Annotated in this window: 43 protein-coding genes and 1 pseudogene; 28 read left to right on the top strand and 16 right to left on the bottom strand. The window is 64.2% G+C overall.

Translation table 11 applies throughout. The features are described from left to right. From M1B34_RS30160 to M1B34_RS30120, 9 genes are all read left to right on the top strand, one after another. On the top strand, positions 1–470 hold a 470-nt coding region (locus M1B34_RS30160), incomplete at its 5' end, for a methyl-accepting chemotaxis protein (RefSeq protein ID WP_268267034.1). Between the two features lie 112 nt (positions 471–582). Continuing rightward, positions 583–1,146 carry a nicotinamide riboside transporter PnuC gene (gene pnuC / locus M1B34_RS30155; protein ID WP_268267033.1) on the top strand — a complete coding sequence of 188 codons (564 nt, stop codon included), beginning with the start codon at positions 583–585 and terminating at the stop codon, positions 1,144–1,146. Further along, the gene (locus tag M1B34_RS30150) at positions 1,143–1,667 is read left to right on the top strand and encodes an AAA family ATPase (protein ID WP_123332870.1); all 525 of its coding nucleotides are present in this window, start codon (positions 1,143–1,145) and stop codon (positions 1,665–1,667) included. The genes pnuC and M1B34_RS30150 overlap by 4 nt, the downstream gene beginning before the upstream one ends. A 344-nt stretch (positions 1,668–2,011) precedes the next feature. Then, on the top strand, positions 2,012–2,455 hold the full coding sequence (locus tag M1B34_RS30145) for a hypothetical protein (RefSeq protein WP_123332869.1): 444 nt from the start codon (positions 2,012–2,014) through the stop codon (positions 2,453–2,455). A 1-nt stretch (position 2,456) separates the two neighbouring features. Beyond that, positions 2,457–3,035 (top strand): adhesin, encoded by a 579-nt coding sequence (locus tag M1B34_RS30140; protein ID WP_268267032.1) that lies wholly within the window; start codon positions 2,457–2,459, stop codon positions 3,033–3,035. Positions 3,036–3,101: 66 nt separating this feature from the next. Continuing rightward, positions 3,102–4,199 carry a heme utilization protein gene (locus tag M1B34_RS30135; RefSeq protein WP_268267031.1) on the top strand — a complete coding sequence of 366 codons (1,098 nt, stop codon included), beginning with the start codon at positions 3,102–3,104 and terminating at the stop codon, positions 4,197–4,199. A gap of 63 nt (positions 4,200–4,262) precedes the next feature. Beyond that, positions 4,263–4,961: a C39 family peptidase gene (locus M1B34_RS30130; RefSeq protein WP_123332862.1), complete on the top strand. Its 699-nt coding sequence runs from the start codon at positions 4,263–4,265 to the stop codon at positions 4,959–4,961. Between the two features lie 44 nt (positions 4,962–5,005). After that, positions 5,006–5,746 carry a hypothetical protein gene (locus M1B34_RS30125; RefSeq protein WP_268267030.1) on the top strand — a complete coding sequence of 247 codons (741 nt, stop codon included), beginning with the start codon at positions 5,006–5,008 and terminating at the stop codon, positions 5,744–5,746. Positions 5,747–5,793: 47 nt separating this feature from the next. Beyond that, the gene (locus M1B34_RS30120; protein ID WP_123332861.1) at positions 5,794–7,083 is read left to right on the top strand and encodes a transporter; all 1,290 of its coding nucleotides are present in this window, start codon (positions 5,794–5,796) and stop codon (positions 7,081–7,083) included. A gap of 95 nt (positions 7,084–7,178) precedes the next feature. Here M1B34_RS30120 and M1B34_RS30115 read toward each other — a convergent pair whose 3' ends face one another. Further along, on the bottom strand, positions 7,179–8,504 hold the full coding sequence (locus M1B34_RS30115) for a sigma-54 dependent transcriptional regulator (protein ID WP_123332859.1): 1,326 nt from the start codon (positions 8,502–8,504) through the stop codon (positions 7,179–7,181). A gap of 353 nt (positions 8,505–8,857) precedes the next feature. Here M1B34_RS30115 and M1B34_RS30110 point away from each other — a divergent pair, with 353 nt between their 5' ends. Further along, the gene (locus M1B34_RS30110; protein ID WP_123332857.1) at positions 8,858–9,124 is read left to right on the top strand and encodes a hypothetical protein; all 267 of its coding nucleotides are present in this window, start codon (positions 8,858–8,860) and stop codon (positions 9,122–9,124) included. Positions 9,125–9,294: 170 nt separating this feature from the next. Here the strand turns inward: M1B34_RS30110 and paaX are convergent, their stop codons facing one another. After that, positions 9,295–10,218, bottom strand: coding sequence for a phenylacetic acid degradation operon negative regulatory protein PaaX (paaX, locus tag M1B34_RS30105; protein WP_123332856.1), 924 nt, complete (start codon positions 10,216–10,218; stop codon positions 9,295–9,297). A gap of 64 nt (positions 10,219–10,282) precedes the next feature. Continuing rightward, positions 10,283–10,876 carry a phenylacetic acid degradation protein PaaY gene (gene paaY / locus M1B34_RS30100; RefSeq protein ID WP_123332854.1) on the bottom strand — a complete coding sequence of 198 codons (594 nt, stop codon included), beginning with the start codon at positions 10,874–10,876 and terminating at the stop codon, positions 10,283–10,285. 365 nt (positions 10,877–11,241) lie between these two features. Between paaY and paaF the strand changes: the two genes are divergently transcribed. The 15 genes from paaF to paaZ all read left to right on the top strand — a co-directional run bounded on the left by paaF (position 11,242) and on the right by paaZ (position 26,784). Next, a complete protein-coding gene (gene paaF, locus M1B34_RS30095; protein ID WP_268261472.1) occupies positions 11,242–12,015 on the top strand; it encodes a 2,3-dehydroadipyl-CoA hydratase PaaF in 774 nt (257 codons plus the stop codon). A 47-nt stretch (positions 12,016–12,062) separates the two neighbouring features. Beyond that, complete coding sequence (gene paaG / locus M1B34_RS30090) at positions 12,063–12,854, top strand: 2-(1,2-epoxy-1,2-dihydrophenyl)acetyl-CoA isomerase PaaG (protein ID WP_268267029.1); 792 nt, start codon at positions 12,063–12,065, stop codon at positions 12,852–12,854. 1 nt (position 12,855) lies between these two features. Further along, complete coding sequence (gene paaH, locus M1B34_RS30085) at positions 12,856–14,373, top strand: 3-hydroxyacyl-CoA dehydrogenase PaaH (protein WP_268267028.1); 1,518 nt, start codon at positions 12,856–12,858, stop codon at positions 14,371–14,373. After that, positions 14,366–14,815: a hydroxyphenylacetyl-CoA thioesterase PaaI gene (gene paaI / locus M1B34_RS30080; RefSeq protein WP_123332846.1), complete on the top strand. Its 450-nt coding sequence runs from the start codon at positions 14,366–14,368 to the stop codon at positions 14,813–14,815. The genes paaH and paaI overlap by 8 nt, the downstream gene beginning before the upstream one ends. Further along, a complete protein-coding gene (gene pcaF / locus M1B34_RS30075; RefSeq protein WP_268267027.1) occupies positions 14,808–16,016 on the top strand; it encodes a 3-oxoadipyl-CoA thiolase in 1,209 nt (402 codons plus the stop codon). The genes paaI and pcaF overlap by 8 nt, the downstream gene beginning before the upstream one ends. Before the next feature lie 104 nt (positions 16,017–16,120). Then, positions 16,121–17,440: a phenylacetate--CoA ligase PaaK gene (paaK, locus tag M1B34_RS30070; RefSeq protein ID WP_268267026.1), complete on the top strand. Its 1,320-nt coding sequence runs from the start codon at positions 16,121–16,123 to the stop codon at positions 17,438–17,440. 179 nt (positions 17,441–17,619) lie between these two features. Then, positions 17,620–18,609: a 1,2-phenylacetyl-CoA epoxidase subunit PaaA gene (gene paaA, locus M1B34_RS30065; RefSeq protein ID WP_268267025.1), complete on the top strand. Its 990-nt coding sequence runs from the start codon at positions 17,620–17,622 to the stop codon at positions 18,607–18,609. 43 nt (positions 18,610–18,652) lie between these two features. Then, the gene (gene paaB / locus M1B34_RS30060; protein WP_123332838.1) at positions 18,653–18,934 is read left to right on the top strand and encodes a 1,2-phenylacetyl-CoA epoxidase subunit PaaB; all 282 of its coding nucleotides are present in this window, start codon (positions 18,653–18,655) and stop codon (positions 18,932–18,934) included. Positions 18,935–18,942: 8 nt separating this feature from the next. Beyond that, positions 18,943–19,704, top strand: coding sequence for a 1,2-phenylacetyl-CoA epoxidase subunit PaaC (gene paaC / locus M1B34_RS30055; RefSeq protein ID WP_268267024.1), 762 nt, complete (start codon positions 18,943–18,945; stop codon positions 19,702–19,704). Then, the gene (gene paaD / locus M1B34_RS30050; RefSeq protein WP_123332834.1) at positions 19,691–20,224 is read left to right on the top strand and encodes a 1,2-phenylacetyl-CoA epoxidase subunit PaaD; all 534 of its coding nucleotides are present in this window, start codon (positions 19,691–19,693) and stop codon (positions 20,222–20,224) included. Before paaC ends, paaD begins: the two co-directional genes overlap by 14 nt. Positions 20,225–20,257: 33 nt before the next feature. After that, complete coding sequence (paaE, locus tag M1B34_RS30045; RefSeq protein WP_123332832.1) at positions 20,258–21,334, top strand: 1,2-phenylacetyl-CoA epoxidase subunit PaaE; 1,077 nt, start codon at positions 20,258–20,260, stop codon at positions 21,332–21,334. Between the two features lie 120 nt (positions 21,335–21,454). Beyond that, complete coding sequence (locus M1B34_RS30040; protein WP_123332830.1) at positions 21,455–21,763, top strand: DUF485 domain-containing protein; 309 nt, start codon at positions 21,455–21,457, stop codon at positions 21,761–21,763. Beyond that, a complete protein-coding gene (locus M1B34_RS30035) occupies positions 21,760–23,406 on the top strand; it encodes a cation acetate symporter (protein ID WP_123332827.1) in 1,647 nt (548 codons plus the stop codon). The genes M1B34_RS30040 and M1B34_RS30035 overlap by 4 nt, the downstream gene beginning before the upstream one ends. A gap of 23 nt (positions 23,407–23,429) precedes the next feature. Beyond that, positions 23,430–24,674: an OprD family porin gene (locus tag M1B34_RS30030; RefSeq protein ID WP_123332826.1), complete on the top strand. Its 1,245-nt coding sequence runs from the start codon at positions 23,430–23,432 to the stop codon at positions 24,672–24,674. Positions 24,675–24,729: 55 nt separating this feature from the next. Continuing rightward, complete coding sequence (gene paaZ / locus M1B34_RS30025) at positions 24,730–26,784, top strand: phenylacetic acid degradation bifunctional protein PaaZ (RefSeq protein WP_268267023.1); 2,055 nt, start codon at positions 24,730–24,732, stop codon at positions 26,782–26,784. Between the two features lie 40 nt (positions 26,785–26,824). On the opposite strand, the gene M1B34_RS30020 is transcribed toward paaZ, so the two are convergent. The 10 genes from M1B34_RS30020 to M1B34_RS29975 form a co-directional block, all read right to left on the bottom strand. After that, positions 26,825–28,528 (bottom strand): AMP-binding protein, encoded by a 1,704-nt coding sequence (locus M1B34_RS30020; RefSeq protein ID WP_268267022.1) that lies wholly within the window; start codon positions 28,526–28,528, stop codon positions 26,825–26,827. A gap of 19 nt (positions 28,529–28,547) precedes the next feature. Then, entirely contained in the window at positions 28,548–29,846 is a 1,299-nt protein-coding gene (locus tag M1B34_RS30015) for an acetyl-CoA C-acetyltransferase (RefSeq protein ID WP_268261464.1), read from the bottom strand. After that, complete coding sequence (locus M1B34_RS30010) at positions 29,846–30,736, bottom strand: MaoC family dehydratase (protein ID WP_268267021.1); 891 nt, start codon at positions 30,734–30,736, stop codon at positions 29,846–29,848. Before M1B34_RS30010 ends, M1B34_RS30015 begins: the two co-directional genes overlap by 1 nt. 3 nt (positions 30,737–30,739) lie before the next feature. Then, on the bottom strand, positions 30,740–32,083 hold the full coding sequence (locus tag M1B34_RS30005; protein WP_268267020.1) for a 3-oxoacyl-ACP reductase: 1,344 nt from the start codon (positions 32,081–32,083) through the stop codon (positions 30,740–30,742). Positions 32,084–32,113: 30 nt separating this feature from the next. Continuing rightward, a complete protein-coding gene (locus tag M1B34_RS30000) occupies positions 32,114–34,666 on the bottom strand; it encodes an acyl-CoA dehydrogenase (protein ID WP_268267019.1) in 2,553 nt (850 codons plus the stop codon). A gap of 235 nt (positions 34,667–34,901) precedes the next feature. After that, positions 34,902–36,338: an outer membrane protein transport protein gene (locus M1B34_RS29995; RefSeq protein WP_268267018.1), complete on the bottom strand. Its 1,437-nt coding sequence runs from the start codon at positions 36,336–36,338 to the stop codon at positions 34,902–34,904. A 122-nt stretch (positions 36,339–36,460) separates the two neighbouring features. Further along, positions 36,461–36,952: an alkane oxidation protein activator PraB gene (gene praB / locus M1B34_RS29990; protein WP_123332808.1), complete on the bottom strand. Its 492-nt coding sequence runs from the start codon at positions 36,950–36,952 to the stop codon at positions 36,461–36,463. A gap of 188 nt (positions 36,953–37,140) precedes the next feature. After that, positions 37,141–37,632 carry an alkane oxidation protein activator PraA gene (gene praA / locus M1B34_RS29985; protein ID WP_268267017.1) on the bottom strand — a complete coding sequence of 164 codons (492 nt, stop codon included), beginning with the start codon at positions 37,630–37,632 and terminating at the stop codon, positions 37,141–37,143. 78 nt (positions 37,633–37,710) lie between these two features. Further along, the gene (locus M1B34_RS29980) at positions 37,711–38,988 is read right to left on the bottom strand and encodes an alkane 1-monooxygenase (protein WP_268267016.1); all 1,278 of its coding nucleotides are present in this window, start codon (positions 38,986–38,988) and stop codon (positions 37,711–37,713) included. 293 nt (positions 38,989–39,281) lie between these two features. Beyond that, positions 39,282–40,277, bottom strand: coding sequence for an alpha/beta fold hydrolase (locus M1B34_RS29975; protein ID WP_268267015.1), 996 nt, complete (start codon positions 40,275–40,277; stop codon positions 39,282–39,284). Positions 40,278–40,536: 259 nt separating this feature from the next. On the opposite strand from M1B34_RS29975, the gene M1B34_RS29970 reads away from it, so the two are divergent. From M1B34_RS29970 to M1B34_RS29960, 3 genes and pseudogenes are all read left to right on the top strand, one after another. Then, entirely contained in the window at positions 40,537–42,108 is a 1,572-nt protein-coding gene (locus M1B34_RS29970) for a flavin-containing monooxygenase (RefSeq protein WP_268267014.1), read from the top strand. Then, a pseudogene (locus tag M1B34_RS29965) lies at positions 42,095–42,987 on the top strand (SDR family NAD(P)-dependent oxidoreductase). Before M1B34_RS29970 ends, M1B34_RS29965 begins: the two are co-directional and overlap by 14 nt. Positions 42,988–43,020: 33 nt before the next feature. Continuing rightward, positions 43,021–43,863: a metal-dependent hydrolase gene (locus M1B34_RS29960; RefSeq protein ID WP_123332797.1), complete on the top strand. Its 843-nt coding sequence runs from the start codon at positions 43,021–43,023 to the stop codon at positions 43,861–43,863. Between the two features lie 39 nt (positions 43,864–43,902). Here the strand turns inward: M1B34_RS29960 and M1B34_RS29955 are convergent, their stop codons facing one another. From M1B34_RS29955 to M1B34_RS29945, 3 genes are all read right to left on the bottom strand, one after another. Next, positions 43,903–45,111, bottom strand: coding sequence for an MFS transporter (locus tag M1B34_RS29955; protein WP_268267013.1), 1,209 nt, complete (start codon positions 45,109–45,111; stop codon positions 43,903–43,905). Between the two features lie 162 nt (positions 45,112–45,273). Beyond that, on the bottom strand, positions 45,274–45,855 hold the full coding sequence (locus M1B34_RS29950) for a TetR/AcrR family transcriptional regulator (protein WP_268267012.1): 582 nt from the start codon (positions 45,853–45,855) through the stop codon (positions 45,274–45,276). Positions 45,856–45,971: 116 nt separating this feature from the next. Continuing rightward, entirely contained in the window at positions 45,972–47,048 is a 1,077-nt protein-coding gene (locus M1B34_RS29945; protein ID WP_268261456.1) for a sigma-54 interaction domain-containing protein, read from the bottom strand. Between the last annotated feature and the right edge of the window lie 503 nt (positions 47,049–47,551).

The following is a 47,551-nucleotide window of genomic DNA, read 5'->3' as shown; positions in this document are numbered from 1 at the left end:
ACCTGCTGGCCCTCAACGCGGCGATTGAAGCCGCCCGAGCCGGCGAGCAAGGCCGAGGCTTTGCCGTGGTCGCCGATGAAGTGCGGCTACTGGCCCAGCGCACCCAGCAATCGACTGCGGAAATCCAGTCGATGATCGAACGCCTGCAAACCCACTCCGAAGCCGCAGTAAAAGTCATCGGCGACAGCAGCCGCGCGTCCCAACTGACCATCGAACAGGCCGGCCTGGCCGGAGAAAGCCTGAACGCCATCGGCCAGGCCCTGCGCAACCTCAATGGCCTCAACGCCTCCATCGCCAGCGCCACTCTGCAACAGGCTCACGTGGTGGAAGACATCAACCAGAACGTCACCCAGGCCGCCGGTCTGTCCCACAGCACGGCCCTGGCGGCCGAGCAGTCCAGCGTCGCCAGCCGCCACCTGAAACAACTGAGCGAGCAGCTCAACAGCCTGCTGCGTCAGTTCCGCGTCTAAACCCGTGCCGAGCCGGGGTTCCAAGCCCCGGCCAGGGCTCGCCGCGGACTAACGCGCGGCGCGCCACTGTGGGTACAATCGGCGCCCTTTTGCACTTCCCCAAGGATTCTCCATGTCCGGGCTTGAACTGTTCGCCGCCGCCCTCGGCGTGATCGCCGTGTGGTTGACCGTCAAGCAGAACCCCTGGTGCTGGCCCATCGGCCTGGTGATGGTGGTGCTCTACATCTGGGTCTTCCTGGAGGTCAAACTCTATTCAGACATGCTGCTGCAGGTGATCTACGCCGGCCTGCAAGTCTATGGCTGGTGGCAATGGACCCGGGGCGGCGCCCAGCATCAGGGCCGCACAGTCAGCCACTTGCCGCTGCCGGCAATCCTCAAGGGCCTCAGCCTGGGGGCCCTTGGCAGCCTGTTGCTCGGCGCCGCCATGGCCCATTGGACCGACGCCGCGCAACCCTGGCTGGACGCGGCACTCACGGGCTTCAGCCTGGTGGCCCAATGGTGGATGGCGCAAAAACGCGTGCAATGCTGGCCGCTGTGGATCGCCGTGGATGTGATCTACGTCGGCCTGTTTATCTATAAAGACCTGCACCTGACCGCCGCGCTGTATGCCCTGTTCACCCTGTTGGCGATCCAGGGCTGGCACCAATGGCGCGCCGACCCGGCGTTGCGGGCATGAAGGTCCTGGTCCTGACCGGCCCCGAGTCCAGCGGTAAAAGCTGGCTGGCCGGCGAGTTGCAAGCGCACTTTGGTGGCGTGCAGGTCGGCGAATACGTGCGTCACTTCATCGAGCAGAACCCCCGCGACACCACCCTGGCGGACATCCCCGAGATCGCCCAGGGGCAACTGGCCTGGGAAGACGCTGCCCGGGCGCAGCAGCCGCCACTGCTGATCCTCGACACTCACTTGCTGAGCAATATCCTCTGGAGCCAGACCCTGTTTGGCGCCTGCCCGGCCTGGATCGAACAGGCGTTGCTGGCCCGTCATTACGACCTGCACCTGCTGTTGGCGCCCGAAGGCGTGGGCTGGTGCGACGATGGCCAGCGTTGCCAGCCGGACCTGAGCGAACGCCAGGCATTCTTCAGCGCCACCCGGCAGTGGCTGGAAGCTCACCACCAGCCGTTTCAGGTGGTCACCGGCGATTGGTCGCAACGTCGGCAACTGGCCTTCGCCCAGGTGACAGCGCTGCTTGATCGCTGATGGGCCATTTGCCCCGCTTTAACCCGGTTCCGGGGCAAAACTGTCCATTTCTGAAACACTCATTGACGCTCAAAACGCTCTAGCTACCGGGGTGATCGGCCCTGGCCGGCAATCTGTTACGCGGCTGATACAGCTTGCCGCAAGCCCATGACTTAAAGCATTCGCTCGCCTTCCCCCGGTTGCCACCCGCGAACCGCGTCTCAGATTTGAAACAGTTCGCCCCCTGCCCTCCGATCTATTTCTGCAACGTGTTGAATTCAAAATGAAAACAAAAAGCGGCACGGCTTCTGCTCTCTCCTATTCATCGCTGGCTAGGGCCAACGAACAGAATAAGGAACAACGCCGTGGGGAACATCAATCAAGGTTTGACCCGCCTCCTGCTGATCGGCTGTGCCGTCAGCGCGATGTACAGCCTGACGGCCCAGGCCGAAGGCAACGGTGTGATTGTCCTCAACCGTACCGTGCAAGCTCACCCCTACGGCCGCTCAGCGCTGCAACCCGACCCCAATCCGATCACTGTCAACGCCAACCCCTCCAGCCGGATCACCGGTAGCACCGGCAATGAACTGAGCGACGGCGACATTGCCGGGGTGAGCAGCGGCGCGCTGATCCGCAACCAAGTGATTCCCGGCGGCTCCAGTGCAGGCCTGAATGTGGTGACCAATCCCAATGGCTTGCCCGGCATGGCCAGCGGTCACGGCGGTGGCTCGGGCGGCTCGATCTCCGGCTCGATCAATCGCTCGCTGAGCACCGGCCTGGCGCCACTGAATAACATTGGGGGCCAGTGAGATGAAACTTTCCCTGTTGCTGCTCGCCCTGCTCGCTTGCTCCTCGGCCATGGCCGACAGCGCCGGCCCGGTGACCGACACCTCGACCATCGTCAACTCCGGCGCCGGCTACACCGGTGGCTTGAACCTCAACCAGGCAGCCGGCGACCAGCAACAGCAAGCCAACGTTCGCGCCATTGCCATCGGCACCGAAGCCAAGGCCGTGACCCGTGTGACGCAGAAACTCGACACACCCGCCGACCGCTCGGTCAACGCCAGCAGCACCATCGGCGGCAACTCGTTCAGCAACGGCAATGGGGTCCTGGGCGTCAACCAGTCCTCCGGGGCCAACAATCAAATGGTCAATGCCATGCGGATCAGCATCAGTGCCAAACCGCAAAGCATCGACGACAGCGTCCTGTCCCAACAGAACGTGACGCTGGTACCAAGCTCAGGAGCAACTGACGCTCAACAAGGCAGCCGCCAGGTCGTTACCAGCGACCAGGCCTTCACCGGCAGCCGGGGAGTGATTCAGGTGAACCAGAGTGCTGGGGTGGGGAACCGCATGGCTAACACCCTGAGCATCCGGGTCGCAGACTGACCCGAACACGTAGTGCGATTAGAAAGTACCAACACTTAACCAACTAATAAGCACCGGAGAAACACCATGAAACCTACAATGGCTCTCAAACCACTGGTTTTCGCCCTGGCCGCCGTTATGGCAATGGCTGCACAGGCTAATGGCAACGATAACGACCATGGCAATGGTCACGGCAACGGTAACGGCCATGGCGGCGGCAATGGCGGCCACCAGCAAGGCCCAGACCTCGGCACTCTGCTGCAAATCACCGCTGGGGCCGGTGCTGCAGTGATCGACGTCCAGACCAACACCGGCAACTACGTGAAAAACCAAGGCACCAACAACAATGCCAAGGCTGACAACTCGCTGAACGGCTCCAACGGCAACATGGGCGCCAACGTGGCTGCCGGTGACGGCAACCAACAAGACAACGCCGCCGCCCTGGCCACCGCCGACGAAAGCTTCATCTTCGGCAGCGCCGTGGCCGCGTCCAGCGCCACTCAAGTGAACGCCAACAACACCGTTAAAAACTACTCGACCCAGAACAACGCCACCCTCAACAACTCGGGTAACAACGGTTCCGGCAACATGGGGATCAACGTCACCGCCGGCAACTTCAACCAACAGAAAAACAACCTGGCAATCGCTGTCTCCGGGGGCCGTGTAGCCACCGCCGCCGCGTCGGCCAACCAAAGCACCACCAACCTGAACGTGCAAAACAAAGGCGTGCAGGCCTACAAAAAAGACACCCTGTCGGGCGGCTTCGTAGCCTCAGGCAGCTACAGCGGCAGTGGCCAAGGCACCATCGAAGGCGATGAAGGCCATGGCGGTGGCGGCCACAGCGGTGGCGGCAACAACCACGGCAACAGCTTCGGCAGCAACGGCGGGGGCAATGGCGGTGGCAACGGTGGCGGTCATGGCGGCGGCAACGGTGGTGGCAATGGCGGCGGCAACGACGACCAAAGCTTCACCTTCACCGAACAAGGCACCGTCCAACTGGCCGGCTACTGGACCCAGCAAGTGCTGACCAAAGACGGCTGGAAAAACCCAGTGGTGAACAACGCCACCATGAGCAGCTCGATGAACAACTTCTCCGGCAACGGCGGAGCCAACGTCTCGGCAGGTGTGGGCAACCAACAAAGCAACTCGCTGTCCATCGCTGCCGGCTGCAAAGTCTGCATGTAATCGCGATCGAAACGAAAGCCCCGGAAACGGGGCTTTTCCACAGGCTCACCAGGCGTCTCGATCATGCGTATCGCTCTCTACACCCTACTGTTGTGCCTCTTTGGCCTGCCCGGCTTCACCGGCCAGGCCCAAGCGGCTCAGATGGCGGTCGCCGGCCTTCCAGGCGGCAACCTGATCTACAAAAAGGTGCAAAGCGTGCGCGAGCGCAAGTTCAGCGACATCGTCGAGCAGAAAACCGATTTCAGCTGCGGCGCCGCCGCACTGGCCACGGTGCTGCGCCAAGCCTATTGGCTGGATGTCGATGAGGACCACGTCATCAAGGGCATGCTGGTTAACGCCGACCACAATCTGGTCCGCACCCAGGGTTTCTCCATGCTCGACATGAAGCGCTACATCGAAAGTATCGGCATGCGGGCCCGGGGTTATCGAATTCCAGCGGAAAAACTGGACGCGGTAACCATTCCGGTGGTGGTTCTGATGGAAATTCGCGGCTACAAGCACTTCGTGGTCATGCAGCGCGCCAAGAAAGACTGGGTCTACATCGCAGACCCGGTACTGGGCCACAAACGCTACACCCACGATGAATTTATCAAAGGCTGGAACGGCATCGTGTTTGCCATCATCGGCCCTGGCTACGACAAGACCAACGCCTTGCTCGCCCCGCCAGATCCCCTGACCGCACGTAACAAGCTGGATTCCTTCAGCCCGGTCCAGGACGCAGAACTGTTGGACTTTGGATTTATCCAGAGCGACTTTTTCTAGCAGCCAAACAATGATAATGGGGCTGGATGCCCCGGGAGCAGCAGATGAAAACCTCATACTGGCTGGCAGCCGCCTGCCTGGCAGCAGCTCTTCCAGCCCATGCTGGTTTCAACCCCATCGAAGTTCAGGATCAGGAACTGTCGCAACTTCGCGGCCGTTACGTCATGCCGGGACGCATCATCAGTTTCGGCATCGTCATGAGCAGCACCTGGCGCAACGCCAGCGGCGACGTGATCGGTGCCAGCACCTCCCTGCAGGTGCAGCAATCCACGGTCAAGCCGCAATTCTACGTCACCACCTTCAGCCAGACCGGTAACGGCAACACACCAACGACCGGGACCGGCAACGTGGTGGGTGGCGCAGGCCTGGGCACCACCCAGGGCATTACCCAAACGGTGCGTGCGGCCGGTGACGGCAACAGCGCCTACAACGACATCGCCATCAACGTCACGGAAAGCAACCACGCACCAGGGCAAGGGCCGCAAGTGGGTCAGGTCCTGCTCAACGGCGGCACCGTCACCGGCACCAGTGCCGCGGGCAGCGTTGCAGTCTCGGCGGTCAACGGCGGGATCCAGATGGCCATCCTGGCCAACAACAACCAGGGCCAGACCCTGCAGCAAGTCGCCCAGGGCAACCTGATGCAGAACACCAGCCTGCTGGGCAATAGCAATATGGTGAACAACATCACCCAGCTCAATGTAGTGCTCGGCAATAACGGCCCCAGCACCGGCGCTTTGGACTGCAATCTGACCAGCCTCAAGGGCCTTCGCAACCTGGGATATTGAACTACGCTGACTCTCGACCATTGGGTTCACAAGGGACGGTTTATTTCATGTATCGATCTGTTTCACTACGCGCAGTCGTGTGTTTGAGCACTCTTTTTCCGGCAGTAGCGCTGCAAGCCGCCACTGACCCGGACGTGGAGACCCTGAAACAGGAACTTCTGGAGTTGAAGCAACGCTACGAAGTACAACAGAAGGCCCTCGCGGTACTGGAACAACGGGTTCGTCAGGTCGAAGATCAGCCCGCCGCGCCGCCGCCCAAGCGCCTGGCCAAGTCGCCAGCAGACATGAAAGGCTATCAGCCGGTCGCCGGCACCGGCGCCGCTGCGGCCTCCGGGGGCGCTGCTGGGGGTGGCGGCTACGGCCAGTCGCTCAAAGAGGACTCCGAACCGGCGCAGAGCGTCAGCAACCTCTATGACGAGGCCAGCGGTTTCTTCGGCGGCGGCAAGTTCAGCTTTGAAACCGGGATTACCTACGCCCGCTACGACGCTCGCCAGTTGACGGTCAACGGCTTCCTGGCCCTGGACTCGATCTTCCTCGGCAGCATCAACCTGGACCGCATCAAGGCGGACAACTGGACTCTGGACCTGACCGGTCGCTACAACCTCGACAACCGTTGGCAGTTCGACATCAACGCGCCGGTGATCTACCGCGAGTCGACCTATCAATCCAGCGGCGGAGCTAATGGCGCCACCACCGAAGAAACCGTGACCCGCGATCCGACCCTGGGCGACGTCAACTTCGGGGTGGCCTACAAGTTCCTCGACGAAACCCCGTACCTGCCGGATGCCGTGGTCACCTTGCGCATCAAGGCACCGACAGGCAAAGAACCGTTCGGCATCAAGCTGGTGCAGTCGTCCGCCAACACCAACCTCTTCGTGCCGGAAAGCTTGCCCACCGGCAATGGCGTCTGGTCCATCACGCCGGGCATTTCCCTGGTCAAGACCTTCGACCCGGCGGTGCTCTTCGGGACCTTGTCCTACACCCACAACCTCGAAGAATCCTTCGACGACATCAGCTCCCGGGTCGACCAGAAGGTCGGCGGCAAGGTGCAACTGGGCGACAGCTATCAGATTGGCGCAGGCGTAGCCTTCGCCCTCAACGAGAAAATGAGTATGTCGTTCTCGGTCTCTGACCTGATCCAGCGTCGCAGCAAGCTCAAGCCAGACGGTGGCGACTGGCAATCGGTGGTGTCCAGCGACGCCAACGCCGGCTATTTCAACGTCGGCATGACCATCGCTGCCAGCGACAACCTGACCATCGTGCCCAACCTGTCCATCGGGCTCACCGAGGATGCCCCGGACTTCACCTTCAGCCTGAAATTCCCTTACTACTTCTAACGTTGCCGCTGCACGGTTCCAACGCTCGCGATACAACGCACAAGGCCCGCCGCGATCACCCTCGCGGCGGGCCTTGTGCGTTGGCCTGGGCGAAACTAGCGAATCTGATGCTTGTGCAGCAGCCGGTAGAACGTCGGGCGCGACACCCCAAGCACCCGCGCGGCGACGCTAAGGTTGTCGCTGTGACGGTTGAGCACGTCACACAGGGCCTGGCGCTCGGCCCGGTGTTTGTAGTCTTCCAGGGTGCCCATGGGCGCGCTGCTGCCCTGCTGCCCCTGCAAGCCCAGGTCACGGGCCTCGATCTGCCGCCCCTCGGCCAGCACCAGGCCACGGCGCACGCGGTTGGCCAGCTCACGAACATTACCCGGCCATTCGTGCTTGCCCATGGCAACCAGGGCGTCCTCGCTGAAACTGCGCGGCCGGCGCCCGGTTTCCTGGCTGTAGAAATGGGAAAAGTGGTTGGCCAGCATGCCCAGGTCGCCATGGCGCTCGCGCAACGGTGCGGTGACCACCTGCAACACGTTCAGGCGGTAATACAGGTCCTCACGGAAACGCCCATTGCCAATGGCCGCCTCCAAATCCACGTGGGTCGCCGCCAACACCCGCACATCCACCGGAATCGGCTGACTGCCGCCAACCCGCTCGATGTGTTTTTCCTGGAGGAAACGCAGGAGGTTGGCTTGCAGCTCCAGGGGCAGGTCACCGATTTCATCGAGGAACAGCGTGCCGCCGTGGGCCGCTTCAATGCGTCCGACCTTGCGTTGGTGGGCCCCGGTAAAGGCGCCTTTTTCATGGCCAAACAGCTCGGACTGGATCAGGTGTTCAGGGATCGCCCCGCAGTTGATGGCCACGAACGGCTTGCTGTGGCGCTGGGACTGGCGATGCAGGGTCCTGGCCACCAGCTCTTTGCCGGTGCCGCTTTCCCCGCGGATCAACACCGGCGATTCGGTGGGCGCCAGCTTGCTCAGCAGTTTGCGCAGGTCACGGATCGGCCGGCTGTCGCCCAGCAGTTCGTGTTCAGGCTGGTCGACATGCACCGAACCCTGGCCCCGCAGACGCGCCATGCCGAAGGCCCGGCCCAGGGTCACCTGGACCCGGGACACATCGAACGGCAAGGTATGAAAATCGAAAAACCATTCGCAAACGAAGTCGCCAACCTTCTGCATCCGCAGGACTTCCGGGCTGAGCACGGCAATCCATTCGGTGCCGCTGCGGCTGATCAACTCCTTGACCGCCTCAGGGCGTTCCAGGTGAAAGGGCTGTAAACGCAACAACCCAATGTCACAGGAGCGGTCCAGCGCAGACTCCAGGTCACAACTGTCGACGTTCCAGCCGACGGTGCGTAAACCCGGTAACAAACGGTGGCAGTCATCACAGGGATCGACCACCAGCAGGCGACGTTGCACAGGCGCTTCGAGCATGACTGTTCCTTGGCGCCAAATAGTAGAAAAGTTATTAGAAACAGTCGTTTGGCGAGCCTGGCTGTAACACTAGCAAGAACTTGACGCCCACTTGTATCGTTTGCTTATAGCGCTAATTACCAATGGAACTAAGAATCTGGTGATTGCACTAGCAACCTGCGCGCAGGCGCGACAACCGCTGACGACAAGGGTTCAACTAAGGGGCTTGATGCCAGTGTTTCACGTCGAGTTTGTAAAAAGTTATTTTTCAATGTGACCTACCCCCCCTGTGCAGGCATCAGTACAAGTAACCGCCGAACGGTCTGCCCAACCGACGGCGCATCATCTGATTGGGCACATAGAGAGAAGACCCCATGAACGCCCCGCTCCGTATCAACGAAGCACTTTTGATCGCCGACCGCGCCTTCCAGCCCTTCCAGTGTGTGGCCTGGGCCCCTCAAGATGGCAATGGCGAGCTGAGCCTGACCGTTATCGACCGGACCAGTACCCGCATTGGCAAGACTCAGATTTCCTGCAGCGCCTACAGCGATCCCGCCCAGTTGGAGAACGTGCTGAAACAAGCCCGCGCCGAACTGAGCCAGGACGGTTACCTGCTGCAATCCTGGGCCATGCCCAAGTAAGTTATTTATCCAAAGATCGCCTCGTTGCAAGGTGATCCGTTGCCACTAAAGTGCCCGTGCCGGGCACTTTTAGTTGCCGGGTGCAGCACTGGGTTATTGCACCCTTAGTTCTACTACAGCCCTGGCTTTAACAACCTAAGTTGCTCGTCGCGACAAGCAGCAGTGGCGACTTAACGCAAACCGCCAAAACGCCGGTAGAAACTCTCACCCACGTCCGGCAACGGGCCATCGGCATTTTCCAGGGCGCTGCCCAGCCATTCTTCGGCCTTGGCGTGAATCAAGCGGTAAATGTTGCGGCACAACTGGCGCGCCGCGCGCCCTTCCCAATCACCGGGCAGCAACTCGTCCGGCAACTGCGGGTCCCGCAGCAGCAATTTCCGATACTCATGAATCAGCAGCAAGCGCGCCAGGAAGCAATCCTCCGGCTGCAAGTGTTCCTGCTCGCGCAAGGCTTGCCACAGCGGGCGGAACAGCTGGATGAATTCGCTGTAATGCGCGGCCAGCTCGTCGATGTTCCAGCTTTCGCGCACTTGCAGGCGCAAGGCCTTGGAGCCGAGCACATCCTGGGCGGTGGTTTCAAAGACGATGGTTTCTTCCTGCACGCCCAGATCGGTCAGGGTGGCGTTGACGTCTGCCCGATCGCTGCGCGGGCACGCCAGCAACACCGGAGAGATCGCGCCAAAGCCCTGCCACTCCAGCTCCTCACGCACCTGCTTGCGCTGGTCCTGGCTGACTTGCGAGAGCATCACCAGGCACCAGGAACCGTCCCAGGCTGGCACGCTGGCGTTGTAGACGCGCTTGAAGGCCTTGTCGAAACGTCGCCGACCGGTGCCGGTGAGGCTGTAGTAGCTGCGACGTCCGACCTTCTCGGCGGTCAGCCAACCCTCTTTGCTCAAACGGAAGATCGAGGTACGGATCAGCCGTTCGTTGATGCCGATGGGCTCCAGCAACTGAATCAGGCTGCCCAGCCAGACCGTGCCGCCATGGGGTTCGATGGCATCACCGTAGAGGGTGATGATCAGCGAACTGGCGCGGATCGGTGTCTGCTCCTGGAAGCGTTTGATAAGAAGGTTCAACGGCGCTAGGGACGACATGGACGTACCGAGAAAAAAGGAAGAAATATACCGGGTTTCATCAAGCCGTACCCAGCCCCGCTGCTTATAAGGTGCCCTTGGGGCGCAAAGTGCTGGCGCTGATCCGTGGGCGGTCGGCTTGCGGGGCACTCAAGGGCTGGCACTCCTGCATCTGGTTCAAGCAACGCAGCGTCAGCGCCTGGTACTCCCGGGTGCCGGCCAGTTTCCAGGCCACCTCTTCATCACTCAAGACCCGTTTGACGCTGGCCGGTGCGCCCATCACCAGGGATTGGGCCGGGCACTCGAAGCCGGCTTTGACAAAGGCCGCCGCCGAGACGAATGAACGCGGGGCAATGTGCGCGTTGTCCATCACCACCGCGTTCATGCCCACCAGGGCATCGGCGCCGATACGGCAGCCATGCAGCACCGCGCCGTGGCCAATGTGGCCATTGCGCTCGACCACCGTGTCGCTCTCGGGAAAGCCATGCATGACGCAAGTGTCCTGCAGGTTGGCGCCCTCCTCCAGGATGATCCGCCCGAAATCCCCACGCAGGCTGGCCAGCGGTCCGACATAGCAATGAGGGCCAATGATCACATCACCGATCAGCACCGCCGAAGGGTGGACATAGGCACTGGGGTCGACCACCGGGGTCAGCCCATCGAGGCTGTAACAGGTCATGAATGCGCTCCTTGTGGATGGCGGCAACTGAAGCAGAACAAAGCGATGCCGCCGAGCGCACATTGTGTATCACATGATTAATCCACAGCAAAGACAACAAACGGTATCACTTGAAAATTCCACACAAAAATTCGAGCACCGTTGACAAGCCGCTTCAATCTCAATGAAACCAAGATCAATCTGCGGAACACCGGCCAGCTTTCAGGTCGTCAGTCAGACCAATCAACGATAAAAAGGACACATTAAATCAACTTTGATATTGCATTTACGTATCACGTTGGCGATATACTCGGCGAAAACCGGCACCCAGCCGATCCAATAATGAGCCGGCCCCTGGCCGAGCGTGCACTCCGAGGGCATCCGCCATGCCTCAACACCTTGCCGTCGAATGCCTGCCCGGCGGCGTTCGCCTGATCACCTTGCAGCGCCCCCAGGCGCTCAATGCCCTCACCACCCAACTCCTTGAGGAGCTGGCCAGCGCCTTGAGCGAGGCCCAGGAAGACCCCGACACCGGCGCGGTGGTCCTGACCGGCAGTGCCAGGGCTTTTGCCGCCGGCGCGGATATCAAGGAGATGGCGGAGCGCGACCTGGTGGGCATCCTCAATGACCCGCGCCAGGCCTCCTGGCAGCGCATCACCGCCTTCAACAAACCGCTGCTGGCCGCCGTCAACGGCTTTGCCCTGGGCGGCGGCTGCGAACTGGCCATGCACGCCGACATCATCATCGCCGGTGAAGACGCACGTTTCGGCCAGCCGGAAATCAACCTCGGGATCATGCCCGGCGCCGGCGGCACCCAACGCCTGCTGCGCGCCGTGGGCAAGTCCCTGGCGATGCAGATGGTCCTCACCGGCGAAGCTATCGATGCCCGCCACGCCCTGCGTGCGGGCCTGGTCAGTGAAATCACCGCGCCGGAATTCACCGTTGAACGCGCCCTGCACCTGGCCCGGTTGATCGCCGGCAAAGCCCCGCTGGCCGTGCGCCTGGCCAAGGAAGCCCTGCTCAAGGCAATGGACACCGACCTGGCCAGCGGCCTGCGTTTCGAGCGCCAGGCCTTCACCGTACTGGCCGGCACCCGAGACCGGGACGAAGGCATTCGCGCCTTCCAGGACAAACGCAGCCCCAGTTTCACCGGGCGCTGAGCCCGCCCCCCCTGCATTCGAACGACCGCCCAGAGAGCGCCAAGACCATGAACTTCGAACACATTCTGTTTTCCGTCGAGGCAGGCGTTGCCCTGCTCAGCCTCAACCGTCCCGAGCAACTCAACAGCTTCAACACCCAGATGCACGGCGAAGTCAAAGAAGCCCTGAAACAGGTGCGCAGCAACCCCGAGGTGCGGGTGCTGCTGCTGACCGGCGAAGGCCGGGGCTTCTGTGCCGGCCAGGACCTCAGCGACCGCAACGTGGCCCCCGGCAGCGCCGTTCCCGACCTGGGCGACTCCATCGAGCGCTTCTACAACCCGCTGATCCGCACCCTGCGCGACCTGCCACTGCCGGTGATCTGCGCGGTGAACGGCGTGGCCGCTGGCGCCGGGGCCAACATTCCCCTGGCCTGCGATTTGGTGCTGGCGGCCCGTTCCGCGAGTTTTATCCAAGCGTTCTGCAAGATTGGCCTGATCCCCGATTCCGGCGGCACCTGGACCTTGCCGCGCCTGGTGGGCGTGGCCCGCGCCAAGGCCCTGGCCCTGCTGGGCAACCGCTTGAGCGCGGAACAGGCCGAGCAATGGGGGCTGATCTACCAATGCGTGGACGACGCCCAACTGCGGGATGAAGCCCTCAAACTTGCCCGCCACCTGGCCACCCAGCCCACCTACGGCCTGGCCCTGATCAAGCGTGCCCTGAACGCCAGCCTGCACAACCGCTTCGATGAACAGCTGGAACTGGAGCGCGACCTGCAACGCCTGGCCGGGCGCAGCGAGGACTACCGCGAAGGCGTCGCCGCCTTTATGGAAAAACGCACCCCTACCTTCAAAGGACGCTGATATGCAGGCCCTGGATAAACACGCGCGTATCGCGGTGATCGGCGCCGGTGCCATGGGCGCGGGCATTGCCCAAGTCGCCGCCCAGGCCGGCCATGCGGTGTGCCTGCTGGACAAGCGTCCCGGCGCGGCCGCCCAGGCCATTGCCGGCATCGACCAGCAATTGGCCAAGCGAGTGCAGAACGGCAAGCTCGACGCCCAGGCGCACCAGGCCACCCTGGCCCGCCTGCAGCCGGCCGAAGCCCTGGACAGCCTGGCCGACAGCGACCTGATCATCGAAGCCATCGTCGAGAACCTGGAGGTCAAGCAGCAACTGTTCCAGCAACTCGAAGGCCTGTGTCGCAGCGATTGCCTGCTGGCCAGCAACACCTCGTCGCTGTCGATCACCCGCCTCGCCGCCGGCCTGCAACACCCGGAGCGGCTGCTGGGCCTGCACTTCTTCAACCCGGCGCCGGTCATGCCCCTGGTGGAAGTGGTCTCCGGGCTGGCCAGCGACCCGGCCCTGGCCGAATGCCTGTACGCCACCGCGCGCAACTGGGGCAAACAGCCGGTGCATACCCGTTCCACCCCCGGTTTTATCGTCAACCGCGTGGCCCGGCCGTTTTATGCCGAGAGCCTGCGCCTGCTGCAAGAAGGTGCCGCCGATAGCCCAACCCTGGACGCCCTGCTGCGCGAGGCCGGCGGTTTTGCCATGGGCGCCTTCGAACTCACCGACCTGATCGGCCACGACGTCAACTACGCGGTGACCTGCTCGGTGTTCGACGCCTATTACCACGACACTCGCTTCCTGCCCTCGCTGATCCAGCAGGAACTGGTGGACGCCGGGCGCCTGGGGCGCAAGAGCGGCCAGGGCTTCTATCACTACAGCCCTGGCGCCGAACGCCCGCCCGCGCAACAGATAAGCAGCGAGCAAGACGTCGAGCACTGCATCATCGAGGGTGACCTGGCAGCGCTCGATGGCCTGGTGCAACGCCTGCGCAACGCCGGGGTCCAGGTCATCGCCCGGGACGGCAGCGGCCTGCTGCGGGTCGGCGACGCGGTGCTGGCCTTGAGCGACGGGCGCCTGGCCAGCCAGCGGGCGCAAGACGACGGCCTGCGCAACCTGGTGTTGCTGGACCTGGCGGCCGATTACCGCCAAGCCACGCGCATCGCCATCAGTTGCTCCACCGACACCACGTCGCTCGCCCTGGATCAGGCCGTGGCCCTGTTGCAGCGCGCCGGCCTCAAGGTCAGCCGGCTCAGCGACACCCCGGCACTGGTGGTGCTGCGCACCGTGGCCATGCTCGCCAACGAAGCCGCCGACGCCCTGCTGCACGGCGTGGCCTCGGCGGCCGACATCGACCTGGCGATGCGTGCCGGGGTCAATTACCCCCAAGGCCCCCTGGCCTGGGCCGACCGCCTGGGGCTGGGCTACTTGCTCAAGGTGCTGGACAACCTCCAGGCCGCCTATGGCGAAGAACGTTATCGCCCCTCGCTGTTGCTACGGCGTCGAGTGGCCGAAGGGAGGACGCTGCATGACTGATTCCGACGCCATCAACCTCGCCAGCCAATGCGCCCGGGCCCTGTTCGAGCGCGACGCCGCCAGCCAGGGCATGGGCCTGCGCCTGCTCTCGGCCGGCCCCGGCAGCGCACGCCTGGGCATGAGCGTGCGCGCCGACATGCTTCAGGGCCACGGCACCTGCCACGGCGGATTCTTGTTCGCCCTGGCCGACTCGGCGTTCGCCCTGGCCTGCAACAGCTACAACGAGGCCACCGTGGCCATGGGCTGCAGCATCGACTACGTCGCCCCGGCGCGACTGGGGGACACCCTGACCGCCGATTGCACGGAGCAAAGCCGCAGTGGCCGCACCGGCAACTACCACGTTCGCATCGAAAACCAACAGGGGCAGTTGATTGCCCTGTTCCAAGGCAAATCCTACAAAGTGCGCGGCCCGGTGCTGGCGCAGGAGGCTTCCCATGACTGACGCATTGATCATCGATGCGATCCGCACGCCCATCGGCCGCTACGCCGGCGCCCTGAGTGCGGTGCGCGCCGACGACCTCGGCGCCGTGCCGCTGCGGGCCCTGATGGCGCGCCACCCCCAGGTCGACTGGAACCAGGTGGACGATGTGATCTACGGCTGCGCCAACCAGGCCGGCGAAGACAACCGCAACGTTGCCCGCATGTCAGCGCTATTGGCCGGGCTGCCGGTCAGCGTGCCCGGCACCACCCTCAACCGCCTCTGCGGCTCCGGGCTCGACGCCATCGGCAGCGCGGCCCGGGCCATCCGCTGTGGTGAAGCCGGGCTGATGCTGGTGGGCGGGGTTGAATCCATGTCCCGCGCCCCGCTGGTGATGCCCAAGGCGCAGACCGCGTTCTCCCGTGAGGCGCAACTGTTCGACACCACCATCGGCTGGCGCTTCGTCAACCCGTTGATGGCGCGGCAATACGGCATCGACTCGATGCCGGAAACCGCCGAAAACGTCGCCGAGCAGTTCAATATTTCCCGGGAAGACCAGGACGCCTTTGCCCTGCGCAGCCAACAGCGCGCCGCGGCAGCCCAGGCCCGTGGGCGCCTGGCCGAAGAAATCGTCCCGGTGCACCTGCCCCAGCGCAAAGGCCCGGACCTGGTGGTGGAACACGACGAACACCCGCGGGGCGACACCACCCTGGCGCAGTTGCAAAAGCTCGGCACGCCGTTTCGCCAGGGCGGCAGTGTCACGGCCGGCAATGCGTCCGGGGTCAACGACGGCGCCTGCGCCCTGCTCCTGGCCAGCCCGGCCCAGGCCCAGCGCCACGGCCTCAAAGCCCGGGGCCGGGTACTGGCCATGGCCAGCGCCGGGGTCGAACCGCGAATCATGGGCATCGGCCCGGTACCGGCCACTCGCAAGGTGCTGGCGCTGGCCCGGCTCGAGCTGGCGGACATGGACGTTATCGAGCTCAACGAAGCCTTCGCGGCCCAGGGCCTGGCGGTGCTGCGGGAACTGGGGCTGGCCGATGACGACCCACGGGTCAACCCGAACGGCGGTGCCATCGCCCTGGGCCACCCCCTGGGCATGAGCGGCGCGCGCCTGGTAACCACCGCCCTGCACGAACTGGAAGCGCGCCAGGGGCGCTACGCCCTGTGCACCATGTGCATCGGCGTCGGCCAGGGCATCGCCCTGATCATCGAGCGGCTTGAGTAACCGATAAAAAAACAATGCCTGCGGAGCCGCCAGGTATTCTTGGCATCTGCACTCAAGGCCCGCCAGCCAGCGGGTCGCAACATAAAAACAATTCGAGTGAAGTCATGAACATGCCCTTAGCCAAAGCCGTGCCCAACAGCCTGCTGGACCCGATGGAAACCGCCAGCATCGACCACCTGCGCCAGCATCAGCTGGAACGCCTGCGCTGGAGCCTGAAACACGCCTACAACAACGTGCCGCTGTACCGTCAGCGCTTCGATGCGGCAGGCGTGCACCCCGACGACATCCGCGACCTGGCGGACCTGGCCAAGCTACCGTTCACCACCAAGGCCGACCTGCGCGACAACTACCCCTACGGCCTGTTCGCCGTGCCCATGGACCAGGTGGTACGCCTGCACGCCTCCAGCGGCACCACCGGCAAACCGACCGTGGTCGGCTACACCCAGAACGACATCGACACCTGGGCCAATGTGGTGGCGCGCTCGATCCGCGCCGCCGGCGGCCGACGCGGCGACAAGGTGCACATTTCCTATGGCTACGGGCTGTTCACCGGCGGCCTGGGCGCCCATTACGGTGCCGAGCGCCTGGGCTGCACAGTGATCCCCATGTCCGGCGGCCAGACCGAGAAGCAGGTGCAACTGATCAAGGATTTCCAGCCGGACATTATCATGGTCACGCCCTCCTACATGCTCAACATCGCTGACGAAATCGAGCGCCAGGGCCTGGACCCGCAAAAACTCGCCCTGCGCCTGGGGATCTTCGGCGCCGAACCCTGGACCGCCGAGCTGCGCAGTGCCATCGAGCAACGCCTGGGGATCACCGCCCTGGACATCTACGGCCTCTCGGAAATCATGGGGCCAGGCGTCGCCATGGAATGCGCGGAGACCAAAGACGGGCCGACCATCTGGGAGGACCACTTCTACCCCGAGATCATCGACCCGGTGACCGGTGCGGTGTTGCCTGACGGGCAGATGGGTGAACTGGTGTTCACCTCCCTGAGCAAGGAGGCGCTGCCGATGATCCGCTACCGCACCCGCGACCTGACCCGCCTGCTGCCGGGTACGGCGCGGCCCATGCGGCGCATCGACAAGATCACCGGGCGCAGCGACGACATGCTGATCATCCGCGGGGTCAACGTGTTCCCGACCCAGGTCGAAGAGCAGGTGCTCAAGGTCAAGCAACTGTGCGAATGCTACGAGATCCACCTGTACCGCCACGGCAACCTCGACAGCGTGGATGTGCACGTCGAACTCAAGGCCGAGTACCAGCACCTGGGCGACGAGCAGCAGAAAGCCATCTGCGGCGAACTAAGCAAACACATCAAGAACCACATCGGCATCAGTTCGCGTATCGTTTTACAGCCTGCCTTCAGCATCAAGCGTTCCGAAGGCAAAGCCTGTCACGTGCTCGACAAGCGCCAATAATCACTGCTTAAAGCCGCCAAACCCCGCCCCGGCGGGGCTTTTTTATGGGCAACCGAAAAGCGAAAGCCATCAAGCGATACAAAAACAAATACGACACGGTGTTTTGTGTTTGATATTTTGTTTTGTATCACTTATAAAGTCTCCATGCCCACGCACACCCTCACGGCGGGAGACACGTCATGTACGCACAGCTGGTTGAAACCGGGGTCAAGCGCCTCAAGAGCCTTTCGGAGATGTCCGAGCAGGAGCGCGCCTTCCAGGAAAAGATCGACGGGGAAATCAAGATCGAGGCCAAGAACTGGATGCCCGATGCCTACCGGCAAACGCTGATCCGGCAGATCTCCCAGCACGCCCACTCGGAAATCGTCGGCATGCTGCCCGAAGGCAACTGGGTCACCCGCGCCCCGACCCTCAAACGCAAACTGCAACTGATGGCCAAGATCCAGGACGAAGCCGGCCACGGCCTCTACCTCTACAGCGCCATGGAAACCCTGGGCGCCGACCGCGACGAAGAGATCGCCAAGCTGCACAGCGGCCGCGCCAAGTATTCGAGCATCTTCAACTACCCGACCCTGAACTGGGCCGACATGGGCGCCGTGGGCTGGCTGGTGGACGGCGCGGCCATCGTCAACCAGGTGGTGCTGCAGCGCACCTCCTACGGCCCCTACTCCCGGGCCATGGTGCGCATCTGCAAGGAAGAGAGCTTCCACCAGCGCCAGGGCTACGAAATCCTCCTGACCATGATGCGCGAGGGCAACCAGGCGCAAAAAGACATGGTTCAGGACGCCATCAACCGCCTGTGGTGGCCAGCCCTGATGATGTTCGGCCCAAGCGACGAACACTCCCCCAACAGCGCCCAGTCCATGGCCTGGAAGATCAAGCGCCAGAGCAACGACGAGCTGCGCCAGCGCTTTATCGACCAGACCATCCCGCAACTGGAACTGCTGGGCTGCACCTGCCCGGACCCTGACCTGAAGTGGAACGCCGAGCGCGGTCACTACGACTTCGGCGACATCCAGTGGGACGAGTTCTACGAAGTCCTCAAGGGCAACGGCCCGTGCAACCAGGAACGGGTCGCCACCCGCCGCAAAGCCATTGAAGACGGCGCATGGGTACGAGCCGCCGCTGTCGCTTACGCCCACAAGAAAGCCAATAAAAACGCCGCTTGATTCGCCTAACCCGCGACCCAACGCCTGATGTGGAGTCACCCTGATGTCTGAATGGACCCTCTTCGAAGTCTTCGTGCGCAGCAAGCACGGCCTCAACCACAAACACGTGGGCAGCGTGCACGCCGCCGACAGCACCATGGCCATCGAGAATGCCCGCGACCTCTACACCCGGCGCAGCGAAGGCGTCAGCCTGTGGGTGGTGCCGTCGGCGCTGATCGTCGCCTCGTCGCCGGATGAAAAAGACCCGCTGTTCGACCCGGCCGACGACAAGGTCTATCGCCACGCCAGCTTCTACCAACTGCCCCCTGAAGTCGGGCACATGTGAGGCTGACCATGACCACTCAAGACGATCTGATCCAATACCTGCTGCGCCTGGGCGACAGCGCCCTGATCCAGGGCCAGCGCCTGTGCCAATGGTGCGGCCGCGCACCGGCCCTGGAAGAAGAACTGGGGCTGATGAACGTCGGCCTCGACCTGGTGGGCCAGGCGCGCAACTGGCTGGACTACGCCGCCGAGCTGCTGGACGACGGCCGCGACGCCGACCACCTGGCTTTCCGCCGTGACGAGCGCGCCTACCGCAACCTGTTGCTGGTGGAGCAGCCCAACGGCGACTTCGCGGTGACCATGCTCAAGCAATTCCTGTACGACGCCTGGCACCTGGAAATCCTCAAGGGGCTCAGCCAGTCCAGCGACGAACGCATCGCCGGGGTCGCCGCCAAGGCGGTCAAGGAAGTCACCTACCACCTGCGCCGCTCCAGCGAATGGGTCGAACGCCTGGGCGACGGCACCGAGGAAAGCCACCAGCGCATGCTCGACGCCATCCCGTTGCTGTGGCGCTTTACCGTGGAGCTGAACCGTGCCGACGACAGCGAGGCGCGCCTGCACCACGCTGGCCTGGTGCCGGACATCGCCAGCGTTGCCCAGGGCTGGCAAGCCCGGGTGGCCGAGGTGTTTGCCAGCGCCACCCTGCCGGTGCCGGCAGCCGCGGAGTACTTCTACCTGGATGCCCGGCGCGGCCTGCACAGTGAACACCTGGGCATCGTGCTGGCGGAAATGCAGTCCCTGTCGCGAGCCTACCCCGATGCGACCTGGTGAGCTGATCGCCAGCGACCAGGGCGCCCGGGCCCCACAGCCCGGCGACCTGGATGCCGCCTGGGCGACCCTGAACCAGGTCATGGACCCGGAAGTGCCGGTGGTCAGCGTGGTCGACTTGGGCATCGTCCGCGACCTCGACTGGCGCGACGGCCACCTGCACGTGGTGGTGACCCCAACCTATTCCGGCTGCCCGGCCACCGAGGTGATCGAAAGCGACATCCGCGCCGCCCTGGAGCTGGCCGGGTTCTGCGCCCCGCACCTGCAGCGCACCCTCACCCCGGCCTGGAGCACCGACTGGATCACCGACACCGGCCGTGAACGCCTGCGGGCCTATGGCATCGCGCCGCCGGCCGCCAGTAGCAGCAAGCGCAGCCTGTTGGGCGAAAGCCCACAGGTGCTGTGCCCGCAGTGCGGCAGCGCCCACACCGAACGCCTCAGTGAGTTCGGTTCCACCGCCTGCAAGGCCCTGTACCGCTGCCGCGACTGCCTGGAACCGTTCGACTATTTCAAGTGCATCTGACCGGCCATCTGCCGTGTTGGAGGGAGAACCACAATGAGCCAATTCCACAGCCTGACCATCAAGGATGTGCGCAGCGAAACCCGTGATGCGGTATCGATCGCCTTCGAGATTCCCGAGCACCTGCAACAACGCTTTCATTTCACCCAGGGCCAACACCTGGTGATGCGCACCCTGATGGACGGCGAAGAAGTGCGTCGCTCCTATTCCATCTGCACCGGGGTCAACGACGGCGAGTTGCGCATCGCGATCAAGCGCGTGGCCGGTGGGCGTTTCTCGGCCTTTGCCAACGAACAGCTCAAGCCCGGCCACCAACTGGAGGTGATGCCCCCTGCCGGGCACTTCCATGTCGAACTGGACCCGAGCCGTCACGGCCACTACCTGGCCGTGGCCGCGGGCAGCGGCATCACGCCGATCCTGTCGATCATCAAGACCACCCTGCAAACCGAGCCCAACAGCCGCGTGACCCTGCTTTACGGCAACCGCTCCAGCTCCAGCGCGCTGTTTCGCGAACAGCTGGAAGACCTGAAGAACCGCTACCTGCAACGCCTCAACCTGATCTTTGTGTTCAGCCGCGAGCAACAGGACATCGACCTCTACAACGGCCGGATCAACGCCGAGAAATGCCAGCAGCTGTTCTCCCGCTGGCTCGACGTCAAGGCCCTGGACGCGGCCTTTATCTGCGGGCCGCAGGCGATGACCGAAAGCGTGCGCGACAGCCTCAAGGCCAGCGGCATGCCCGCCGAACGCATCCACTTCGAGCTGTTTGCCGCCGCTGGCAGCGAACACAAGCGCGAGGCCCGGGAAGCCGCACGGCAACTGGACGCAGCGGTCAGCCAGATCACCGTGATCAGCGACGGTCGGGCCCTGGCCTTCGACCTGCCGCGCAACACCAGCAGCATCCTCGATGCCGGCAATGCCCAGGGCGCCGAGCTGCCCTACTCGTGCAAGGCCGGGGTCTGTTCCACCTGCAAATGCAAAGTCATCGAGGGCGAAGTGGACATGGACAGCAACCACGCCCTGGAAGACTACGAAGTGGCCGCCGGCTATGTGCTGTCGTGCCAGGCCTACCCGGTGAGCGACAAAGTCGTCCTCGACTTCGACCAACTCTAAGCCCTGCGCAGGCGCTGGCTTGCCAGCGTTTTACCCGTCACTCAACGTCCCACGTGCACCGCAGCAACACCTGCAACGTTCTACGCCCCACAACAAAAACAACACCCAGAGAGCGCCGCCATGACCCCGCAAGACATACAACAGATCAGTCAGCACCCGGACTTCGTCCAGCTGGTGCGCCGCAAACAGAACCTCTATTGGTCCCTGACCCTGGCCATGCTGGTGATCTACTACGGCTTTGTGCTGCTGGTGGCCTTCTCCCCCAGCACCCTGGGCCAGTCCCTGAGTGGTGGCGTGACCACGGTCGGCATGCTGGTGGGCGTGGTGATCGTGCTGCTGGCCTTTGCCCTCACCGGCTTCTATGTGTACCGCGCCAACCACGTGATCGACCCGCTGAACGAAAAGCTCAAGCAGGAGTGCGCCCAATGAAAGCCCTGAGCGCGTGGTTCCTCCTGCCCGGCCTGTTGGCCACCGACCTGGCCATGGCCGCCGAAGGCAGCAGCCGACCCTTGAACTGGAACGCCATCGGCATGTTCCTGGTGTTCGTGCTGTTTACCCTCGGCGTCACCCGCTGGGCCGCCTTGCGCACCCGCTCGGCCAGTGATTTCTATACCGCCGGCGGCGGCATGACCGGCTTCCAGAACGGCCTGGCGATTGCCGGCGACATGATTTCCGCGGCGTCCTTCCTCGGCATCTCGGCGATGATGTTCCTCAACGGCTACGACGGCCTGCTGTATGCACTGGGGGTGCTGGCCGGCTGGCCGATCATCCTGTTCCTGATCGCCGAGCGCCTGCGCAACCTGGGTAAGTACACCTTTGCCGACGTGGTGTCCTACCGCCTGGAACAGACCCCGGTGCGCCTGACCTCGGCCTTCGGCACCTTGACCGTGGCCCTGATGTACCTGGTGGCGCAGATGGTCGGCGCCGGCAAGCTGATCGAGCTGCTGTTCGGCATCAGCTACCTCTACGCCGTGATGCTGGTGGGCGTGCTGATGGTGTTTTACGTGACCTTCGGCGGCATGCTCGCCACCACCTGGGTGCAGATCATCAAGGCGGTGATGCTGCTGTTCGGCACCAGCTTCATGGCGTTCATGGTGCTCAAGCATTTCGGCTTCAGCACCGAGGCAATGTTCGCCGGGGCCGCTGCCGTGCACGCCAAAGGCAACGCGATCATGGCCCCCGGCGGTTTGCTGTCGAACCCCATCGACGCCATTTCCCTGGGGTTGGGCATGATGTTCGGCACCGCCGGCCTGCCCCATATCCTGATGCGTTTCTTCACCGTCAGCGACGCCAAGGAAGCCCGTAAAAGCGTGTTCTACGCCACTGGCTTTATCGGCTACTTCTACCTGCTGCTGATCATCGTCGGCTTTGGCGCCATCGTCATGGTCGGCACCGACCCGAGCTTCCGCGATGCCAGCGGCGCGATCATCGGCGGCGGCAACATGATCGCCGTGCACCTGGCCCAGGCCGTGGGCGGCAACCTGTTCCTCGGCTTTATCTCGGCAGTGGCCTTCGCCACCATCCTTGCAGTGGTGGCCGGGCTGGCGCTGTCCGGCGCCTCGGCGGTGTCCCACGACCTGTATGCCTGCGTGATCCGCAAAGGCCAGGCCAGCGAGCAACAGGAAATGCGCGTGTCGCGGATCGCCACCCTGTGCATCGGCGTACTGGCGATCATCCTCGGCTTGCTGTTCGAGTCGCAGAACATCGCCTTCCTCTCCGGGCTGGTGCTGGCGATTGCCGCCTCGGTCAACTTCCCGGTGCTGTTCCTGTCGATGTTCTGGAAAGGCCTGACCACCCGTGGCGCGGTCAGCGGCAGCATGGCCGGGCTGGTCTCGGCCATCGTCTTGCTGGTGCTGAGCCCGGCGGTCTGGGTCAACGTGCTGCACCACGACAAAGCCCTGTTCCCCTACTCCAACCCAGCGCTGTTCTCCATGAGCCTGGCGTTTTTCTGTGCCTGGCTGTTCTCGGTCACCGACACCTCGCCCCGGGCCGCCCTGGAGCGCGGACGCTACCTGGCGCAGTTCATCCGTTCGATGACCGGCATCGGCGCTTCCAGCGCCAGCAAACACTGATTGCAAGACAGGGAATAACAACAATGAACCCGACCACCTGTAAAACACTGCTTTCGCTGCTCACCGCCTCCGGCCTGCCGTTGCTGGCCGGCAGTGCCCAGGCCGACTTCATCAGCGACAGCAGCGCGCGCCTGGAACTGCGCAACCACTACCTCAATCGCGATTTTCGCCAGGACAACGCCCCCCAGTCCAAGGCCGAAGAATGGGCCCAGGGCTTTACCGCCCGCCTCACTTCCGGCTTCACCGAAGGCACCCTGGGCTTCGGCCTGGACGCCCTCGGCGAACTGGGCCTCAAGCTCGACTCCAGCCCGGACCGGCGCGGCACCGGCCTGCTGCCCTACGGCCCAAACAGCCATGAGCCGGCGGACGAATTCAGCGAACTGGGCCTGACCGGCAAAGTCCGCCTCGGCAAGAGCGTGCTCAAGCTCGGCACCCTGCAACCCCTGCTGCCGGTGGCCACCTACAACGACACCCGCCTGCTGGGCTCGACCTTCCAGGGCGGCCTGCTGACCAGCCAGGACATCAGCGGCCTGACCGTGAACGCCGGGCGCCTGACCGAGGCCAACCTGCGGGACTCCTCCAGCAATGACGACATCGGCTACGGCGCCGCCCGCAGCGATCACTTCGACTTCGCCGGTGGCAGCTACGCCTTCACCCCGCAACTGAGCCTGAGCTACTACTACGGCAAGCTCGACCAGATCTATCGCCAACAATTTGTCGGCCTGGTGCACACCCAGCCCCTGGGCAACGGCTTCAGTCTGCGCAGCGACCTGCGCTACTTCGACAGCCGGGGCGACGGCGCCGAACGTGCCGGGCGCATCGACAACCGCAACTTCAACAGCCTGTTCACCCTGGCCCACGGCGCCCACAAAGTCAGCGCCACCTGGCAACAACTGTCAGGCGACAGCGCCTTTCCATTCCTCAACGGCGGCGACCCGTACGTGGTCAACCTGGTGACCTACAACACCTACACCCGCACCGACGAAGACTCCTGGCAACTGCGTTACGACTACGACTTCGCCGCCCAGGGCGTTCCCGGCCTGACCTTCATGACCCGCTACACCGACGGCCGCCACGTCAAGGCCGGCACCGTGGACAACGGCCGCGAACGGGAACGCGACACCGACATCACCTACGTGATCCAGAGCGGCGTGTTCAAGGACGTGAGCATCCGCTGGCGCAACCTGACCTTCCGTTCCGGCAACGGCTTGAACACCGCGATCGACGAAAACCGCCTGATCCTCGGCTACACCCTGGCCCTTTGGTAACCCTCGACCGGCGTCGCCTGTCGGGCGGCGCGCCCTTATTTTCCGGAGTACCCCGATGACCCAAGCCCCTACCCTGCAAAGCTTTATCGCCGGCCGCTGGATCGGCCAACACGGTGCCCAGGTCCTGCGCAGCGCCATTGACGGCCATGCATTGGCCCGCACCCACGAAGAGCGCCCGGACTTCGCCGAAGCCGTCGAGCATGGCCGGCGCCAGGGCGTCGCAGCGCTGATGGCCCTGGACTTCCAGCAACGGGCCCAGCGCCTCAAGGCCCTGGCCCTGTACCTGAGCGAACGCAAGGAACAGCTCTACGCCCTGTCCCACCACAGCGGCGCGACCCGGGCTGACAGTTGGATCGACATCGAAGGCGGCAACAGCACCCTGTTCACCTACGCCAGCCTGGGCTCCCGGGAATTGCCGTCGGGCAATATCGTCCACGAAGGCCCGGCACTGCCCCTGAGCAAAGCCGGCAGCTTCGCCGGCACCCATATCCTGGTGCCCCGGGGCGGCCTGGCGGTGCACATCAACGCCTTCAACTTCCCGATCTGGGGCATGTTGGAAAAGTTCGCCCCCAGCTTCCTCGCTGGCATGCCGTGCATCGTCAAGCCGGCCAGCGCCACCAGCTACCTGACCGAAGCCGTGGTGCGCCTGATGGATGAGTCGGGCCTGCTGCCGGCCGGCAGCCTGCAACTGGTGATCGGCAGCACCGGCGACCTGCTGGATCGCCTGCAAGGCCAGGACGTGGTGACCTTTACCGGCTCCGCCGACACCGCCGCCAAACTGCGGGTCAACCCCAACCTGATCCGCAACTCGGTGCCGTTCAACGCCGAGGCCGATTCGCTGAACTGCGCGATCCTGGCCCCGGACGTGACCCCGGACGACGAAGAGTTCGAGCTGTTCATCAAGGAAGTGGCCCGGGAAATGACGGTCAAGGCCGGGCAGAAATGCACCGCGATCCGCCGCGCCATCGTCCCCGCCCAGCACATCGACACCGTGGCCGAACGCCTGCGTGCGCGCCTGGCCAAGGTGGTGGTGGGCGACCCATCGATTGAAGGCGTGCGCATGGGCCCCCTGGCGTCCCACGAGCAACAGCGCGACGTTGCCGAGCGCCTGGAAAGCCTGCTGCACAGCAGTGACTTGCTGCTGGGGGCGCGGGACGGTTTCGAACCCCGTGGTGAGCATGTCGACCAGGGCGCCTTCTTCGCCCCGACCCTGCTCCTCGCCCGTGATCCCCATGCCGAGGGCGGTGCCCACGACATCGAGGCGTTTGGCCCGGTCAGCACCCTGATGGCTTACGGCGACCTGGACGAAGCCCTGGCCCTGGCCGCCCGCGGCAAAGGCAGCCTGGTGGCGAGCCTGGTGACCAAGGACCCACGGATTGCCGCCCGCGCCATCCCGCAAGCGGCGGCCTGGCACGGGCGCTTGCTGGTGCTGGACCGCGAGTGCGCCGCCGAATCCACCGGCCACGGCTCGCCCCTGCCGCAACTGAAACACGGCGGCCCGGGCCGCGCCGGCGGCGGCGAAGAGCTGGGCGGCCTGCGGGCGGTCAAGCACTACCTGCAACGGGCCGCGGTCCAGGGCTCGCCAAGCATGCTGGCGGCGGTGACCGGGGAATACGTACGCGGCGCCCAGGTGATTGAAACCGAGGTCCACCCGTTCCGTCGGCACTTCCAGGACCTGCAGATCGGCGAGTCCCTGCTGACCCATCGGCGCACCGTGACCGAGGCAGACCTGGTGAACTTCGGCTGCCTGTCCGGCGACCACTTCTACATGCACTTCGACGAGATTGCCGCCAAAGAATCGCAATTCGGCAAGCGCATCGCTCACGGTTACTTTGTGCTGTCGGCAGCGGCCGGGCTGTTCGTCTCCCCGGCGCCAGGCCCAGTGCTGGCCAACTACGGCCTGGACACCCTGCGCTTTATCAACCCGGTGGGCATCGGCGACACCATCCAGGCGCGCCTGACCTGCAAGCGCAAGATCGACCAGGGCAAAAAGAGCCCACAAGGGGTTCCCCAGGGCGTGGTGGCCTGGGACGTGGAAGTCAGCAACCAATTGGGCGAACTGGTGGCCAGCTACGACATCCTGACCCTGGTGGTGAAACGCCCCGAGTGACCGCAACACGCCGCCGGCACGGGCCGGCGGCGGCATCGGTTCAGCGCAGGGCGCGGCGCAGGACCTTGCCCACGGTGGTCTTGGGCAGCTCTTCGCTGCGGAATTCCACGTAGCGCGGCACCTTGTAGCCCGTGAGGTATTCACGGCAGTGGGCCAGCAGTTGCTCCTGGGTCAGCGAGGGGTCTTTGCGCACCACGAAAATCTTCACTTTCTCGCCGCTGACCCCATCTTCCACGCCAATCGCCGCCACTTCGGCCACGCCAGGGTGCAAGGCCACCACATCTTCGATCTCGTTCGGGTACACGTTGAAACCCGAGACCAGGATCATGTCTTTCTTGCGGTCCACCAAGCGAATGAAACCCTGTTCGTTCATGACCCCAATATCCCCGGTGGAGAGCCAACCGTGGCGGTCCAGCACTTGTGCCGTCTCATCCGGCCGCTGCCAGTAGCCCTTCATCACCTGAGGCCCGCGCACCTGCAACTCCCCTTCCTCCCCCAACTCGGCCAGCTCGCCGTCCTCACGCACAAAGCGCACCCAGGTCGAAGGCAGCGGCACACCGATGGTGCCAGTGAAGTCCGTGTCCCGCAGGCGGGAAATGTCGATCGGGCTGATGCTCACCACCGGTGAGCATTCAGTCAGGCCATAACCCTCGACGATCGGCAACCCGGTCACCTCCTTCCAGCGTCGGGCCACCGCCGTGTGGGTGGCCATGCCGCCAGCGATGGCCAGTTTCAGGTCGGAAAAATCCCGGTTACGAAACGCCTCGTTCTCCAGCAAGCCGTTGAACAGGGTGTTGACCCCGACGATGCCGCTGAATTTTTCCTTGCGCAGGATCATCTGCACCCGCTTCACGTCCCGGGGGTTGGCGATCAGGATGTTGCGTCCGCCCAGGCACATAAACATCAGGCAGTTCACCGTCAGCGACAGCACGTGGTACAGCGGCAGCAAGGTGACGTTGGTTTCCTGCCGGTTCTCGTCCAGTTGATCGCCGACCCAGGCCTTGGCCTGCATCAGGTTGGCGAGGATGTTGCGGTGAGTGAGCATGGCGCCCTTGGCGTCGCCGGTGGTGCCGCCGGTGTATTGCAGGAAGGCGATGTCGTCGTGTTTCAACTCGACCTGGCGGTACTCCAGCACCCCGGCCTGCTTGAGCATCGCCGGAAAGCGAATGGCCCCAGGCAGTTTGAAACGCGGCACCTGTTTCTGCACATGGCGCAGCACAAAATTCAGCGCCGCGCCCTTGAAGGGCCCCAGCAGGTCACCAATGGCCGCCACCACGATGTTCTTCAGGGCGCTGCCGGGCAGTGCCTGTTCCAGGGCGTGGGCGAAGTTCTCGAAGATCACCACGGTCTGCGCGCCGCTGTCCTTGAGCAGGTGCCGCAGTTCGTGGGCGGTGTACAGCGGGTTGACGTTGACCACCACCGCGCCGATCAACAGGGTGCCGAACAGGCAGATTGGGTATTGCAGGCAGTTGGGCATCATCAACGCCACCCGATCGCCCTTCTTCACCCCTTTGGATTGCAGCCAGGCCGCGAACGCGAAGGCCCGGCTCTGCCACTGGTCGTAGCCCATCTCGGTGCCAATGCTGACGTAAGCCACGCGCTGGCGGTACTTGTCCACGTGTTCGAGAAACACCTCGCGCAGCGACGGATAACGGTCGATATCGGCTTCAATATCCGTGGGCACGCCGGCCCGGTAGGCCTTCAGCCAGATGCGCTCGGCGGGGTGCAGGCTCACGACACTCATGGCAGTCTCCTTGTGGTTTTTATTTTTCGACAATGGCGGTGATGCCCAGCCCGCCGGCTGCACAGACTGAAATCAGCCCACGCCCGCCGCCACGCTCATGGATCGCCTTGGCCAGGCTTGCGAGCAAACGCCCACCGGTGGCAGCAAACGGGTGCCCACAGCCCAGGGAGCCGCCGTTGACGTTGAGTTTGTCGCGGTCGAGGCTGCCCAGCGCGCCCTCCAGGCCCAGGCGCTCGCGGCAGTAGTCGGGGTCTTCCCAGGCCTTGAGGGTGCACAGCACCTGGGCGGCAAAGGCTTCGTGGATCTCGTAGAAATCAAAATCCTTGAGGCCCAGGCCTTCCCGGGCGAGCATCCGTGGCACCGCATAGGCCGGGGCCATCAACAGCCCTTCGCTGCCATCGACAAAGTTCACCGCGGCGGTTTCTCCGGTGCGCAGGTACGCCAGCACCGGCAACTGGTGGGCCGCTGCCCACTCTTCGCTGGCCAGCAGCACCACCGAGGCACCATCGGTGAGCGGCGTCGAATTGCCGGCGGTCAGGGTGCCGTGCTGGCGGTCGTAGGCCGGGCCCAGGCCAGCGAGTTTTTCCAGGCTGGCATCGGCGCGCAGATTGTTGTCGCGACTGAGGCCGCGATAGGGGCTGATCAGGTCGTCGAAAAACCCGCGCCGGTAAGCCGCGTCCAGGCGACGATGGCTATTGAGGGCCAACTCGTCCTGGGCCAGGCGCTTGATCTGCCAGCGCTGGGCCATGGCTTCGCAGTGCTCGCCCATGGACAGGCCAGTGCGCGGTTCGCCATTGCGCGGCAACAGGGGTTTGAACAACATCCCCGGGCGCACCTTGAGCAGGCTGCGCAGCTTGTTGCCGGTGCCCTTGGCGCGGTTGGCCTGGAGCAAGGCGCGACGCAGGCCCTCGTTGATGCCGATGGGCGCGTCGGAGGTGGTATCGGCCCCGCCGGCAATCCCGACGTCGATCTGCCCCAGGGCGATCTTGTTGGCCACCAGCAGCGCCGCCTCAAGCCCGGTGCCGCAAGCCTGCTGCACATCGTAGGCTGGGGTCTGCGGCGACAGGGTGGTGGACAGCAGGCTTTCCCGGGCCAGGTTGAAATCCCGGGAATGCTTGATCACCGCCCCCGCGGCAAACTCCCCCAGGCGCTGGCCCGACAGGCCGAAACGGTCCACCAGGCCTTGCAGCGCCGCCACCAGCAGGTCCTGGTTGCTGTCATGGGCGTATTGGGTATTGGAACGGGCAAACGGAATCCGGTTGCCGCCCAGGATCGCCACCCGACGCACCGGCGCCGGATTGAAGCTGTACTCGGTCATCAGCGAGCTCCCCAGATCAATAAGCCGCGCATATGGGGTTGGTCCCCTGTGTGGTTGCGCACTTCAAATTCATGGCGCGGGCCGTCGGGCAAGCGGTTCCACAAGGTCACGGCTGCCGGCAGGAAAATCGGCAGTTTGAACTCGCAGTCCAGCTCGGCCGCCGCCAAGGGATGGGGCGGTTGCTGGGCCGCCAGGGCCCGGCCCAGGGTCCACATGCCGTGGGCGATGGGCCGGCGAAAACCGAACAGGCGCGCACCGAGCCACGAGGTGTGGATCGGGTTGAAGTCGCCACTGACGTGGGCAAAACGTCGCCCCAGATCGCCGCCCAGGCTCCAGCGCTGCGTGCGCACCAACGTCTGCTCGTCCATCGGCAGCGAGCCTTGCCACGGCTCACCGATGGGCTGGCTCACGCCACGGCGCAAATACAGGCTGGCGCTTTCCCAGACCAGGCCGCCGCCGCTGTGGGCCCGGGTGGCAATCGACAGGGCCTGGCCCTTGGGGTGGGCCAGCCAACGTTCGGCGCACACTTCCAGGCGCAGGGCCTGGCCCTCTTCCAAGCGTTGGTACTGGCGGATGCGATTGGCCAAATGGACCATGCCGCTGGCCGGATAGGGAAAGCTGCGCCGGGTGAGCAGCAACAGGTGCAGGGGGAACGCCAAGACATGGGGAAAGGCCAGCGGCACCCCGTGCTCCCGGCGAAAACCGCAAGCCTGGGCGTAACGGGCGATCTCCCCGGCCTGCAATTCCACCGCCGGGCGCACCAGGCGCTCCGTCGGCAGCGTGGGCGGTGCGTCCAGCGCGGGCTTGCGCAGGCTGCGAATACCGTCGTAGAGCAATTGGCCACGGGACGGTGGCGGCTCGATGATGCGAATCGAAGCATCGGCAGTCATGGTTCAGGCTCCCAGCAGGCTTTGCCCGCAGACGCGGACCACCTGCCCGTTGATGCCACCGGAGGCCGGGTGGGCCAGCCAGGCGATGGTGTGTGCAACGTCCACCGCCTGCCCGCCCTGGGACAAGGAATTCATGCGGCGCCCGGCCTCACGAATCATCAGCGGGATCTTCGCGGTCATCTGGGTCTCGATAAAGCCCGGGGCCACGCCGTTGACCGTGATCTGCTGGCGCGCCGCCAAGGGCGCGAGGCTCTGCACCAAGCCGATGACCCCGGCCTTGGACGTGGCGTAGTTGCTTTGCCCGAGGTTGCCGGCAATCCCGGAAATCGACGAGACGCAGACAATCCGCCCCCCCGGGTTCAGGCCCTGGCCCTCCAGCAGCGCCTGACTCAGCAGCAACGGCGCTTCCAGGTTGACCGCCATGACCTGGCGCCAAGCGGCTTCGCTCATTTTCGCCAAGGTCTTGTCTTGGGTGATGCCGGCGTTGTGCACCACGATATCGAAGGCGCCGTGCTCACCAACGAACGCCAGCAACCGTTGCCCGGCGTCGGCCGCGGTGATGTCCAGGCTGAAGGCACTGCCGCCCACAGAGGCGGCGGCCTGCTCCAGGGCCTGGGCGTTCTGCGGAATATCCAGGCACACCACCTGGGCGCCGTCCCGGGCCAGGACCTGGGCAATTGCCAGGCCGATGCCCCGGCAGGCGCCGGTGACCAGGGCTCGGCGCCCCATCAGCGGCTGCTGCCAGCGCAGGTCTTTAGGCACATCCACCGATTCAGCGATGCGCACCACCTGGCCCGAGACGTAGGCCGAACGGGGCGACAGAAAGAAGCGCAGGCTGCTGTCCAGCTCGGTCTCGGCACCGGGCTCGACGTAAATCAGCTGCACGGTGATGGCCCGCCGCAGCTCCTTGCCCAGGGAACGCACAAACCCTTCCAGGGCCCGCTGCACCACCGCCTGGGCCAAGGCCGGGCAGTGTTCGGGCGCGGTGCCCAAGACCAGCACCCGACTGTGTTGGCCCAAGCGCCGCACATTGGCGTGGAAAAACCGGTACAGCTCATCCAGTTGGGCAATGTCCGCCAGGCCCGTGGCGTCAAACACCAAGCCCTGGGCCTTGACCGTGGACGGCGCCTCGATGCTCGCCGGTTGGGCCGCCACCGTGTCGGTGGCGGCGAAGATGCGTTGCAGTTCCCCCAGCAGCCGGCCCTGGGGCGCGGCCCCGAAAATCACCGGATTGACCAGGGCGCCCTGCCCGCCACGTTGCAGGGGCAAGGGTTGGGGCAAGCCGACCCCCTGGGCCAGGCGACGGCCCCAGGGGGAATTGACGAAGGCAAGATAAGCGTCAGACATAGACAGTTCCCGATGGCAAACACACTGAGGTCAATAGGCCGGATCGCTGGCCACGGCGGTGTCCGCCGAATGGGTGGCACGCCGCCGGCCGCTGTTTTTGCCCGCCTGCTCGATGTGGGCCTGACGTTGTTGCAGGGCCTCCAGCAGCCCGAAGTCCTGGGGAAAGTCGTCGACCTGGATCGCGTGATCGGCGTATTCGACGTAACGCCCCAGCAACTGGTCCTCTTCGTGGCTGATCAACTGCTGTTCCAGGGCCTGGGTACGCCAGGCCGCAAAGGCCGTGCCGGAGATCGGCAACGCTGCCAGCAGGCCCTGCTTGATCGCCGGTTTGAGCCGGGCTTCGATCAGCTCCACTTGGGGCTGCAGGCCGAACGCCAGTTCGCCGTAGGCCAGCTTGTCGATGTGCGGCTGCGGGATGTAGGAATCCCCCAACAACCGGTCGCGGCTGGCGCCCGGGGTCTGCACCAGGTCGGCGACCTCGGCCAGCAACCGGTCGGAAGGTTTGCGCAAGGCGATACCCAGTGGAAAGCTGAGGCCGCGAAGGACCCGCGCGGCGAGCGTCGAGGGGTAGTTGTCGAGCACTTCGGCCAAGGCCTCGTGGGCCCGCAGCAAGGCGTCCTGGGCCGACCAGTGGACCAGGGGCAAGTCGGCCTGAGGCCGGCCGTCATCCTCGAAACGCTTGAGCACGCACGACAGGATGTACAACTGGGACAGGATGTCCCCCAGGCGCCCGGTGATGCTTTCCTTGCGCTTGAGGGCTCCGCCCAATACCCCCATGGACACGTCCGAAACCAGGGCCAGCACCACCGACAGCCGATTGATCTGGCGGTAGTAAGGGGCCAGGGCCTTGTCGGTATTGGCCGGGGCCTTGAGCAGGCGGCCGCCGGTCAGCCCGTGCACCGTGGCGCGCACGCTGTTGGCCAGGAAGAAGCTGATATGGCCGAACATGGCCCTGTCGAACGCCTCCAGGCCTTTGCGGCCAGTGTCCCGGGCGGCTTCCATTTCGCGGAACACATAAGGATGGCAACGGATCAGCCCCTGGCCGTAGATGATCAGGCAGCGGGTCATGATGTTCGCGCCTTCCACGGTGATGGCGATCGGGCTCTGCTGGTAGGCCCGGGCCAGGAAGTTGTTGGGCCCCATGCAGATGCCCTTGCCGGCAACGATGTCCATGCCGTCATTGACGATGGCCCGGGCCCGTTCGGTGACGTGGTACTTGGCGATGGCCGAAATCACCGAGGGTTTTTCCCCGGCATCCAGGGACGCCACCGAAACCTTGCGCACCGCATCGCAGGTGTAAAGGTGCCCGGCCATGCGCGCCAGGGGGGCCTGCACGCCTTCGAACTTGCCGATGGGCAGGCCGAACTGCTTGCGCATCGCCGCGTAGGCACTGGTGCCCCGCACCGCGACCTTGCCCAGGCCGACGTTGGCCGACGGCAGGGAAATCGCCCGCCCGGCCGCCAGGCATTCCATCAGCATGCGCCAGCCATTGCCCACCTGCTCGGCGCCGCCAATCACCCATTCCAGGGGGATGAACACGTCCTTGCCGGTGGTCGGGCCGTTCTGGAACACCGCGTTCAACGGCCAGTGCCGGCGCCCGCTCTGAACCCCAGGATGGCTGGTGGGGATCAACGCGCAGGTAATGCCCAGGCTGCCCTTGTTACCGCCCAGCAGGCCGTACGGATCCTCGGCGCGAAAGGCCAGGCCCAGCACCGTGGCAATAGGGCCCAAGGTGATGTAGCGCTTATCCCAGGTGACGCTGAAACCCAAGACTTCACGGCCTTCATGCAGCCCCTTGCAGACCACCCCGACATCGGGAATGGCCCCGGCGTCGGAACCGGCATAAGGGCTGGTCAGGGCGAAACAGGGAATGTCCTCGCCCCGGGCCAGGCGCGGCAGGTAATGCTCGCGCTGGGCTTCGGTGCCGTAGTGCAGCAGCAACTCGGCCGGGCCCAGGGAGTTGGGGACCATCACCGAGATCGCCGCCGCCGAGCAGCGGGTGGACAGCTTCATCACCACTTGGGAGTGGGCGTAATGAGAGAAACCTTTGCCGCCGTATTGCTTGGGAATGATCATCCCCAGGAAACCGGCGTCCTTGGTGAATTGCCAGGCCTTGGGCGACAGGTCCTGCCAGATCTGCGTGGTTTCCCAGTCGTTGGCCATGTCGCAGAGCTGCTCCACCTCCTGCTCGAGAAAGGCTTGCTCCTCGGCGCTGAGGCTGGCCGGCGCGGCCTGCAACAAGCGCGACCAGCGTGGCGTGCCGCTGAACAGCTCGGCGTCCCACCACACGCTGCCGGACTCGATGGCCGCCCGCTCTGTGTCGGACATGGCCGGCATGATCTGCCGGAACAGCGCCAGGGCCCGGGCGCTGAGCAAGGCCCGGCGCAGGGGCTTGATACTCAGCAGCGTCGCCGGCAACAGCACCAGCACCGCCGCGAGGGCCAGCCCCACCGGGCCCAACAGGCCAAACACATGCCCCAGGGCCGTCCAGCCCAGGCCCACGCCAAGCCACAAGGCCGCCGGGGCCTGCCGATACGCCAGCACCAGGGCCGCCGCGAGTCCCATCAATAACCAAAGCATCATGCAATACCTCTCTTGTGACGCCGAAGATCAGCACCGGGACCCTGGGCATCATGCCGGTCCTCGATCACCACCCTACAAGCCTGAACGAATGTTTCAAATATTATTTTCAAATATTTATTTAATTGCAGGGCAAAAATTTTTTGCCCTGCCTTGTTCCTTTTTCCTCGCCCGACGCACCGGCTGCCGGACGGCAATGCAGGCACCCTGCACCACCGCCAGGCCGATGCCCGCGGGGTCAGAAGTGATAGGTCGCCGAGAGGCTGACCACCTCGCCCTTCGCATCGACCTTGCCATCCAGGCTGGAGCCGCCGAGACGGTCCTGGTTCTGGGTTTTCAACTTGGCTTCCTTGACGAACTGCCGCGAGTAGGCGCCATCGATGGTCAGGCCAGGCACTGCGCGCAGGTCGTAACCAAAGCCGATGGAGGTGAACAGCCGATCGTTGTCCGGGATCCGCGGGTCACGGGTGGAGTCGCGGGTCGGGGTCTTGTCCAGGGCCAGGCCGGCACGCAGGGTCAGGTTGTCGGTGAAGCGATAGTCGCCGCCCACCGAATACATCATCGAATCCTTGTAGTTGTAAGGGATGGCGACAATGGTGTTGCCGTCGGACTTGAGGGTCAGGTCCTTGAACGACGACCACTGGGTCCAGGTAGCGCTGACCCCCAGGGTGAAACGGTCATTGAACACATGCACCCAGTCCAGGCCGGCGGTGGCAGGAATGTCCAGCTGGGTGGTGGCGTTGGCGCCGTCCGGAAACAGCTTCAGGCCCGGGTACGCCAGCTCCACCAGGGTCTCGCCGTTGGGCCCGACCTGCTGGGTCATCATGCTGCGGCCCAGGGCGTCGGCGTAGATGTTGTACTTGCCCTCCATCTTGTTCTTGATCTTGGCGTGGTAGCTCAGGCCCAGGGTGTCGCGCTCGGTGGGTTTCCAGGCGATCCCGGTGAACCAGCCGACCGAGGTGTTATCCACCTTGACCCGCATCAGGTTGGCGCCGTATCCCGAAGGGGCACCGGGCAGCACCGACATGCCCGCCGCACCGGTCAGGTTGAGGTTCTGGCTGACGAAGCCCTTGCTGTTCTGGATGATCACCCCGCCACCGATGGCGAACTGGTCATTGACTTTGAACGACAGTGAACCGGTCATGCCGACGGTTTCAATTTTGGTATCGACGGCAAAGTCACGCCCCTTCCAGTCCTGATCCCAGGTACTGCGCATGCCCTGGGGCACCACCTGGCTGAGGCCGAAGGCAAAGCGATCATTGATCGGCATCACCAGGAAGCCGGTGGGCAGCCAGGCGGTGAAGCCACCCTCGCCGCCATCACCGTTGAGTTGAGTGGCCGGCCCGCTGGGCAAACCGTCGGGGCCGATCGGCGTCTGCGAAGCCGGGTTGCCCTGGTAATCGGTGGCCGTGCCTTTGTACTTGAGCTTGATGCGCGCGTAATCCACGGTCATCTGCGCCACGTTCTGGTCGACAAAGGCCATGGCCGCGGGGTTGTTGTACGCGGCGCTGGGGTCATTCTTGAACAGCGAGCCGCCGCCAAACGCGCGGCCCCAGCCCGGGGCACCATAAGTGGGCGTGGAAAAGCCGCCCGCCTGCACCGATCCCGAGCCGATCAAACCACCGATCAAAACCATGCCGAGCAACGCGGGTATGGGTTGTTTCTTATTGTTCATGCCCCACTCCTTATTATTATCGGGGCCGTTCGGTGACCACCGAACGGTCGTTCTGCAACAGGCGCCCCTGCCGGGACGCCTGTTTTTCAGCACGTGATCAACAGGCTGAATTCACAACACGATCAGGGTGTAACGGTGAAGGCCGGGCTGGGCTTGACGCTCAGCGCGGTAATTTTGCAACTGCCCACGGTCTGCGCGGACGGCACACTCAGGGTGTTGGCCGAGTTGCTCCAGGACGCATTGATGGTGGTCGGGGTGCTGCTGCAATTGGAAACGATCTTGAAACTGACCCCCGACACCGTACCGGTGGTGGCGCTGGTGGCGGTCAGGGTCCAGGGCAGGTTCTGCAACACCGGCACACCGCACAGGGCGTTGCTGCCGCTGACCGTGGCACCGGTGATCGAGGCGTTGCTGCCATCGGCGGCGACGGTGCCGGTAAAGGTGATGTTGCAATTGACCGGAACGCCGAACGACGCCGGCGACGACACCGAAATGGTGCCCGGTGCCGAAAACGCGGTGCCGGCCGGGGCAATGGTCGCGGCGTTGGCCAGGGAGGCCGCGCCGAGGCAGAGGGCGAAGGAAGCTACAGAAGCGAAAGTCTTGATGCTTTGCATTGTTGTTTTCCTCAAGATTCGGCAACCGACAGTTGCCAGGGGGTTATCAGCCTTGCCAGCGAATCGATGACCTCATCGGTGCTCCAGCTCGACTGAATTCAGGGCTGGAGAGCGCCCGGGCATCAGCGTCCCGTCACCGCGGATACGACGTTGCATCGGCTTCCCTCCATGGAAAAAGTGACGTCAGATCAGGGCACCACGCGAAAGCTCGGCGGCATCTGGATCGATACGGTCTTGATGGTGCAGCCACCCGCCAGGGCGACCTGGGACGCCTGCAGCTTGCCGGTGCTGTTGTTCCAACTGCCCTCGGCAGTCGTCGGCCCGCAATCGCCCCCCACCAGGGGCGCGTTCACCGTGACCTGGATGCCCGACATGGCGCCGCTGCTTTCGTTGGTGGCCACCAGCTTCCAGGGCAGATGGGTAGCTTCGACCTGGCCGCATTTGAAGCCGCCGCTGAAGCCCACCTTGTCGACGCTGGCAAAGCTGCCGTCGGGGCTGACCTTGCCGCTGAGCTCGATGGTGCAGTCGACGTTGATGATGCTTTTGGCAAAGCTGATCGGGCCCTTGGCGGTGAACTCGGTGTTGGCCGGTTCGATCGTCGCAGCCTGGGCGAAGTCAGCCGCCAGGCCGCCAATCAGGGCGGCGGTGAGCACTACCGCGAACTTACTGGAAATGGACATCGTTGACTTCCTTGCAGGTGCTTATTGTTGTTGTGGGTCAACCGGCCGTGGCCGTCGTGCCTGGAAACCAGTGTTGTTTCAGTGGCCGTCGCCGGCGCCGTAACGCTTGAGCAAAGCGGCGCGCTGCGAAGGTTGCAGATTGGCCAGGCGCACATCACCGGCGTAATGCGCCAGCACCCGATGGTCCATCAGCCGCCGCCAGAGGAACGGCACGTAGGCCCAGACGATCATGCTGGCGTAGCCATAAGGCAGTTGTGGCGACTCGTCGAAATGGCGCAGGGCCTGGTAGCTGCGGGTCGGGTAAGCGTGGTGATCGGAGTGACGCTGCAGCTGGAACAGGAAGATGTTGGTGACGATCCGGTTGCTGTTCCAGGAGTGGCGCGGCGAGCAGCGTTCATAACGGCCATTGGGCAGCTTCTGGCGCAACAGGCCGTAGTGCTCGACGTAGTTCACCACCTCCAGCAGGGAGAAACCGTAGATGCCCTGGATCAGCAGGAAGGGAATCACCGCCACCCCCAGCCAGAGAATCAGCGCGCCCCACAGCACCACACTGAACATCCAGGCGCCGAGCACGCTGTTCTTCCAATGCAGGGTCGGCAGGCCGAGTTTGTGCAGGCGCTCGCGCTCCAGGTGCCAGGCCGAGCGCAGGCTGAACCAGGTGGAACGCGGCAGGAAACGCCAGAAGCTCTCCCCCAGGCGCGAACTGGCGGGGTCTTCCGGGGTGGCCACGCGCACGTGGTGCCCACGGTTGTGCTCGACAAAGAAGTGCCCGTAGAAGGTGGGCGCCAGGGCCAGCTTGGCGAGGAATTGCTCCAGCGGCCGTGGTTTGTGCCCCAGCTCGTGGGCGATGTTGATGGCGATGCCGGTGGCCGCGCCGGTGGACATGGCCATGCCCAGGTAAGTGAAGGGGCCGACCTGGCCGTGATGCTGCGCCTGTTCGGTAAAGAACACGGCCACTTGAGCCAGGCTGCCGTGCAGGGAGCCTTGTTCGACCAGTCGCAGCAGGCCGCCACCGATCAGCCAGTCAACGCCACTGACCGCCATCCACGCAGTGACCACCATGGACACACAGGCCAGCACCGCACAGCTGTAGACGATCCAGCGGTAATAGGTCTGTTTTTCCAGGTCGGGCACCACAGTTTCCGGTGGGTTGCTGGTGTCTTCGCCGAGCAGGCCGTCAATCAGCGGGATCAGCCCGAAGATCACCACCACCCCGCTCCACCAGAGCGCCGGAATGCCAACGCTGAGGGCGAACAGCCCGGCGAGAATCGGGGTAATCATGGGGAGGGTGCCGAGCCACCACAGATGGCGCTTGCCGTCGGCCCAGGTGCTGGGTACTGCCACAGAAACGCTCATGGCAGCCTCCGCAAAATCACGGTGCCGGCCAGCGCTTCGAGGCGGTGGGCAGGGTCAGAAACAGCAGAACAAGCAGGTAAGTCAAAAGGCGTTATTTTCATTATTTTAATCGCTCAATTGCACTTTCAAAAAAAACATTCAAAACATTTTTTTAAATAAATAGCTCGCTTTCGTTAGCTCGTCAACTATTTTTCTTGGGGTTTTGAATGTCACCGATGAAGCGGTTTTGCTGGGTGTTGCCGGGTGTGCCAGGGCCATCGGCAACGGCCATGAAGCGGCCGTTGCAGGCCGCCCTAGCAGGCCTTGGACGCCGCGAACGGCGGGTACAACAGGGTCGCACTGGGTTGCGGTCGAGCCTCGGTGGCGATGCGCTGCACCATTGCCACCACCGGATCCACGGCGGTAATCGGCAACATGTGCCCGCGCCCTGCCAGCACCTCCAGGATCAGTCCCGGCACCTTGCCGGCCATGGCCTGCCCATGCTTGCGGTAGTCGAGCACTCGATCCTCGGCGCCATAGATCAACCCCACCGGCAGCTTGAGGCCGGGGTAGTGCTTGACCAGGTCGGGCAAGGTGCGATTGACCAGGGCGATCTCTGTGGAGGCCGCATAAAAGTTGTTCGGACGCATGCCCAGCAGCCCGCCGCCACGCTCGGCAAAATCCGCTGGTGGCGGGTCCGGGGCGAACACCTGCCGGACCGCCTGGTGCCGGCTGAGCATGCCCAGGGGCGTAGCCAGGGTCAGGGCCACCCAGCGCCTTAAAAAGCCGGGGCGCACCGCCAATGACAGAAACACCAGGGGCAGCATGCGCTGGGGATGGGTCAGCGGCGCCACCAGCACCAGGCCGGACAGCGACTGCGGGTGCTCCACCGCCAGGGTCAAGGCCACCGCGCCGCCCAGGGAGTGCCCGAGCACCAGCGGCTGGCCCAGGTCCAGGGTGCGGATCAACTGGGCGATCAAGCGGGCCTGGGCCGGCAAGTCAGCGGCAGCGCCCCGAGCCCGGGTGGAATAACCGGAGCCCGGACGGTCCAGGGTAATCACCCGGAACTGCTCGCGCAGCGCGGGCGCCAGGGAGTGGGTCAGGTTGCGGCTGCTGCCCATCAACCCGTGAATCATCACCAGGGCCGGGCCCTTGCCTTCATCCACATAGTGGATGCGCTCGCCGCCCACCTCGATAAAGCGGCCGTTGATCGGCACCGCCTGTTCAATCCGCCGGGTCAGGCGAAAACTCACTAACCCCAGGGCCAGCGAGCCCACCAGCAACCCTCCTATCACCACCAGCCATTGCATATCGCGGCCCTCCCCATCCCTGCGCCACCTTCCCGGATCGGGATTGATCCCGGTTGCGACGAGCCGTCCTGCCGGTGTGCCGCGAGCCCCGTTCGTCGTCTTGCGGGCCTTGGGTGGCACTGAGTGCTGGCGTGGATGACTGTTTCAGGTAATTTATTTAAATAATTTTTTAAAACATATTTTTAAATTGTGCAATCCTGAATATTCACTCACTGACCAACGTCATCCACCCGCGTCACCCCCAATCGAGGTACACACCATGAATGCGTACTCGCCGCCCGGACCGCAGGACAGCATCGACATCGCCATCATCGGCGCCGGTTTCGCCGGGCTGTGCATGGCCATCCAGCTCAAGCAGGCCGGGCTCCAGGATTTTTTCGTCGCGGAACAGGCCGACGCCCTCGGCGGCACCTGGCGCGACAACCATTACCCGGGCTGCGCCTGCGATGTGCAGTCCCACGTGTATTCGTTTTCCTTTGCGCCCAACCCGAACTGGAGCCGCCAGTTCGCGCCCCAGGCGGAAATCCGTGCCTACCTGGAAGACTGCGCACAGCGTTTTGCCCTCGGGCCCTTCCTGCATTTCGGCATGGGCCTGGAGCAGGCGCGCTTCGATGAAGCCAGCCAACGCTGGCAACTGAGTTTCAGCCATGGCCGGCAGGTGTCTGCCCGGGTGCTGGTGTCAGGCATGGGCGGCCTGTCGCGCCCGGCCATCCCGGCACTGCCGGGGCTTGAGCGCTTCACCGGCAAGTGCTTCCACTCCCAGCACTGGGACCACGATTACCCCCTGCAAGGCAAACGCGTGGCGGTGATCGGCACTGGCGCCAGTGCCATTCAGTTCGTGCCGCAGATCGCCGAACAGGTGGCCCACCTCGACCTGTTCCAGCGCACGCCGCCGTGGATTCTGCCCAAACCCGACCGGCCGGTGAGCCGGGTCGAGCGCTGGTTGTTCAAGCACCTGCCGCTGACCCAGAAGCTGGCGCGCTCGGCCCTTTACTGGGCCCTGGAAAGCCGGGTCATTGCCTTCGCCCACCGGCCGCAATGGATGAAACTGGTGCAACGGGTTGCCCTGCGCCATCTGCATCGGCAAGTGCCGGACCCGGCCTTGCGCCGCACCCTGACCCCCGACTACACCATCGGCTGCAAACGCATCCTGATCTCCAACGACTATTACCCGGCCCTGGCTCGCCCTCAGGTGCAGGTGGTTAGCGAGGCCATCCTGCGCATAGAAGCCGACGCCGTGGTCACCGTCGACGGGCGTCGGCACCCCACCGACTGCCTGATCTTCGGCACCGGTTTCCAGGCCACCGAGCCCCTGCCCCGCGGTCTGCTGCTGGGGCGTAACGGTCGCGACCTACACGACGCCTGGGCCCAGGGCGCACACGCCTACCTGGGTACTTGCCTGCCGGGCTTCCCCAACCTGTTCATGATCATCGGCCCCAACACCGGCCTGGGGCACAACTCGATGATCCTGATGATCGAGGCCCAGGTGGACTACATCCTCAAGGCCCTGGAACAGATGCGCCGCCACGACCTCGGCAGCCTGGAGGTCAAGACCCGGGTCGAGCGCGACTACAACCTCCAGTTGCAACGACGCCTCGACGGCGCCATCTGGTCCACCGGCGGCTGCCGCAGTTGGTACCTGGACCCGCGCAGCGGCAAGAACACCACCCTGTGGCCCGGCTCCACCTGGAGCTTTCGCCGCCAGACCCGACGTTTCGACTTGCAGGACTACCTGGGCGCCCGCTCCAACTCCAGCGTTAACGCCCCGCCGGTTGCCGCTGCAACGCCCTCCCTGACCCCGCACGAGGCCGCCACCGATGAACAGCTTTAACGGAAAAGTCGCGGCCATCACCGGCGCCGCCTCCGGCATGGGCCGGGCCCTGGCCATCGCCCTGGCACGTGAAGGCTGCCACCTGGCCCTGGCCGACAAAAACCTCCAGGGCCTGCAACAGACCGTGGCGCTGGCCCAGGCCGCCACCCTGCTGCAGCTGCGTATCACCTCTAGGGAACTGGACGTCGGCGACCGCGAGGCGGTGTTCGACTGGGCCGCCGCCACGGCGAGCGAGCACGGTCAGGTCAACCTGGTCTTCAACAACGCCGGGGTGGCCCTGTCGAGCACGGTCGAAGGCACCAGCCTGGCCGACCTGGAATGGATCGTCGACGTGAATTTCTGGGGGGTGGTGCACGGCACCCAAGCCTTCCTGCCGCACCTCAAGCTGAGCGGCGACGGCCATGTGATCAACACCTCCAGTGTGTTCGGGCTGTTCTCCCAACCGGGCATGAGCGCCTACAACGCCACCAAATTCGCCGTGCGCGGCTACACCGAATCCCTGCGCCAGGAACTCGACTTGCTGGGGGTCGGCGTGTCCGCCACCTGCGTTCACCCCGGCGGCATTCGCACCGACATCGCCCGCACCAGCCGCATCGACGACAACCTCAAAGGCTTGCTGATCGACAGCGAGCAGCAGGCCCGCGAGGACTTCGAGAAGCTCTTTATCACCTCGCCGAACAAGCGGCCAAGGTGATCCTCCACGGCGTGCGCAAGAACAAGCGCCGGGTGCTGATCGGCCGCGACGCCCACGCCCTGGACCTGTTCGTGCGCCTGCTGCCCAGCGTCTACCAGGCCCTGGTGGTGTTCGCCACGCGCCGCCTGCGGGCGCACAAAAACAAGGCCCCGGTGTACCAGGCCAACAACGAACGCGGCCTGTGAGCCTGCAACCGACTGCTTAGAGGAGCGCCAGCCATGCTGCCCATCCGCCGAGACATCCGCCCCGACCTGCCTGCCGAGCGCATCTGCGACTGGCACGAACAAGGCCGCCACGTCAGCCACTTCTTCAATGCCCTGTCCCTGCTGTTTCCCGCCGGCGAGCTGTTCTTCATGGACAGCGTGCGGCACTACCGCGACCGGGTTGACGACCCGCAGTTGAAAAAACAGATCCAGGGGTTTATCGGCCAGGAGGCCATGCACAGCCGCGAGCACCTGCGCTACAACGATCTACTGCAAGCGGCCGGGCTGCCGGCGCACCTGCTGCACCGACGCCTGAGCGCGATCCTCGAGTTCCAGAAAAAACACTTCCCGCCGGCCTTCAACCTGGCCATTACCGTGGCCTTGGAGCACTACACCGCGATCCTCGCCGACCTGCTGCTGCGCGACCCCAGCCGTTTCGGCGACTCGGTGGCCGGCTACCGGCAGATGTGGAGGTGGCATGCCCTGGAGGAAACCGAACACAAAGCCGTGTCCTACGACGTCTGGAACGCCGTGCTCAAGCCCGGGCCCAAGCGCTACCTGATCCGCACCTCAAGCATGCTGTTCACCAGCCTGATGTTCTGGCTGGTGGTGTTCGACTTCCATGTGCGCCTGCTGATCGCCGACCGCAAGCACGGCGGCCATCTGCGCGGCCTGTGGCGGGTGGTCAAATACCTCTACGGCCGGCGCGGCGTGTTCCCGAACATCGCCCTGCCCTGGTTACAGTTCTTCAAGCCGGGTTTCCACCCCTGGGACCACGACAACCGCGAACTGCTGCAGGGCATCGATGGCCTGGTCGACGCCATCGCCCTGAGCAAGGCCGGCGCCCGCGGCCAATAGCCGTCGGTGCTGGCCCCCAGTGCTGAACAGCGTGGCGTATCAGCCGCAGTTTGCCAGGCGCTGCCCAGGCTTGAAGGCGTGGCTGCTGGCGACCCACACCGTGGCCAGGCCGACCATTGCCAGGGCGGCCATGGCCCAGGGGAAGGCCTGGGCGCCGGCACTGCTCAACAACAGGCCGCCCACCAGGCCGCCGCCGGCAATCGCCAGGTTGAAGATGGTCACCAGCATCGACTGCGCGACATCCGCGCCCTCACCCGCAGCGTCGGCCACGGCGGTCTGCAGCAGGGTCGGCGCGCCACCGAAAGTCAGGCCCCAGGCGGCCACCCCGACGTAGATCACCAGTGGCTGGCCAGCACCGATGCCCAGCACCAGCGCCGCCAAGGCAAAAGCCGCCAGGCTGCACAGGGTCAGCCCCCGCAGCCAGCGGTCGACCAGCAGGCCGGTGAACCAGATGCCGACAATCGACGCCAGGCCGAACAGCAACAGCACCAGGTCCAGACGCTCGCCCAGCCCCACCGTGGCCAGGAACGGCGCGATGTAGGTGTACAAAATGTTGTGGGCGAGAATCCAGACAAAGATCACCAGCAGCGCCGCAGGAATGCCCCGGGTCAGGAAGATTCGCGCTACCGGTTGGCGCTGGTCCGCTGCCTGGCCGGCATAATCCGGCACCCCGAAGCGCACCCAGAACAACAACAGCGCCGCCAGCGCCGACATGATCCAGAAGATGCTGCGCCACTCGATCAAGCTGCCCAACCACGCGCCCAGCGGCACCCCCAGGCACAGGGCCAGGGGTTGGCCCACGCCGACCACCGCCAGGGCCCGGCCTTGCAGATGCTCCGGCACCATGCGCCGGGCATAGCCGGCCAACAGGCCCCAGATCAGCCCGGCCGCCATGCCGGCGACAAAACGTGCGGCCAGGGTCAGCGGGAGCGAGGTCGACACGGCGGTCAGGCTGTTGAACACCAGCAAACCGGCGATGGCCAGCAATAACAGCGGCCTTCTGCGCCAACTGCGAGTGGCGGCCACCAGCGGAATCGCCGCCGCCACCGACCCCAGGGCGTACAGGCTGATCAACTGCCCGGCCATGGCCTGGGAGATACCCAGACCCTGGCTGATCTGGGGCAACAGGCCGGCGGGCATGGTCTCGGTCATGATGGTCATAAAGCCGGCCACGGTGAACGCCAGCAAACGCCAGATCGGCAAGCGGTCCTTGGGGATGGGGGTCGGGATGGAACTCGAATCAGGCATCGAAAACCCTCCTTTTCTTGGGTGATAAAAGGCCACTCGCCAGGCTTGATGAGCACCAGCAACGGGCCTTTGTTTTTTGGAATGATCATTCCATAACTAGGCAAATTTTTCCCACAGCGACGCACAAACCTTAGTCTGTATCGACGCTTATTGTTTTATAAATCAAATACTTTGCAGCACAACCTCAAGTACATTCAACAAACGCTCGCGGCGCTCGTCAGGGGCGCTGCCTTTGCCGAGCACGCGCAAACCCTGGACGGTGCAGACCACAAAACTGGCCAAGGCTGCTGGGTTTTTGCCGGGGTCGATATCGCCTTCCGCCTGGCCCCGGCGCAAGAGCCGCTCCAGCGCGGCCTCGACCCGCCGAAAGTTCTGCGCCACAAGCTCGGCCACCACCGGGTCCTGCCCCGCCACCTCCAATGCGGCATTGGCCGCCAGGCACCCCAGGCGCTGGGTGTCGTCGAGTTCATCGTCGACGATACGCAGCAGCAACTGGCGCACCAGCTCCTTGGCCGGGGCGTCCTGGGCCAGCAGGACGATGTTGGCGTTGCTCCGCTCCTGGTAGCGCTTGAGGGCGCAGGTGTACAACCCGTGCTTGCTGTCGAAGGCGTTGTACAGGCTGCTGCGGCTCAGGCCGGTGCCTTCCACCAGGTCCTGGATCGAGGTCGCGGCGTAACCGCGCTGCCAGAACACCTGCATCGCGGCGTCGGCAATCTGGTCGGGGTCGAACTCCTTGGGGCGCACGGCAATCACCTGTACTGGAATGAACGTTCCACAAAATAAAGGAGGCCTGCCCATCCGTCAATCACCTTGGGTAAAAAACGCCCGTGCCCGGGCACGGCGCTAGGGTCAGGCTCGCGTTACTCGACGGTGGCTGGGCGATTGAGCTCGCCGATTTTTTCCAGGCGCGCACGCACGATGTTGCGGCTGATGTTCAGCAAGCGCCCGGTCTGCAATTGGTTGCCGTGGCAGTAGCGATACGCCGCACGAAAGATGGTTTCTTCGATGTGCTCATAGAGGTCGGGGATGTTCTGTTCGAACAACGCGTTGAGCGCGCTTTCCAGATCCGCCGGGGCAGCGCCCACAGACGCGTGGCCGGCATGGGCCGCCTCGTCCTGGCGAATGCCGGATGAGCGCATGTCCACCAAGTGCAGGTCGGCCGGGGCCACCCGCTGATTGCGGCACACCAGCAAGGCGTGGTGAATGGCGTTTTCCAGCTCGCGGATGTTGCCGGGCCAACTGTGCTCCAGCAGCTTGCGCTCGGCCTCGATACTCAGCGAGGCACGGTTGTAGCCCAGGCGCTGGCAGTGTTCCTCCAGAAAGAATTCCGCCAGCGGCAGAATGTCCCCCGGCCGCTCGCGCAGGGGCGGCAGGCGAATGGTGGCGACGTGCAGGCGGTAGAACAGGTCCTCGCGAAAGTGCCCGGCCACCACGGCATCCGCCAGGTTGACGTTGGTCGCCGCCACCAGCCGCACATTGATCGGGATCGGCGTCCGCGAACCCAGGCGCACCACTTCCCGCTCCTGCAACACCCGCAGCAACTTGACCTGCATGTTCAACGGTAAATCGCCGATTTCATCGAGGAACAAGGTGCCGCCATTGGCCGCCTCGAACCAGCCGGCCTTGTGGGTGGTGGCGCCAGTGAAGGCGCCCTTTTCATGGCCGAACAACTCGCTTTCCACCAGGGTTTCAGCGAAGGCGCCGCAGTTCACGGCGACAAAAGGTTCGCGCCCGCGCCGACTGAGGTGATGGATATGCCGCGCCACCAACTCCTTGCCGGTACCGGTTTCGCCAATGATCAAGGTGTTGGCCTCACTGGGGGCCAGGCGCTCGATGCGGCTGAGCAATTCCTGGGAGCGCGGGTCCTTGAACACCAGGACGGTGGCCCGCACCGACTTGGTCAACTCGCGAGCGTTTGGATGGGTGATCAGCGACATGGTGCATTCCTGGCAGTAAAAGCGCGGGCTCAATAGTGCACGAAGATATTTAGACTAAAAAATTATTAATTAATATTTAAATATTCCTTAAATGCATATGCAGTTTTATTGCATCCGGCCTGCTGCTGGAGCAGCAACGGGTAAGCACCCGGCTGTTCGCAGATCAGCAGCCCCTGCCTGCAAGCGTCCCTGGCAAAAACGCTGTACACCACGCCCTACAAGGGCTGCAGCGATTTTTTCGGCCCATGGCATGCAATCTGCTCTCTCCCTGCCAACACCCTTCACAGAAACACCGCCCCACCCGCTGTTGCAGGAGCTGGCTCGCCAGCGAGGGCGTCCGCCAGGGCCATGCAAGGCTCAAGGGCCTATCGCCGGCAAGCCGGCTCCTACAAGGGAATATCGGTGGTGTAGGAGCTGGCTCGCCAGCGATGACGTCCGCCAAGGCAACGCAAGGCTCAAGGGCCCTTCGCCGGCAAGCCGACTCCTACAAGGGGACGTCGGTG

Source organism: Pseudomonas morbosilactucae (assembly GCF_023241715.1).
GTDB classification, from domain to species: domain Bacteria; phylum Pseudomonadota; class Gammaproteobacteria; order Pseudomonadales; family Pseudomonadaceae; genus Aquipseudomonas; species Aquipseudomonas morbosilactucae.
Note: the sequence above shows the minus strand (reverse complement) of the source record. Positions and strands in the feature narration are given on the sequence as shown.

What these genes read in the sequence shown, in the direction of transcription:
- pnuC (WP_268267033.1), top strand. Translation starts at nt 583, where the DNA reads ATGTCCGGGCTTGAACTGTTCGCCGCCGCCCTCGGCGTGATCGCCGTG.
- M1B34_RS30150 (WP_123332870.1), top strand. Translation starts at nt 1,143, where the DNA reads ATGAAGGTCCTGGTCCTGACCGGCCCCGAGTCCAGCGGTAAAAGCTGG.
- M1B34_RS30140 (WP_268267032.1), top strand. Translation starts at nt 2,457, where the DNA reads ATGAAACTTTCCCTGTTGCTGCTCGCCCTGCTCGCTTGCTCCTCGGCC.
- M1B34_RS30135 (WP_268267031.1), top strand. Translation starts at nt 3,102, where the DNA reads ATGAAACCTACAATGGCTCTCAAACCACTGGTTTTCGCCCTGGCCGCC.
- M1B34_RS30130 (WP_123332862.1), top strand. Translation starts at nt 4,263, where the DNA reads ATGCGTATCGCTCTCTACACCCTACTGTTGTGCCTCTTTGGCCTGCCC.
- M1B34_RS30125 (WP_268267030.1), top strand. Translation starts at nt 5,006, where the DNA reads ATGAAAACCTCATACTGGCTGGCAGCCGCCTGCCTGGCAGCAGCTCTT.
- M1B34_RS30120 (WP_123332861.1), top strand. Translation starts at nt 5,794, where the DNA reads ATGTATCGATCTGTTTCACTACGCGCAGTCGTGTGTTTGAGCACTCTT.
- M1B34_RS30115 (WP_123332859.1), bottom strand. Translation starts at nt 8,504, where the DNA reads ATGCTCGAAGCGCCTGTGCAACGTCGCCTGCTGGTGGTCGATCCCTGT.
- M1B34_RS30110 (WP_123332857.1), top strand. Translation starts at nt 8,858, where the DNA reads ATGAACGCCCCGCTCCGTATCAACGAAGCACTTTTGATCGCCGACCGC.
- paaX (WP_123332856.1), bottom strand. Translation starts at nt 10,218, where the DNA reads ATGTCGTCCCTAGCGCCGTTGAACCTTCTTATCAAACGCTTCCAGGAG.
- paaY (WP_123332854.1), bottom strand. Translation starts at nt 10,876, where the DNA reads ATGACCTGTTACAGCCTCGATGGGCTGACCCCGGTGGTCGACCCCAGT.
- paaF (WP_268261472.1), top strand. Translation starts at nt 11,242, where the DNA reads ATGCCTCAACACCTTGCCGTCGAATGCCTGCCCGGCGGCGTTCGCCTG.
- paaG (WP_268267029.1), top strand. Translation starts at nt 12,063, where the DNA reads ATGAACTTCGAACACATTCTGTTTTCCGTCGAGGCAGGCGTTGCCCTG.
- paaH (WP_268267028.1), top strand. Translation starts at nt 12,856, where the DNA reads ATGCAGGCCCTGGATAAACACGCGCGTATCGCGGTGATCGGCGCCGGT.
- paaI (WP_123332846.1), top strand. Translation starts at nt 14,366, where the DNA reads ATGACTGATTCCGACGCCATCAACCTCGCCAGCCAATGCGCCCGGGCC.
- pcaF (WP_268267027.1), top strand. Translation starts at nt 14,808, where the DNA reads ATGACTGACGCATTGATCATCGATGCGATCCGCACGCCCATCGGCCGC.
- paaK (WP_268267026.1), top strand. Translation starts at nt 16,121, where the DNA reads ATGAACATGCCCTTAGCCAAAGCCGTGCCCAACAGCCTGCTGGACCCG.
- paaA (WP_268267025.1), top strand. Translation starts at nt 17,620, where the DNA reads ATGTACGCACAGCTGGTTGAAACCGGGGTCAAGCGCCTCAAGAGCCTT.
- paaB (WP_123332838.1), top strand. Translation starts at nt 18,653, where the DNA reads ATGTCTGAATGGACCCTCTTCGAAGTCTTCGTGCGCAGCAAGCACGGC.
- paaC (WP_268267024.1), top strand. Translation starts at nt 18,943, where the DNA reads ATGACCACTCAAGACGATCTGATCCAATACCTGCTGCGCCTGGGCGAC.
- paaD (WP_123332834.1), top strand. Translation starts at nt 19,691, where the DNA reads ATGCGACCTGGTGAGCTGATCGCCAGCGACCAGGGCGCCCGGGCCCCA.
- paaE (WP_123332832.1), top strand. Translation starts at nt 20,258, where the DNA reads ATGAGCCAATTCCACAGCCTGACCATCAAGGATGTGCGCAGCGAAACC.
- M1B34_RS30040 (WP_123332830.1), top strand. Translation starts at nt 21,455, where the DNA reads ATGACCCCGCAAGACATACAACAGATCAGTCAGCACCCGGACTTCGTC.
- M1B34_RS30035 (WP_123332827.1), top strand. Translation starts at nt 21,760, where the DNA reads ATGAAAGCCCTGAGCGCGTGGTTCCTCCTGCCCGGCCTGTTGGCCACC.
- M1B34_RS30030 (WP_123332826.1), top strand. Translation starts at nt 23,430, where the DNA reads ATGAACCCGACCACCTGTAAAACACTGCTTTCGCTGCTCACCGCCTCC.
- paaZ (WP_268267023.1), top strand. Translation starts at nt 24,730, where the DNA reads ATGACCCAAGCCCCTACCCTGCAAAGCTTTATCGCCGGCCGCTGGATC.
- M1B34_RS30020 (WP_268267022.1), bottom strand. Translation starts at nt 28,528, where the DNA reads ATGAGTGTCGTGAGCCTGCACCCCGCCGAGCGCATCTGGCTGAAGGCC.
- M1B34_RS30015 (WP_268261464.1), bottom strand. Translation starts at nt 29,846, where the DNA reads ATGACCGAGTACAGCTTCAATCCGGCGCCGGTGCGTCGGGTGGCGATC.
- M1B34_RS30010 (WP_268267021.1), bottom strand. Translation starts at nt 30,736, where the DNA reads ATGACTGCCGATGCTTCGATTCGCATCATCGAGCCGCCACCGTCCCGT.
- M1B34_RS30005 (WP_268267020.1), bottom strand. Translation starts at nt 32,083, where the DNA reads ATGTCTGACGCTTATCTTGCCTTCGTCAATTCCCCCTGGGGCCGTCGC.
- M1B34_RS30000 (WP_268267019.1), bottom strand. Translation starts at nt 34,666, where the DNA reads ATGATGCTTTGGTTATTGATGGGACTCGCGGCGGCCCTGGTGCTGGCG.
- M1B34_RS29995 (WP_268267018.1), bottom strand. Translation starts at nt 36,338, where the DNA reads ATGAACAATAAGAAACAACCCATACCCGCGTTGCTCGGCATGGTTTTG.
- praB (WP_123332808.1), bottom strand. Translation starts at nt 36,952, where the DNA reads ATGCAAAGCATCAAGACTTTCGCTTCTGTAGCTTCCTTCGCCCTCTGC.
- praA (WP_268267017.1), bottom strand. Translation starts at nt 37,632, where the DNA reads ATGTCCATTTCCAGTAAGTTCGCGGTAGTGCTCACCGCCGCCCTGATT.
- M1B34_RS29980 (WP_268267016.1), bottom strand. Translation starts at nt 38,988, where the DNA reads ATGAGCGTTTCTGTGGCAGTACCCAGCACCTGGGCCGACGGCAAGCGC.
- M1B34_RS29975 (WP_268267015.1), bottom strand. Translation starts at nt 40,277, where the DNA reads ATGCAATGGCTGGTGGTGATAGGAGGGTTGCTGGTGGGCTCGCTGGCC.
- M1B34_RS29970 (WP_268267014.1), top strand. Translation starts at nt 40,537, where the DNA reads ATGAATGCGTACTCGCCGCCCGGACCGCAGGACAGCATCGACATCGCC.
- M1B34_RS29960 (WP_123332797.1), top strand. Translation starts at nt 43,021, where the DNA reads ATGCTGCCCATCCGCCGAGACATCCGCCCCGACCTGCCTGCCGAGCGC.
- M1B34_RS29955 (WP_268267013.1), bottom strand. Translation starts at nt 45,111, where the DNA reads ATGCCTGATTCGAGTTCCATCCCGACCCCCATCCCCAAGGACCGCTTG.
- M1B34_RS29945 (WP_268261456.1), bottom strand. Translation starts at nt 47,048, where the DNA reads ATGTCGCTGATCACCCATCCAAACGCTCGCGAGTTGACCAAGTCGGTG.